Below are 56888 nucleotides of genomic sequence, written 5' to 3'. Positions count from 1 at the left end.
TTCATCAGGTTGGCGGAGTAGTATTTGTCGCGAAACGCATGCAGCGCATCGAGCACCGGGCTACCCGGTTTGTCGCTCAGCGTTTCAAGATTGCCGCCTGAGAAGCGCGAACCCGGGTGCGCAGGGTTGATGGTTTCTGCGCTGACCTGCGCCATGCGCATACCGTCTCGCGTGCGCGCCATGGTCAGTTCGGCGTTCACGGCGTTGCGTTCCCGGTCGGCATATTTTTTATCCAGCAGCGGTGCGGCGATGGCATCCGCCAGACGGTCGACCGCGCCATCAAGCGCATCATTTTCCACTTCCAGGTAAAACGCGGTGCGATACGGCGCGGTACTTGCGTTGTGGCTGCCGCCATGCATTTTCAGAAATTCAGACAGGCTGTCCGGCTGTGGGTATTTTTTAGAGCCCATCAGCGTCATGTGCTCAAGGTAGTGCGCCAGTCCCGGATGGGCTTCAGGATCTTCCAGCGAACCCACCGGCACAACCAGCGCGGAGAGCGATTTCACCGCCTGAGGGTCGGAAACCAGCAGCACGGTCATCCCGTTATCAAGACGAATCGCCTGATACTGACGGGTGTCCTTTTCGCTCTTACGGATTGTTTCCTGGACGGGTTGCCAACCGGAATCGGCCTGAGTGACGGGAGCCCAAAGGGCGATAAACAAAACAAACGCTTTTAACAAGGTGCTGCCTGGCATTACGACCTCTTTATCACGGCTACATCATTAACAACGTGCGTGCTGGACACGCCAGCATCTCTTTCTCTGGGTACATCAGTCCGTGATAAGAGGTGCATCATAAATGAACACCTCATGCTGCGCAATTTTTATACAGTGCTCAGGACTGATTAAATTTGTACAACGGTAACAGGTAGCGTTGCGCCTCTTCCGTGATAATGTCGAAGTATTCTGGCTCCAGCGTTCGCCATAAACGTTGATACCAGACATCGTCGCCCTCGCCACGTACCATCATGTTCCCTTCGTAGGCCTGCAAAAACTTGCTGCGAGCTTTCTGGAGCGAAGCCTCATCCGTTAACATGGCATCATTCTGCGCGTCGTAACAGGCTTTTATCCACGCCCCCCCACTTTCAGGCAGTAAAAGCAGTGGTTTGTTCATGCCCTGACGGTAGCCTTCAATATAAAGCGACAGATACGTCAACGCCTGATCAGGCTTCATGGGCGGGAAGCGCCACTCGCCGTCCTTACGTACAAACAACCGGCTTTCGCCTTCGTGACCATTCGCACAGTAGACAAGATGTTCGAGCCAGAGTTGCAGGCCATGTGAAACGCTGAGCATGGAGGGGCGCCAGCGCAGCAGCCCGTCAGACTGCACGTGCGTGAGCCAGCCGCTGAGGTGGATACCGTTACAATCGAGATCGATTTCAATGCTGCTCGCCGGCTGCCGACACGCGATAACCCGGTCAGCAAGCGCTTGCATCTCCTCGCACTGGGCATCCCAGACGATTTCGCCGAACGCGCCATACGGAAGTAATCCCGACGCCCTGAAACGTCTGAACAGTTTGCTGGCATCTTCTTCGTCAACCAGCGCATTCAGAAGCTGGGAATTGAGCTTAAACCGCTCCAGCCCATCAAGAATAAACGGTTCCGCATCGGGGATTTCGCTCTCTTCCGAGCGGAAGTTAACCTGCAAGCGTTGCTGGAAAAAAGCCCGAACCGGATGCGCCCAAAAGCGCTGTAGCTGCTCAAACGTGAGGGTGTCTATGGCGAGCGGTTCGAGCGCCTGAATAAAATCGGTTTGCGGTGTCCCCTCGTTCTTCGCGGCGGGAAGCCACTCACGGGCGTAGCTTTGCAGTTCATCAGGAACGTAATTGACAGGATCAAACGGCATACGGCTATGGTGACAGGTGATATGCGCTTTCACCCGACGTTCGCTTTCGTCGCAGTTACAGGCTTCATCGCCCGGCAGATAGTGACTCTGTCCGATGTAGTCCACCAGCTCCTGCACCAGCACCGACGGGAAACGCTCGCTGTTGTCCTGAATTGAACGCCCGATATAGCTGATATAGAGCCTGCTTTGCGCGGACATCAGCGCCTCAAGGAAAAGATAACGGTCATCATCGCGGCGGCTGCGGTCGCCCCGCTTCGGCTGTGCGCTCATGAGATCAAAGCCCAGGGGAGGCAGCGCGCGTGGATAAATACCGTCGTTCATGCCAAGCAGACAAACCACTTTGAACGGGATTGAACGCATCGGCATCAGGGTGCATATATTCACCGGCCCTGCAAGGAAGCGCTGGCTGATGCGCTCCTGGTCAAGGCGTTGCGTCAGCTCATCGCGCAGAAGCGAAAGGGGAACCGCCTCGTGATAGTGCGAATTTACCCCCTCATCCACGATGGCCTGCCACTGCTTCTCGATAAGCGCCATGGCAGCCTCTGTTTCGCTGTCCGGCAGGAAGAAATCATTCAGCATGTCGCGGCAAACCGGCAGCCACTCTTCAAGCGGGCGGGGCTGCATCAGCGCGCGGCGCCAGCGGTTGAGCTGCATCAGCAGCGAGGCCAGGTGACCTACCAGTTCCGCGATTAACCCGCTGGACTCATCGTACGGCAGCACGTCATTCCATTCGCCGTGGATGCTCTCCATCGCATACCCCAGCAGCATGCGGGTAAGGCCAAACTGCCAGGTGTGCTGGCCGGTTGGTGGAAGCTCGAACTCCTGAACGTTGTCATCGTCAATTCCCCAGCGGACGCCGGATTCGTTCACCCACTGACGCAGGTAGCGCAATCCCTCTTCGTTAATGTCGAAACGTGCGGCCAGAACAGGCACATCCAGCAATGCCAGCACATCCTCAGAGATGAACCGGCTATCGGGCAGCGAAAGCAGGCTGATAAAGGCCTGAAGCGCCGGGTGTGACTGACGAGCGCGGCGGTCTGAGATGGCGTAGGGCAGATAGCGGTCACCCGTTGCGCTGCCAAATACCGCCTGAATAAACGGGCTATAGCTGTCGATATCCGCCACCATCACCACGATATCGCGCGGTGTCAGGGTTGGATCGTCCTGCAACATGGCCAGCAGGCGGTCATGTAGAACTTCAACTTCACGCTGTGGACTATGGCAAACGTGGATCGCGATACTACGATCGTCAGGATCCAGTTTTCGCTTCTTATCGCTTCGCGCAAACTCCTCGGCGGTGATCCCGGCAACGGCACGGTTCTCTAAATCCAGAATATCGAGCTGAATATTGTGCAGCAGGCTGTCGGGCGTAATATCCGCAAACGCATCCACGTCCCCCTCTCCCGAGGAGGTGATATCTGAAAGCAGATAAATATAGTCGCGCCCCAGCTTGCCCCACGAGGCAAGCAGCGGGTTCGGCAGGTTCTGAATCCCCTCTTCATCGAAAAGCTGCGCCGCGTTTTCAGTGTCCTTAAACAGCGGCACGGCACGTTCCTCAAAGAGGCGTTTTCGCTGGCGGGTGACCAGCCGTGAAAGCCAGCGCGGATCCTGAATATCTCCCCAGTAGTGCCGACACGGGTTGGTAAAAAGGATATGGATATCAGTGTGCTTACCGAGCGCTTTGAGCGCGTTCAGGTAGACCGGCGGCAGCGCGGAGATACCGCAAATGAACACGCGTGACGGCAAACGGGCTGGCCGTTCTGCGGTGTTCTCAAGTGTTGAGATAAAGCGATCGTACAGGTTAGCACGGTGCCATTTAGGCTGACCGAGCTGCTCGGTATGCTCGACCAGCGCTTTCCAGAGAGGCGCCTGCCAGATTTGCGCTTCCGGCAACCCATCGACTAATTCTCCCGCTTCCCAGCGAATCAGCCATTCTGCACGGTAAACCAGATACTGGTCGTAGAGGTCGGCGGTGCGTGAGGCCAGTTGAAACAGTTTGCGCTTGTCGGTGTCATCATTCAGGTAGTGGCGCAGCATGGCGAACTCTTCATGCTCCAGCATGTCCGGCAGCAGCGTCATCAGTTTCCAGGCCATGCTTTGTTTGTTGAAAGCGCTCTGCTCGGGAATATCCGGCAGGACGCGAACAAACATCTCCCAGATAAAGCTCGCGGGCAGCGGAAAATCGATGTTCGCCGCAATGCCAAACTTCTGCGAAAGGGACATTTGCAGCCACTGCGCCATACCGGTGCTCTGCACCAGCACCATTTCTGGCTCAAACGGATCGTCGAGACGCTCTTGCTCAACGATATACTCAATCAGTGCTTCCAGCACATCCAGACGATTTGAGTGGTAAACCCTTAGCATAAACGCTCCCGACTACCGGCTAACCGGACAATGCAGACGCGTCAACGCGCCCTGCAGCCCCATAGGAGAAATAAGTGTGACCGTGATGCTGACACATCCGGTCTGTGTTGTCTGCCCCCGACTGACCTGCCAGCCCGGCGGGAGCATCGACGTTGAGATCTGCGACTGATTCCACGCATGATGCCATAGCTGACGATACTGGCTAAGCGCCGCATACCGGGCTGCCAGCGCGCGATGATATCCGGATAACGCCGTCACAACCACAACCAGCAACATCATTGCCAGCAAAACCTCAACCATGCTAAATCCTTTTTGTCTGCTCAGGGTAACTGACATAGCGCTTTTTCCTTAAGGGGGCAGAAATCGCTCCAGCCGTGGGCAGAAAAGCGTATTTGTCCTTCCGTGATTTCCCCGCCCTGCCAAAGCAACAGATCGTCAATTCCGGCAATAAGCAAAGCCCGATCCCTGAGCAGCCTTAAACAGACCCGCCAACGCTGCGTCTGCTTGCACTGAACCTCTGGCCGTAATGCCCAGCGCTGAACGCGTCCCCACTCCAGCGCAGACTGCACGGCAGCCTGCTGGCGAACGGACAGACTCTCATTACTCACCACAGCATTAAAAGTTTTCAGCTGCTGGTTTAATCCGGTGAGGAGCAGCGTGCCGAGCACCAGCAACAGCAGGACCAGCGCCAGCGATGACATGCCCCGCTGACGATTCACAGATTAAACCCCGTTACGGTGTGGCGGGCTGAAAAGGGTGTGGTCAGTTCACCTTTGCGCCGGGCGCGCAGCTCGACATTGATTACCGGTGCAAAACCAGCATGGTCGGTTTTGGTGATCATGAACTGCTCTATCAGGATCCGATCGGGGTCGGTGAGTTTATCCCACCCCTTACCTTCACAGGACGTCGCGCCCCGCAGCGTTTCAAGCACGCCGGCTTCAAGCCGAAATCCCGTGCTGTCATTTTCTGACGCGGAGGTATCCCACTGACCGTTGCTGTTTGCATCCCACTGCACAATTGCACATCGCCCTTGCCTGCCGATGATTAACCCTTGCCCCTGACAATGCCCTCCACAGTATCCTGCTCGCTGGAGTTGTTTACCCATCGCAAGCAGGCGTTGCCACACCTCATCTTCCAGCTCTCGTTGCCCTGATTGCAGTAAAACACCCCGCTGGAGCCCCGGTAAAAAACGTGACGTGCTGAGTAACAGAATGCTGCTTATCGTCATCGCGATCAGGACCTCCAGAAGGGAGAACCCTTTTTGTTTTACTGGCATAGACTTTCTCCTGCGGCATTACACAGCCTGATACGCCCACCATTTGAGACAACAACCCACCACGCACCGGCGCGGCTCTGCACGCGAATATGTCCGGCCCATGCGGTATCCCTTAAGCCGTAAAATCCCAGCGCAGGCGTTACGTCGCTCAGCGTGACCTCCGGCCATAACGGTTTCATCACGAACGGGCCGCCGCTGTCGCAGCCCGGGACCACAGCGCTGACAAGGCAGGCATGCTTCCCGTCAGCGTGAAGCGCGATCCTGTGCTCGCTGTTGTGACGATTTGCGTCGTTTCGCAAAAACACCAGGTAATCCCGCACCTGACAGGCGGTCTGCCAAAGCCGCTGCCGCTGTTGCCAGCTGTCCCAGCCATAAAGCCCCGTCGCGCTGAGAATCACGACCAGCGAGATGGCGACAAGGGTTTCGATAAGCGTAAAGCCATGTTCGTTTTTCATGGCGGGAGTGTCGCGGAAAGGCAGAAAAGGCGCGAGCGTCAAACCAGAACATTACGAGCCGCTTTCAGGAAAATGTCGTCTGTTGCAACGCATTGCATCCTCTCTGGAAACAGGCTCGAAAAACAAAACGAGCGCGAAAAAAAACCGGCGCTCAAGAGCACCGGTTGTGTCAGGATCCGCCGTATCAGATGGCGACAGGCGCTTTAATGCCGGGATGCGGGTCGTAGCCCTCAATCTCGAAGTCATCAAAACGGTAATCGAAGATTGATTCCGGCTTACGTTTGATCACCAGTTTCGGCAGCGCGCGCGGTTCACGCGTCAGCTGGAGATGCGTCTGTTCCATATGATTGCTGTAGAGATGGGTATCACCGCCCGTCCAGACAAAATCGCCCACTTCAAGATCGCACTGCTGCGCCATCATGTGCACTAACAGCGCGTAGCTGGCGATGTTAAACGGCAGGCCGAGGAACACGTCGCAGGAGCGCTGATAGAGCTGGCAGGAGAGCTTGCCGTCCGCCACGTAGAACTGGAAGAAGGCATGGCACGGTGCCAGCGCCATTTTGTCCAGCTCACCCACGTTCCAGGCAGAAACGATGATACGACGCGAGTCCGGGTCATTCTTCAGCTGGTTCATAACGGTTGTGATCTGGTCGATATGGCGACCGTCCGGGGTTGGCCACGCGCGCCATTGCTTGCCGTAGACCGGCCCCAGGTCGCCGTTTTCGTCTGCCCACTCGTCCCAGATGGAGACATTGTTTTCATGCAGATAAGCAACGTTGGTATCGCCTTGCAGGAACCAGAGCAGTTCATGAATGATCGAGCGCAGATGGCAGCGCTTCGTCGTCACCAGAGGAAAGCCTTCTTGCAGATTGAAGCGCATCTGGTGGCCAAAAATGGAGAGCGTACCGGTGCCGGTGCGGTCGTTTTTCGGCGTGCCCTCGTCGAGCACTTTTTTCATCAATTCAAGATACTGTTTCATGGTTCCTCAGGAAAGTTGTTGCTGTGGACGACGACGATACGCCCAAATCATCATAATGGCACCCGCGACAATCATCGGGATGGAGAGGATCTGCCCCATGCTGATGTACTGTACCCATTCGCCGGTAAACTGCGCATCCGGCTGGCGGAAGAACTCGACGATGATACGGAATGCGCCGTAGCCAATCAGGAACAGACCAGAGACAGCACCCATTGGGCGCGGTTTGCGGATGTACAGATTCAGGATGATAAACAGCACCACGCCTTCCAGCGCCAGCTCGTAAAGCTGAGACATATGGCGCGGCAGAACGCCGTAGGTATCGAAAACAGACTGCCACTCAGGGTGCGAAGGCAGCAGCGCGATATCCTCTGCGCGCGAGCCCGGGAAGAGCATGGTAAACGGCACGCTCGGATCGACACGCCCCCACAGCTCACCGTTGATGAAGTTGCCCAGACGCCCTGCGCCCAGCCCAAACGGGATTAACGGCGCGATAAAATCAGCCACCTGGAAGAAGTTACGTTTGGTGCGTTTGGCGAAGATCACCATGACCAGGATCACACCAATCAGCCCGCCGTGGAAGGACATGCCGCCGTCCCAGACGCGGAACAGATAGAGCGGATCGTTCAGGAATACCGGGAAGTTGTAGAACAGGACATAGCCGATACGGCCGCCCAGGAACACGCCGAGGAAGCCAGCATAAAGCAGGTTTTCCACTTCGTTCTTCGTCCAGCCGCTGCCGGGACGACTGGCGCGACGGCCAGCAAGCCACATGGCAAATACGAAGCCCACCAGGTACATCAAACCGTACCAGTGAAGCGCTACGGGTCCTATTGAGAAAATTACCGGATCAAATTCCGGAAAATGCAGATAACCACTGTTCATCTGTCACCACAAGATGTTGTTATTCCGCTGAAAGTGGACAGCGGCTGAATTGCATTCCCGCCGTTGGCAGGTGCTCCAAAGTTGCGAATCATAGCATAAGGCAGGCGCGGAGGATGCGCCTGAGATGTAAAAGATGTGTATAGGGTTTGATGCGCGCAGGTCCCTTCACCCTGGCCCTTTCCCCAAACGGGCGAGGGGATTGTTAGCTGCTCGCATTCATTTGTGGGGTTCCCTCCACCCTGAGGAAGAGGGGAAAGGCGTTAGCGACCACCGCGGATCAGGCCGCCCATACCGCGTCGTTCCATAAATGCCGCCACCTGGTGACGAACCTCAGCTGCCAGCTGCGCGTCAAGGCTGCGCTCAGCCAGCTCGCGGGCATCATTGACGTCAATATGACGCAACAAATACTTCACGCGCGCTACCGCGCGGCCGTTCATCGACAGATGGCGATACCCCAGACCAATCAGGATCGCGACGCACATAGAGTCTCCGGCCATTTCACCGCACAGGCGTAGATCAATACCGTACTGTTCAGCCTCACGGGCGATCATCGCCAGGGCACGAAGCATCGCCGGATGCAGGCTGTCGTAGATGCTGGCAACGCGGGTGTTGTTGCGATCGACCGCCAGAATGTATTGCGTTAAGTCGTTGGTGCCGACGGAGATAAAATCGACGCGGTTCGCCAGCTGCGGCAGCATAAAGACCATTGAGGGCACTTCGAGCATCACGCCGATACGCGGTTTCGGGATCGCATAGCCGATCATCTCTTCCACTTCGCGCCCGGCGCGTTCTATCAACCGCCGCGCTTCGTCGATCTCGTCAATACTGGTGACCATCGGCAGCAAAATGCTGAGATTCCCCGTAGCCGCGTTGGCACGCAGCATCGCACGAACCTGAATAAGGAAGATTTCCGGCTGATCGAGGGTAATGCGGATCCCGCGCCAGCCGAGGCAGGGGTTCTCCTCGCTGATGGGCATGTAGGGCAGCTGTTTATCCGCGCCGACGTCCAGGGTGCGCAACGTTACGGGTTTGTCGTTGAACATCTGCAACATGCCCTGATACTGCGCAACCTGCTCCTCTTCTGAAGGGAAGCCGCTTTGCAGCATAAACGGGATTTCGGTGCGGTAAAGGCCAATGCCGTCGATGCGGCTGCCGAGCTTTTCTTCGTGCTCGGGGCTTAAGCCAGCATTGAGCATCACCTTTACCCGCTCACCGCTTTTGAGCTGCGCGGGCAGGTTGACGTCATCCTCCGCCAGCTTGCTTAATTCATTCTCTTCGCTGATAAGGCGCTGGTACTCCTGGAGGAGAACCGGCTCAGGATCAACCAGCAGCTCACCGCGATACCCGTCCACCACCAGCGTGCGGCGATGCAGCACGGAGGGCTGAATATCCGCGCCCATAACGGTCGGGATACCGAGCGCACGCACCATGATGGCGGCATGGGAGTTAGCTGCGCCATCGCGCACCACCACGCCCGCCAGCCTGTCCTGCGGTAACTCCGCCAGCGTCGTCGCCGAGAGTTCATCGGCCACCAGCACAAACCGGCTTGGCCAGGCATTCGCCCCCTGAATGGTATCATCGAGGTGGAAAAGCAGACGTTGCCCAAGCGCGCGTAAATCACCGGCTCGCTCTTTCAGATAACCGTCAGTCAGCACCGCAAACTGTTCGGCAAATTTTTCGATGACCTTTTTAACCGCCCACTCTGCCACCGAACCTTTATCGACCTCGGCAAACAGCTCACGGCGCAAGCGCGCATCGGAAAGCAGGTGTGAGTAAAGATCGAAAATGGCCGCCGTCTCTTTTTGCGCACCAGCGGCAAAGCGTTTGCTGTAGCGACGAAACTCATTCGCCGCCTCTTCCAGCGCGGCGGTAAGCCGCTCGCGCTCAAGCGCTTCATCCAGCGTAGAGGCTTCGTAGACCTGCTCCATCAACGGTAGCGTGGCATCCATCCAGCCTTCGGCGATAGCGACGCCCGGCGAGGCCGGAAGCGCGCGGATACGCGTATGACGATACTGGCCAAAAAGGGCGGCCAGCTGGGACTGGGAGAGGATCGCAGCCATCTGCGTTGCCAGCGTGACGAGGAAGGACTCCTCGCTTTCGTCGTACTGGCGCAACTCTCGCTGCTGAACAACAAGCACGCCAAGCAGCTGACGGCGCTGAATAATCGGCACGCCAAGAAAAGCGCGGAATCGCTCCTCTTTTACGGAAGGAATATATTTAAAGCTGGGGTGTTTTTGCGCATCGGCAAGGTTGATTGGCTCCGCCAGTCGCCCGACCAGGCCAACAATACCTTCATCAAACGCGAGCGTGACGGTGCGTCCCCGTGGTTTTTTTAAACCGCGGGTTGCCATCAGGTAGTAGCAACGTCGGTCATGGTCGGCCAGATAGACCGAACAGACTTCGGTTTCCATCGCAAGACAGATGTCCGTCACCAGAATATTCAGCGCCTCGTTGAGGCGAGGCGCACTGGCAACCTTTTCAACTATTTCTCGCAAGCGGGTGAGCATGATTTGCGTAGCTTAACCTCTTTTACGTCGCCAGGCAGGTGCGCTCTGTGGCTTAGGAGGCGTCTCCTGAAGCTGCATAACGGCACTTGCGAACTCTTTCATCACCCTACGGTAAACATCGCGCTTAAAAGACACGACCTGACGAACCGGATACCAGTAGCTTACCCAGCGCCAGCCATCAAACTCCGGCGTGCTGCTGGTTTGCATATTGATATCTGAATCGTTGCCCACCAACTGCAAAAGAAACCACTTCTGTTTCTGGCCGATACAAACCGGCTTTGTGTCCCAACGCACCAAACGTTTCGGTAACTTGTAACGCAACCAGTTGCGGGTCGAAGCCAGGATGCGAACATCTTTGCGGCTTAAACCAACCTCTTCAAACAGCTCCCGGTACATCGCTTGTTCTGGGGACTCTCCAGGATTGATCCCGCCTTGCGGGAACTGCCAGGAGTGCTGACCATATCGCCGGGCCCACATCACCTGACCCTGACGATTACAAATTACTATTCCTACGTTTGGGCGGTAGCCATCGTCATCAATCACCGGACTACCCCAAACTAAATCTGATATATGAATGATTGTTTCACACTACAGGGAGGCGGTAAACCACTCTCTTACAGGCCTGCAACCTAATAACATTTGAATAACTCACAAATTTGTGAGGAGTTATAAACAGATGAGGGCGACTGAGACCATTTTTATTCACCTTTTCTGTGGATATAGTTGTGAAGAAGTACGGAATTACCGATGAACAACCTTGTAGACCGACGAAACGCCCGTTTATGCCCTTCATAATAAAGCATTTAAATTCATATCGTTATAGTTAAAAACAGGGCATTAAAGGCGATTAACGTGACGATCGTCACATCAAAGATCCTCCTGCTGATGAAAGATCGAACAGCGTCGGTTTTATCCACAGATTGTGCCAATAAGTTAGGCACAATTTGTGTGAAAATTCGATTTTCATCGCACGTCAAGGCTGTAAATTGAAACAGTAGTGGTGGTTATACCCAGTTATCCCATTTTTCTGTGGATAACATGGTGTAAGATCCTGTTTATTGTCAGTGACCAGAATTGCACAACCTGTTTTTTAGCCATGCCACGCTGCTTTTTATCCTAAAAAACCTGATAAAAACCAACCACATGGAATATGTACTCAGAAAAAGGTAAACTCTATCCACAAGGGATAAAATATCAGCTCATTTTTTAACCAAAAGGTTGTTAGCATGCATTCTCTCGCCCCACTGCTCTCCCCTCCCGTCAGTGAAGCTCAGCTGCTCCAGCAGGCACAGCGTCTGGCAGGCTATTCGCTGGGTGAGCTGGCCGTGATGGCGGGGCTGACGATACCTAACGATTTGAAGCGCGATAAAGGCTGGATCGGCGTGTTGCTTGAACGCTGGCTGGGCGCAAGCGCGGGCAGTAAACCGGAGCAAGATTTTGCGGCGCTGGGCGTTGAGCTGAAAACGATCCCTGTCGATAGCCAGGGGCGGCCGCTGGAAACGACCTTTGTCTGCGTGGCGCCGCTGACGGGGAACAGCGGAGTGACCTGGGAAACCAGCCACGTCAGGCATAAGCTGAAGCGGGTATTGTGGGTACCCGTTGAGGGCGACAGGCAGATCCCGCTGGCAGAACGTCGCGTTGGCGCCCCGCTGCTCTGGAGTCCGGATGAAGAAGAGGAGAGGCAGCTTTCCGAAGACTGGGAAGAGCTGATGGATATGATTGTGCTGGGACAGGTTGAGCGGATCACCGCCCGGCATGGCGAAGTGCTGCAACTCCGTCCAAAAGCCGCCAACAGCAAAGCGCTTACTGAAGCGGTAGGTGCACGGGGCGAACCGATCCTGACGCTGCCGCGCGGTTTCTATCTTAAAAAGAATTTCACCGGGGCGCTGCTGGCACGCCACTTCCTGTTGAAAACATAGTTTTTTACCAATTTTGCGCTCCGGCTAACATAATCTCCTCCTTTTTAAGATTTCCCCCCTTTCACCTGTCGTAATATCAGGTTATTACTACACTATGATTTGATACGAGCCAGGTGAGGATGAGAACGATGAAAAAATGGGCAGTAATTATCTCAGCAGTCGGTTTAGCGTTTGCGGTATCGGGTTGTAGCAGCGACTATGTCATGTCAACGAAAGACGGTCGTATGATCCTGACCGATGGCAAACCCGAAGTCGACGACGATACCGGTCTGGTGAGTTACCGCGATCGCGAAGGCAACCAAATGCAAATTAATCGCGACGAAGTATCCCAGATCATCGAGCGTTAAACAGATAAAGGTCAGTAGCTTGCTGGCCTTTTTGATTTTTTCCTTCCCCTTTTGCCTTCCCTCTGCCATGTTTATATTCCTTTGTCGGGAGGTTCCTGACGCAGTCTGTATGTCTAAAAAGGAAACCGGCTATGCATTATCACCGTATCCCCCACAGCGCTCTGGAGATCAGCCAACTGGGGTTGGGCACCATGACATTTGGTGAACAAAACAGCGAAGCCGATGCCCATGCACAACTCGATTACGCCGTCAGCCAGGGCATTAACCTGATTGACGTGGCGGAGATGTACCCTGTTCCTCCACGCCCGGAAACACAAGGCCTTACCGAAACGTACGTCGGCAACTGGCTGGCGAAACGTGGCAATCGCGAAAAGCTGGTTCTCGCCTCTAAGGTTAGCGGCCCCTCCCGTAATAACGATGCCGGGATCCGCCCTAACCAGATCCTCGATCGCAAGAATATCCGTGCCGCGCTGGATGCCAGCCTCAAGCGCCTGCAAACCGACTATCTCGATCTTTATCAGGTGCACTGGCCGCAGCGTCCGACAAACTGCTTCGGCAAGCTCGGCTACACCTGGAACGAGAGTGCTCCGGCCGTTACCCTGCTGGAAACGCTGGAAGCACTTACGGAATGCCAACGCGCGGGCAAGATCCGCTACATCGGCGTTTCCAACGAGACGGCGTTTGGCGTGATGCGCTATCTGCATCTGGCCGATAAACACGATCTGCCGCGCATCGTGACCATTCAGAACCCGTACAGCCTGCTGAACCGCAGTTATGAAGTGGGTCTGGCGGAAGTGACGCAATACGAAGAGGTGGAGCTGCTCGCCTACTCTTGCCTGGGCTTCGGTACCCTGACGGGCAAATACCTGAACGGCGTGAAACCGGCTGGCGCGCGTAACACGCTTTTCAGCCGCTTCACCCGCTATAGCGGTGAGCAGACGCAAAAAGCCGTTGCGGCGTATGTGGATATCGCGAAGCGTCACGGGCTCGATCCGGCGCAAATGGCGCTGGCCTTCGTGCGTCGTCAGCCGTTCGTCGCCAGTACCCTGCTGGGCGCGACAACAATGGCGCAGTTGAAAACCAATATTGAGAGTTTCCACCTGACCCTCAGCGAAGAGGTGTTAGCGGAGATTGAAGCGGTGCATCAGGTTTATACTTACCCGGCACCTTAAGTTGACGTTTTGCCCGGTGGCGGCGTTGCCTTACCGGGCCTACAAAATCTGCCAACATCACGAAACGTAGGCCGGGTCAGGCGGAGCCGCCACCCGGCAAAGATATCACCGCCGACGCTGCCAGACCCACAGCCCGGTAATCGCCAGCGCAAACAGTGCGCCAAACCCCACTCCGATTGCCACGACCGGCGCGCCCGCTTTTACCGCCAGCGAGTAGATCCCAAGCATCAGCAACATCGCCATGTTTTCGCCAAGGTTTTGCACCGCAATGGCGTTGCCAGCCCCGACGGTCTGCTTGCCGCGCTCCTGCAAAAGCGCGTTGAGCGGCACCACAAAGAAACCGCCTAACACGCCAATCAGTAACAACAGGGCATAGGCAGGCAATATGGCATGTTGCAGGGAGAAGAACAGAACGCCGACGCCGATCAGGATCCCCGCAGGCATGCAGCGCGCAACGGTTTCAAGCGTTACCAGTTTGGCCGCCGCCCCGGCCCCGACAACAATCCCGACGGCAACCATGGCATTCAGGTAGGTCGGCGTGGCGTTATCTGTTATCCCCAGCGCCACCGGTACCCACAGCACCAGCAGGAAACGCAGCGTGACGCCAGCCCCCCAGAACAGGCTGGTCCCCATCAGCGAGAAGCGCGTTTCACCGTTGCGCCACAGCACGCGGCAGGCATTAAAGAAGCTGCCGGTCATTGGCCCAAAGCGCCAGGATTGTCCCGGACGCGCCACTGCCAGTTTAGGGATAAACAGGTTGGCGATCACCGCGCCGCCGTACATCAGGGCACAGATGCCAAGCGCGGCGAGCACGTGCCAGTCTGCCAGCACGCCGCCCGCCACCGAACCCAGCAGAATCGCCGCAATGGTGGAGGACTCCATCAGGCCGTTGGCCTTTACCAGCTTATCACCGGTGGTAAGCTCCCCCAGAATGCCGTATTTCGCCGGAGAGTAAGCGGCCGCGCCAATGCCCACCAGCGTGTAGCCGACAAACGGGTTGATACCAAAGCAGATGCTTGCCGCGCCCAGAAGCTTAAGGCTGTTGGCAAACATCATGACCCGACCTTTCGGGAAGCTGTCTGCCACCTGGCCGACAAACGGCGCAAATACAATGTAAGCACCCACAAACACCATCTGTAGGATCGGCTGGCTCCAGTCGGGATAAAACTCAGCTTTCAGCAATGCCAGCGTGGCAAACAGCAACGCGTTATCGCCGAACGCGGAAAGAAACTGAGCGGCGATAACCGCCATCATGCCTTTCGACCAGATTGAAGTGTTAGTGTGTACTGACTCACGCATTTTGCTGTTCCGCCTCTTCAACCATGCCCTTCAGGGTCACGAAATCGGGTTTACCGCTGCCCAGCACCGGTAACTGTTTGAGATAACGAATATCGCGGGGCACCGCCAGCTCGGGAATACCGTGTTCGCGCGCATACCTGAGCAGCGCGTCACGCTTCAGTTCAGCGTCGGTGGTAAAGAGCACCAGCGCCTCGCCTTTACTGGCATCACTTTTCACCACGGTCGCATGCATTTTCTCCGCAGAGACCGCGGTCGCCAGCGTCTCCACCATTTCAAGAGAAACCATTTCACCGGCGATTTTGGCGAAGCGTTTTGCCCGTCCCTGGATCTGCACGAAGCCCTGATCGTCGAAGCGCACGATATCGCCCGTGTCGTACCAGCCCGTTTCAACCTCGCCATTGACGTTCTCAGCCGTCGGCGCTTCGAGCACGCCCGGATTTTCCACGCGCAGATAGCCGTTCATGACGTTCGGCCCTTTAAGCTGAAGGCGTCCGCCGTCTTCAATGCCCGGCACCGCCAGCAGCCGCGCATCCAGCCCCGGCAGAATGCGGCCAACCGTTCCCGGTTTTGCCGCCATCGGTACGTTGATGGATACCACCGGCGCGCACTCCGTCACGCCATAGCCTTCCAGAATGCGCAGGCCAAATTTGTCCTGCCAAATCTGGCGCGTGCTGTCCTGGAGTTTTTCCGCCCCCGCCACCACGTAGCGCACGCGGAAGAAATCATACGGGTTGGCGAAACGCGCGTAGTTACCGAGGAAAGTGGACGTGCCGAACAGCACGGTGCAGTTACGGTCATAAACCAGTTCCGGCACAATGCGGTAGTGCAGCGGGCTTGGGTAGAGGAACACTTCGGCACCGGTCAGCAGCGGCGTGAAGAGCCCCACGGTCAGGCCAAAGGAGTGGAACAGCGGCAGCGCCGACATAAAGCGATCGTTGGCGGTAAAGTCGGCGATAGTTTTGATCTGTTCGACGTTCGCCAGGATGCTTTTATGGCTGTGAACCACGCCTTTCGGGTTGCCTTCAGAGCCGGAGGTAAAGAGGATGATGGCATCGTCTTCCGGCTGCTGCTTGACCTGCGCCAGATGCGGCATCAGCAGATGGGCAAAAATCCACAGCTTATCGGCCGTCGTGACGTCTGCTTTCAAATCTTCCAGGAATACCCAGCGCACCTGGGTCAGCTGTTCCGGCAAGTGCCACAGCTTGCCTTTATCCAGGAACTGGCGGGAGGTAAAGACGGTGTTGATTTGTGCCGCGGTAATCGCGCTGGAGAGCCCCTTCACGCCCGCCGTGTAGTTCATCATTGCCGGAATGCGGCCCCGGGAGACGGCACCAAAGATCACCGCCGCGCTGATACCCGCGTTCGGCAGCATCAGGCCAATCTTTTCGCCCCGTTTGCTGTACTTCTCGAGGATGCGCCCGACAAACAGCGTTTTGGTCAACAGTTTACGGTAGGTATCCGGCGTAAAGTTGATGTCTTCAATGCAGTTTTTCTTCGCGCCGTAACGATACTGCGCCGACAGCAACGATTCATACAGCGTTTCGCGCGGGCGAACGGCCATGCGCGCTTCCATCATAATCTGGTGCAGCATCTCCCCGGCGATTTTACGGCGGTCACGCGCCCGCGGCGCCTCGGGCATCGGCAGAGACGTTGGCGGTAAAATGTGCAGCGTGATTTTCGGGAACAGGCGCTGCTTCACCAGCCCTTTCAGGCGGCTGAAAAAGGTCAGTTCAGCCCCCTCAATGCGCAACGGCACGACGGTGGCGCGTGACTTCGCCGCGACAAAACCGGCCCCGTCATAAATTTTCATCAGGGAGCCCGTCACGGAAATACGCCCCTCCGGGAAGATGACGACCGGGCGTCCCTGCTCAACCAGACGCACCAGATGTTTAATCATCATCGGTTTGGTTGGGTCGAGCGGCACAAAATCAATCAGCGGCCTGAGCCAGCGCATGTACCATTTTTCACTGATGGAGCTGTACACCGCGAAGACGGGACGGACGGGCAAAAACAGCGCCAGCAATACGCCATCAAGAAAGGAGACGTGATTCGGAGTGATGAGAACACGCTCGCCATAGAGCGCCTGCGTATCGCCCGTTACGCGGATGCGAAACAGGACACGGAACAGTGTGCGGAAGAACCCAAAAAGCATTTCAACTCCCTTTGCCAGCCAGTGTGAAAGGTATAAATGGTGGCAGATTACACGAGAAGTAGTGAGGGAGCGATAGCAAATACAGAGGCGAAAAAAAACCTGCGCATCCGCGCAGGTTGGTGCAAGAGAAGAGTACGAAAACGTACTAAGAATTCTCACCAATCAATACCTCTGGGATCTTGATTGTGGTCTCTGGCGGTACGCTTCGCCAGTGAGAAAACGCAAGGGAATGAGCCGAAGTGCAACCAGGTGTGAATATTCTCTGTTGCTGTTACAGGTTGAACTTACAGGCAAAAAAAAACCTGCGTAAAACGCAGGTTGGTGTAAATCGTGTTAATCAACCGAAGCTGATTCCACCTATTAATACCTCTGGGATCTCGACTCTAGCAATTCACGGCGCATCGTTGCTAACGGACAATCGCAACAGCCTGAGGCAAAGTGTAACTAAAGGTTCAGATTGACATTATTCAGACATGACTGGCCGTGTAACGATTACACCGCGAGGGATGTTCTGCATCACGTTTGCAGAGGACGCCCACCCGGTCCCCTTGAATGCGCGCCGCTTTTCCGCAACACTAGTTAGTGTGTAAACGCTTACCCCTATAAGAAGGTATTGAATGGCGACAATTAAGGATGTGGCTCGTCTGGCGGGTGTTTCCGTCGCGACCGTCTCCCGCGTGATCAACAACTCCCCTAAAGCCAGTGATGCATCGCGCCAGGCCGTGCAGGACGCCATGGAAAACCTGAATTATCACCCTAACGCCAACGCGCGTGCCCTTGCCCAGCAGTCAACAGAAACCATTGGGCTGGTGGTCGGGGATGTGTCCGATCCGTTTTTCGGCGCGATGGTCAAAGCCGTAGAACAGGTCTCTTATCACACCGGTAATTTTCTGCTGATTGGTAATGGCTACCACAATGAACAAAAAGAGCGCCAGGCCATTGAGCAACTGATTCGCCATCGCTGTGCGGCGCTGGTGGTACACGCCAAAATGATCCCCGATGCCGAGCTGATTCACCTGATGAAACAAATGCCGGGGATGGTGATGATCAACCGTATTATTCCCGGTTTTGAAACCCGCTGCGTGGCGCTTGACGACCGTTACGGCGCATGGCTGGCAACCCGTCATCTGATCCAGCAGGGCCATACCCGTATCGGTTATCTGTGCTCCAACCACCCGATTTCCGATGCGGAAGATCGCCTTCAGGGTTATTACGACGCGCTGCGCGAAGCCGGTCTGCCCTGCAACGATCGCCTTGTGGCGTACGGTGAACCGGATGAGAGCGGCGGCGAGCAGGCGATGACCGAGCTGCTGGGACGCGGGCGGAATTTCACCGCCGTGGCCAGCTATAACGATTCCATGGCCGCAGGCGCAATGGGCGTGTTAAACGATAACGGGATTGACGTGCCGGCAGAAATTTCGCTGATTGGCTTTGATGATGTGCTGGTGTCGCGCTACGTGCGCCCTCGCCTGACCACCGTGCGTTACCCGATAGTAACCATGGCCACGCAGGCGGCAGAACTGGCGTTAGCGTTGGCCGAGCATCGCCCGCCGCCGGAAATTACTCACCTGTTCAGCCCAACCTTAGTGCGCCGTCACTCGGTAGTATCGCCCGCTGAAGCCGCGAGCGAACAGCGATAGAGATGGACGGTTTTATCCGGGTATTCCAGCGCATCGCCGATGTAGTGCCAGCCGTAACGTTCGTAGAAGTCGCGGCAGGCAGACCAGAGATGCAGCTCGTGATACCCGGCGCGTCGCGCATAGCCCTTCACATGCTCCTGAAGTTTTCCCGCCAGCCCTTTTCCCCGGGCCGCTTCATCGACATACAGCGCAGCCAGCCATGGATGAAGATCCTGCCGGGAAATCAAATCGCAGCGCCACAGCCCAACGGTGCCCAGCAGCCGATCGTTCTCAACGGCAATAAAGGTGAGCGGTAACGCGCCCGGCGTCAGGCTGTGCTCGACGATGCTCTGGAAAAAGGCGCGCGGCACTCCTTCACCAAACGCTGCCCAGATCCAGTCGATTACCTGCTCTGTAAACTGCGGCGCAGCGTAAAGCGGCAGGATCTTCACACCAGCTTCCCCTGGAAAAGGGGAACCGATTCGAAGAGATAGCCGTCAAAATCTGGCGCGTCTTCGTCTGACAGCTCAAGCAGGCTCTTTTTAACGTTTTCAAGATGCTGGAACATGGCCTGCCAGGCCCCCATCACGTCGCGGCGGCGGAGCGCAGCGAGAATGGTTTGCCTGTCGCCGAGCCACTTCAGGCGCCAGGCGCGGCTGGCGATATGACCGTTGAACTGCTGCCACAGCGGGCTGCTGTCCATGTGATGCCAGACGCTCTCAACTGTCGCCAGCAGCATCTGGTTTTGGGTGGCTCCCGCCAGCACCAGGTGGAACATTTTATTGTTGTCCTGGCTGCGATCGTCGATGGCAATCGCCCGCTGCTCCTGCTCGATGATGCGGCGCAGGTTGTCGATGTCCGCGCGGGTTGCCATTTTTGCGGCAAAGGCAGCAATGTTGCTTTCAAGCAGCTGACGCGCCTGGAGTATTTCAAACGGACCAACGTCACTGTTCAGAAAGCGCTCTTCCTCGTTTTCATGCTCCTCCGGAATGCGCATCACGTAAACGCCAGACCCCTGGCGAATATCCACCGTCCCCTGAAGCTCAAGCATCAGCAGCGCCTCGCGCACGATGGTGCGGCTCACGCCATACGTCTCGGCGATATTGCGCTCCGGCGGCAGGCGCGATCCCACGGGATAATGCCCCTGGATAATTTGCGCACGTAAATCCTCGCCAATTTCCTGGTACTGTTTTTTTTCCGGCAGGATGACAGCCTTATCCACGTTTTCACCTGTGTTTTTCAGTTAATGCGCGGGCCGGACGTCCTTCCGGCCAGTTTGTGCACTATTTTACCAGAAGGCTTACTTCCATTCATCGTCAACGCTCAGCGTGAGCATGCGCGTCTCGCGCAGCTGGCGGAACCAGGAGGCCGATGCCTTTGCCCGTCGGGCGCGATGGTTCTCAAGGTCGATTTCAATGAGCCCGTAGCGGTTTTTAAACGCGTTCATCGGCGAGACGTTGTCGGTGAAGGCCCACAGCATATAGCCGTGGCAGTTCGCGCCTTCCTCGCGCGCCAGCAGCGTGTAGTAGAGATGTTCGCTGATAAACGCGATGCGGTACGCGTCATTAATAATGCCGTCGCGGTTGCGGAACTGCGCTTCGTTCTCCACGCCCATCCCGCTCTCCGCCACGAACCAGTCGATGTTGCGGTAGTCCTGTTTGATCCGCATCGCCATGTCGTAGATGATGCGCGGATAAATTTCCCACCCGCGGGAGGGGTTCATTCTGCGCCCGGGCAGTTCGAACGGCTCGTAGTAGTACGCCGGATGGAACGGCGTCTCCGGGTGCCAGGCGCGGGACGGGGCTTTTACGCGGTGCGGGTAATAGAGGTTGATCCCCAGCTCGTCAACGGTGTTGTCGGCAATCAGCGCCAGCTCGTCAGCCGTGTAGTCCCACTGCACCTGGTGCTGCGCCAGCAGGGTCAAGAGCGCCTGCGGATAGCGCCCGTGCACCAGCGGATCGAGAAAAACGCGGTTATAGAACAGATCGTACATCTCCGCCGCCCGCACGTCATGCGGCGCGCGCGAGCGCGGGTAGGTCATCTCCGGGTTGAGAATACAGCCCACCGTGCCGTCATAACCCTTCTCACGGAACAGCTTCACCACTTTTGCAGTCGCCAGAATCTTATGGTGGTTCCACTGCATCCAGGTACCGGTGTTTTGCTCATAGGGCCAGCGCAGCGCGTCGAGGTAGACGCGCGTCTGGACCACAATCGGCTCGTTGAAGGTAAACCAGCGGGTAACGTTGCCGTGAAAGCGCTCAAACACCTTTTCCGCGTAGCGTACAAACAGCTCGACGACGTGCTTCGACGCCCAGCCGCCGTAGGTCTCCAGCAGCACGCCCGGCAGCTCGTAGTGTTCCAGGCAAATCATCGGCTCAATGCCCTGACGGTGCATTTCATCGAACAGCGCGTCGTAGTACGCGGCGTACTCCTCGTCTACCGTCGCATTTTCATAGTCGGTTAAAAAGCGCGACCAGTTGATGGAGGTGCGATAGTGCGTCAGGCCCGCCTGCTTCATCAGCGCCACGTCTTCGCGGAAGCGATTGATAAAATCGGTGGCCACCGCCGGGCCATAGCCGTTGTGCCAGACGTGACGATCGTTCTTGTACCAGAGATCGATCCACGAATCCTGCCCCGGCTTTTTGCCGCTCCAGCCCTCGGTCTGCCAGGCCGATGCCGCCGCGCCCAGAATAAAGTCCTGCGGTATGGCTATCTGTTTTGTGCTCATCATATCCTCATGCGTTATCGGTGGCTTGTTGCAGCGCGGCCTGCTCTGCGCGGCGCGAGGCAATTTTCACAAACGGCAAGTAGATAATCACCGCAGTCACGATGCAGATAAACTGGGTGATCACCGCCCCCATGGAGCCTGCGGTGGACAACCAGGCGTTGATCAGCGGCGGCGTGGTCCAGGGCACCATCACCACGGCTTTACCGGCAAACCCTGTCACGGTGGCAAAGTAGCCAATGGAGCCCGTCACCAGCGGCGTGATGATGAACGGGATAGCAAGGATCGGGTTGAGCATGATTGGCATACCGAAGATCACCGGCTCGTTGATGTTAAAAATGCCTGGCCCGATGGACAGCTTGGCGATCTCCTTCATCTCTTTACGTTTGGTGGCAATCATCACCGCGATCAGCAGGCCGATGGTCAGGCCGGAACCGCCGATGCTCATATAAACATCCCAGAACGGCATGGTGATGATGTTCGGTACCTCTTTGCCCTGCTCGAACGCGCTCATGTTGACGGTGATCGCCCCCAGCAGCAGCGGCTCGCGGATCGGCTTGATCATCTGGTTGCCGTGAATACCAATCACCCAGAACAGCTGGGCGACAAACATCAGCAGCAGGATCCCCGGCAGGCTTTGCACCACCCGCTCCAGCGGCTGTTGCACCACCTGGTAAACCGCGTCGTAGAGATACATACCGGTAATCTGATGGAACACGAAGCCAAAGGTCGCAATGGCGGTGGTGGTGATAATGGCCGGTATCAGCGCGGAGAACGACGCGGCGACGTTTGGCGGCACCGTGTCCGGCATCCTGATTTTCAGTCCCTTTCGGTTTTCCAGCCAGCAGTAGATCTCCACCGACAGGATGGCGATAAACATGCCGAGGAACAGGCTACGGGTATCGGAGAACTGGCGCAGCAGCACGTCTTTCACCACGTGCATCTCGCCGTCCACCAACATTTCCACCGTCGTCGGCGTCACGCAGATAAAGCAGATCACCGCCAGCAGTCCGGTGAACAGGGACTTTATGCCGTTAATACGCCCCAGCTCAATGCCGATTAAAAACACCGCGCCGATGTTAAGGAAGTTCAGCGTGGCATAGTTAAGCGCGCTGGTGATCGGCTTTAACGCCGCGAGAAACGCCAGCGACTGAAAGCTCGCCAGGCCGTTTTTCGGATCCAGCACCATATTGGAGATCAGTACCGAGAACGCCCCCACAATGATGACCGGCATTAAGGTAATAAACGCAGACTTGATCGCCTGGATATAGCGATAGCTGTTGAAGGTGGTGGCAAAACTGCCCAGAGCGTCGATCAGTTTTTCCTGAAATGCCATAGGGTAATACCTCAGTAAAAGGGCTTTTATTGAATAAGGTGTACAGCCGGATACTATTGGTATGCCAAAAATAGCGTCAGCAGCCGCTTTGTTCTGTGATTAAGCTCTCAACGACGCCAGAGGTATTCCAGATAGCGATTTATCACCATTTTGGTATACCAATGGCAGGTATTTATTCCGCGAGTGAAGATCGTTACCGAAAAGCGTGATCGTTATGGGGTTTTGCCCTCCCCACGTCGCTTATGCGCCGGATGGTCTGTGTTAAACTGCAAACCATTACGTGGAAACAGGAATTTCGAATGGCAACAATGCTGGATGTCTCACTGCGTGCGGGCGTGTCGAAGGCCACCGTTTCGCGCGTGCTGAACGGCACAGGTCAGGTTAAAGAGAGCACGCGTCAGCAGGTGTTTCGCGCGATGGAGGAGCTGGGCTATCGTCCGAACTTTCTCGCGCGTTCGCTGGCTAACCAGACCAGCAACAGCATTGGTCTGGTCGTCTCGACCTTCGACGGTTTTTACTTTGGGCGTTTGCTACAGCAGGCGTCGCGGCAGACCGAAACGCACGGTAAACAATTGATTGTCACCGACGGCCACGATGCCCCCGAACAGGAAGAACAGGCGGTGCAGATGCTCGCCGACCGCAAGTGCGATGCCATCGTGCTGTACACGCGTTACATGAGCGAAAAGACGATCCTGAAGCTGATCAACAGCGTGCAGACGCCGCTGGTGATCATTAACCGTGAAGTGAGCCAGGCGGCGGACCGCTGCGTTTTCTTTGAACAGCAGGACGCAGCCTTCAAAGCGGTGGATTACCTGATAAGCCAGGGCCATCGGGAGATCGCCTGTATCACCGTCCCGATCCACACGCCAACGGGTAAAGCGCGGCTGATGGGCTACCGTAAGGCGCTGGAGAAGCACGGTATTCGTCTCGACGAGCGGCGGATTAAATACGGCGATGCGGGCATGACGCGGGGTTACGAGCTGTGCAAAGAGCTGATTGCGGAAAAGACGCCGTTCAGCGCCCTGTTTGCCTGTAACGATGATATGGCCCTGGGCGCCTCCAAAGCATTACACCAGGCCGGGCTGAAGATCCCGCAGGATATTTCGCTGTTTGGTTTTGATGATGCCCCCAGCGCAAAGTGGCTGGAGCCTGCCCTGTCGTCGGTGTATCTGCCGATCGATAACATGATCGTCACGGCCATCGACCAGGCGATCCGGCTGGCAAAAAACCAGCCGGTTGAAGCGATCCCGCCGTTCACCGGCACGCTGGTTTTACGCGATTCGGTGACAACGGGCCCCTGGTTTAATCAGACCAGCTCTAACGCCAGCAGCTCCTGAATGGTCTGGCGACGGCGAATCAGCCGCGCCACGCCGTTATCAAACAGCACTTCCGGCAGCAGCGGGCGGCTGTTGTAGTTTGAAGACATCGACGCCCCGTACGCACCGGTATCATGCAGCACCAGATAATCTCCCGGTTTTACCTCTGGCAGCGAACGGGTTTCGACTTTCCCGCCTTCCTGCTGAGTAAAGACGTCGCCGGATTCGCACAGCGGGCCGGCAACCACGGTGTCGATGCGCGGCGCGTTGACCAGATCGCGGCCATCGGCAGCCAGCGCCGTGATGTGGTGATAGCTACCGTACATGGACGGACGCATCAGGTCGTTAAAGCCAGCATCAATCAGCACAAAATGACGGCTTCCCATCTCCTTCACGCTACGCACCTGCGCCACCAGCACGCCGGCTTCGGCGACCAGGAAACGACCCGGCTCAATCTCCAGCTTCACCGCGTGGCCCAGATGGGCGGCGATGCTGTCGCGCGCGGCGCTCCATAGCCCGTAGTAGTGATCCGTGTCGATCGCCTCTTCCCCTTCACGATAGGGAATGGACAACCCGCCGCCGGCGGAGATCGCCTCCAGATCCTGACCAAAATCGATCACCTGACGCACCATGGCGCCACAGACCTGCTCAAGGTGACCGTAATCCACGCCGGACCCAATGTGCATGTGAATACCCACCAGCTTAAGATCGTAGCGTTGTAACACCTCCAGCGCCGCAGGCATATCGGCATACCAGATCCCGTGCTTGCTGTTTTCGCCCCCGGTGTTGGTTTTCTGGCTGTGACCGTGACCAAAGCCCGGGTTGATGCGCAGCCAGACGCGATGGCCAGGAGAGACCTGCCCAAGCTGCTCCAGCATATCCACCGAACCGGCATTGACCGGGATTTGCAGCTCGTGCACGCGCGCCAGAGTGGCGTCGTCAATCAGGTCGGCGGTAAAGACGATCGCGTCGCTATCGGCTTTGGGATCAAACCCCGCCGCCAGCGCACGTTCGATTTCACCCAGCGATACGGAGTCAACCTTTACGCCCTGCTCGCGCATCAGGCGCAGGATGTGAATATTGGAGCAGGCCTTCTGCGCGAAACGCACCACGTCAAACTGATGCAGCGCGGCGATCTTCTCGCGGACAATCTGCGCATCGTAGACCCACACCGGACAGCCGAATTCGGCAGGCAGGCGCAGCAGGTTATCGGCGTTCAAATCGGTTTCGGTCTGGTTGAGCGGGCGTGGCATGGTCGTCTCCGGGAATCTGTTTTTTATTATTACGCCATAGCCTGAAGAGAATAAAAAATATCGTTTTATGGTGAGTCTATGCAAAAATGATATGGATAACGCTCAGACATCAGGTGCCCTATGCCCGCCGTTAACCTACGCCATATCGAGATTTTTCATGCGGTGATGACCACCGGCAATCTCACTGAAGCCGCGCAGATGCTGCACACCTCGCAGCCTACGGTCAGCCGCGAGCTGGCGCGCTTTGAGAAGGTGCTGGGGCTGAAGCTATTTGAACGCGCGCGCGGCAGGCTGCATCCGACGGTGCAGGGGTTACGTCTGTTTGAGGAGGTTCAGCGCTCCTGGTACGGCCTGGACAGGATCGTGAGCGCGGCGGAGAGCCTGAGGGAGTTTCGCCAGGGCGAGCTGTCCATCGTCTGCCTGCCGGTCTTTTCCCAGTCATTTCTGCCGGTGCTGCTACAGCCGTTTCTGGCCCGCTATCCGGAAGTCAGCCTGACCATCGTGCCGCAGGAGTCGCCGCTGCTGGAGGAGTGGCTTTCGGCCCAGCGCCACGATTTGGGTCTGACCGAAACCCTCGTGACGCCCGCGGGCACGGAGCGCACGGAGCTGCTCTCGCTGGATGAGGTCTGCGTGTTGCCCGTCGGCCATCCGCTTAGCCACAAAGCGGTGCTGACGCCAGCGGATTTCCACGGCGAAAACTATATCAGCCTGTCGCAGACCGACAGCTACCGGCAGCTTCTGGACGGCCTGTTTGCCGAACATCAGGTGAAGCGGCGGCTGGTGGTGGAAACGCACAGCGCGGCATCGATTTGTGCGATGGTGCGCGCGGGCGTGGGTATTTCGGTGGTGAACCCGCTCACGGCGATGGATTACGCCAGCAGCGGAGTGGTCCTGCGCCGGTTTAGCGTTTCCGTTCCCTTTACCGTGAGCCTGATCCGCCCCCTGCACCGCCCCGCCTCAGCGCTGGTGGATGCGTTCAGTGAACACCTGATTGCGCACGCGCGTCAGGTGGCGCTTCGCTTACCTGACCTGCAAAAACCCTTATGACAGCATAAACTCCACCGCATCGGCGGCGTGAAGCGCGGCGGTATCAAATACCGGTATCGGGCTTTGGTCCGCCGGCACCAGCAGGCCAATTTCGGTACAGCCGAAAATTACCCCTTCCGCCCCCTGCTGGGCCAGTTTCTCAATCACGCTGACGTACCAGGCGCGAGAAGATTCGCTGAAGGTACCGAGGCAGAGCTCATCAAAAATAATCTGATTAATGCGTGCCCGGTCAGCCTCCTCCGGGATCAGGCTTTCAATCCCGAACTGACTGCTCAGCCGCCCGCGGTAAAAGTCCTGCTCCATGGTGTATCGCGTCCCCAGCAGCGCCACGCGCGTCATGCCGGCAGTACGTATGGCTCGCCCGGTGGCGTCCGCGATATGTAAAAACGGCAGCGAGCAGCGGTCTTCAATATGCGACGCCACCTTATGCATGGTATTGGTACACAGCAGAATACCCTGCGCCCCCGCACGCTCCAGCCCAAGCGCGGCGTCCGCCAGCATCTGCCCGGCTTTATCCCATTCCCCGCTCGACTGGCAGGCTTCGATTTCATGAAAATCCACGCTGTGCAGCAGCAGGCTGGCCGAATGCAGACCGCCCAGACGCTGTTTGACGCCTTCATTAATCAGGCGGTAGTACGGGATCGTTGATTCCCAGCTCATGCCCCCTAACAGACCGATCGTTTTCATCTTTCCTCCTGTACGTTTCACCCAGTGAAGCAAACTTGTGATCGCCTTTCCAGTTATTTGGCTAATCGTTTCCTTTTATGCGTGGGTGAGATAAGTTAAATGAAACATTGTTTCATTACATGACAGGGCGAAAATATGTTTATTTTCCATAAAGAGACCACGCTTGACGATCTGGGTAATGGCGTGACGCGCCGTATTCTTGCGCACGACGGCAGGATGATGGCGGTGGAAGTGAATTTTGAGCAAGGGGCGATTGGCCCGATGCATAACCACCCGCATGAGCAGCTCACCTACGTTCTTTCGGGCGAATTTGAATTTACGATTGGGGAAGAGAAGCATGTGGTGACGGCGGGCGACACTCTCTATAAAGCGCCGCACGTGATGCACGGCTGCGTCTGCCTGAAACCCGGTACATTGCTGGATACGTTTACGCCGGTACGCGAAGATTTCCTGAAATAAAAAAAGGCGCTCATTTGAGCGCCTTTTTTGATGTTACTCCGTCACCGGCTCAGGAAGCTGTTCCGGCAGCGGGTTGCGGGAGCTCATCGCCTCGCGCAGCAGCACGCTGCCACAGGCAAACAGTCCGCCCAGAACACACGCCAGCAGCACGATCAGGGCTTTGCCCGGACCATCTTTTTTCACCGGCATAGAAGGAGAAAGCTGGTATTTGAATGGCTCCAGGCTCACATCTTCGAACGAGAGTTTTTGCAGCTGTGCCAGATAGTATTCGCGGTTCTGGAAATCGGCGTTCAGCTCAGAAACGTCCTTCAGATTTTTTTCAATCTGCAACTTCTGCGCAATCCCGTCCGCGCCGAGCGCAACGGAGTAATCCGGATCGTCTTTCACTGCCTGTCCATTGCTGTAGACCGGCTTTTTGATCCCTGCCGCGTTCGCCACTTCCAGCGAGTAGTTGAGGCGTTGCAGGTTGGTATTGTGGATATTGGTCAGACGGACCCGATCCAGCTCCAGCTGCTGTTGAACCGTTTTGGTTCTCAGGATCAGCTGATCGCGGATGTTTTGCATGGTCTCCTGCTCGACGATGCGGGAGATGTACTGAATATACCCGTTCAGCACCTTCTGCGCGTCCTCTGCCGTTGGGGCCGTGAAGCTTAACGTCCAGGAGAGGTACGGTGCTTTATCGGCATTCTTTTCCTGGGTGTTATCAATGGCCTTCATCTTTTCGGCAATATTGACCACCGCGCGGTGCAGCTCCAGCGGGTCAACCTCGGCGCCATCGAGCTGAGCCATCACGTAAGGCGAGCTCTTCATGTACTCTTCAAGCAGCGACTGGGACTGAAACTTTTTGATAAACAGATTAAACACATCCGCACGGGTGACTTTCACATCCACATCAAGCACCTGTAGCGCCACCATCATCTGGCGCAGCGAGCTCCACTGCGTCTGTTCCGCTGGCGTAATGACCGCTTTACTGGTCCACTTTTGCGGTATCAGGAAGGCGATTGCCAGGCCGACCAGTGCAAATGCGAACACAATGGTGACGATGCGTTTTTTTGCTGCCAGCAGGACGTCCAGCAGACCCAGAAGATCTATTTCTTTAGCGCTGACCGCCGGGGGAGCATATTGAGGAAAGTTGAGATCCGTATGTTGTTTGAAATCCATCGCTGACATAACTGTTCTTCTTTTAGGGATGCAGTGAAATTCTGCCTGACTGGTTCCGGTGTAACAAATCATACAAGAATGTAAGAATTATCTGAATGCCGAATTGATACATCTGTAGACCTGCTATCAGATCTGGTAGTTAGCCACGCTGCGTGACTATTGTTATTCCCGCTCCCGATTTTGCGTCTTATCCCCTCGTCAGTGCCCGCGGCGATCGTCCGTGAAAAGTCAAAAATGCCACCTCCCTCACTATATTGAAACAGCGTTTCGACGCCGATCACATTTCCACCATTAAGCGCATGACGCAGAAATAAATCGCAATAATATAAAATAAAACGATGTTTTAGTATCCAAGAACGCCGGTTCAGCTCTTTTAAAACCCAAAGCGTTCCCAGCAATAACGAAAAAGAAAAAACGTTAAAAAACAATCTACTGTTTTGCCACCACCCGACATTGCACCCTGAATTTCATCTCTCATGCCGCGCAGTGCGGGCCTGGGAAAATGTAACAAAGCTGATTCCGTATTAAACCATTGATTGCCAGGTAGGTATGTATGAATGAAAACAAGCTGCTGGGGCTCGCATGGATATCACCCTACATCATCGGGTTGATACTCTTTACGGCATTCCCCTTCGTCTCGTCGTTTTTCCTCAGCTTTACGGATTACGATTTGATGAGCCCGCCGGTGTTTAACGGCATCGAAAACTATCGCTATATGTTTACCGAAGACACGCTCTTCTGGAAATCCATGGGCGTGACCTTTGCCTACGTATTTCTGACCATCCCGTTGAAGCTCGCCTTTGCATTAGGGATTGCCTTTGTCCTGAACTTTAAATTACGCGGCATCGGATTTTTCCGGACGGCCTACTATATTCCGTCGATCCTCGGCAGTTCCGTTGCTATTGCCGTCTTGTGGCGCGCTTTATTTGCGATCGATGGCCTGCTGAACAGCTTTATCGGCGTATTGGGTTTTGACCCGGTGAACTGGCTGGGAGAACCGTCGCTGGCGCTGATGTCCGTTACCCTGCTGCGCGTCTGGCAGTTCGGTTCCGCGATGGTCATCTTCCTGGCCGCGCTGCAAAACGTACCGCAGTCCCAGTATGAAGCGGCGATGATCGACGGCGCGTCTAAATGGCAAATGTTCATGAAAGTGACCGTGCCGCTGATTACGCCGGTGATCTTCTTCAACTTCATCATGCAGACCACGCAGGCGTTCCAGGAATTTACCGGGCCGTACGTGATCACCGGCGGCGGGCCGACCTACTCCACCTACCTGTTCTCGCTCTACATCTACGACACCGCGTTCAAGTACTTCGATATGGGCTACGGGGCGGCGCTGGCGTGGGTGCTATTCCTGGTGGTGGCCGTCTTCGCCGGCATCGCCTTTAAGTCGTCGAAATACTGGGTGTTCTACTCCGCCGATAAAGGGGGCAAAAATGGCTGATATTCAACAACTTTCCACGGCAAGAAGCGTTGCGGAGCGCGAAGTGGCCCGCACGCTGCGCAGAGAGAAAATCAACGCCACCGTTCGCTACGCGATCCTGCTGTTTGTCGGCCTGCTGATGCTTTATCCGCTGGTATGGATGTTTTCGGCGTCGTTCAAACCGAACCACGAGATCTTCACCACCCTGAGTCTGTGGCCCGCCCACGCCACCTGGGATGGCTTCGTCAACGGCTGGAAAACCGGCACCGAGTACACTTTCGGCCATTACATGCTGAACACCTTTAAGTACGTCATTCCGAAAGTGATCCTGACCATTATCTCCTCTACCATCGTGGCGTACGGCTTTGCCCGCTTCGAAATCCCGTGGAAGAAGTTCTGGTTCGCCACGCTCATCACCACCATGCTGCTGCCCAGCACCGTGCTGCTGATCCCGCAGTACCTGATGTTCCGTGAGATGGGCATGCTGAACAGCTACATGCCGCTGTACCTGCCGCTGGCCTTCGCCACGCAGGGGTTCTTTGTTTTCATGCTGATCCAGTTCCTGCGCGGCGTCCCGCGTGACATGGAAGAGGCGGCGCAAATCGACGGCTGTAACTCCATTCAGGTGCTGTGGTACGTGGTGGTGCCGATTCTGAAGCCGGCCATTATCTCCGTCGCCCTGTTCCAGTTTATGTGGTCCATGAACGACTTTATCGGGCCGCTGATTTACGTCTACAGCGTGGATAAATACCCCATCGCACTGGCGCTGAAAATGTCCATCGACGTCACCGAAGGCGCGCCGTGGAACGAAATTCTGGCAATGGCGAGCATCTCCATTCTGCCATCCATCATTGTCTTCTTCCTGGCACAGCGCTACTTCGTACAGGGCGTCACCAGCAGCGGAATTAAAGGTTAAGAGGGAAATACCATGGCTGAAGTCATTTTTAACAAGCTGGAAAAGGTCTACTCCAACGGTTTTAAAGCGGTACACGCTATCGATCTGAAAATCGCCGAAGGGGAATTCATGGTGATCGTCGGGCCATCCGGCTGCGCCAAATCCACTACCCTGCGCATGCTGGCGGGGCTGGAAACCATCAGCGGCGGCGAGGTACGCATCGGCGACCGGATCGTGAACAACCTCGCGCCGAAGGAGCGCGGTATTGCAATGGTGTTCCAAAACTACGCCCTCTATCCGCACATGACGGTGCGCGAGAATCTGGCCTTTGGCCTCAAGCTGAGCAAGCTACCGAAAGATCAGATTGAGTCTCAGGTGAATGAAGCCGCCAAAATTCTTGAGCTGGAAGAGCTGCTCGACCGTCTGCCGCGCCAGCTTTCCGGCGGCCAGGCGCAGCGCGTAGCGGTAGGCCGTGCGATTGTGAAAAAGCCGGACGTGTTCCTGTTCGATGAGCCGCTTTCAAACCTCGATGCCAAGCTGCGCGCCTCAATGCGCATTCGTATTTCCGACCTGCACAAGCAGCTGAAGAAGTCCGGAAAACCGGCCACCACCGTTTATGTGACCCACGACCAGACCGAAGCGATGACCATGGGCGACCGCATCTGCGTGATGAAGCTCGGTCACATCATGCAGGTGGATACGCCGGACAACCTCTACCACAAGCCGAAGAACATGTTCGTGGCGGGCTTTATCGGCGCGCCGGAGATGAATATTCGCAGGAGCGTGCTGATCGAAAAAGCGGGCCAGCTGCACATCGCCATCGGCAATGAAACCATGCCGCTGAACGCGGAGAAGCAGGAGAAAGTCGCCGCTTATGCAGGTCAGGAGATTTTTTACGGCGTGCGCCCGGAGTTTGTCTCGCTTTCAGATGTGCCATTCCCGAACGGCGGCTGTAGCGGGGAGATGGTGCGCGTTGAGAATATGGGCCACGAATTCTTTGTGTACCTGAAAGTCGCGGACTACGAACTGACCGCCAGGATCCCGTCCGATGAAGCCAAGCCAATGATTGATAAGGGGCTTCATCGTAAGGTGTATTTCACGTTTGATATGAACAAATGTCATATTTTTGACGCAAAAACTGAACAGAACCTCTCTCTCTGATGGAGTGATAAAAATGAAAAAAGTGCTTTTAAGCGCAGCAATCTCCGCGACCCTGGGCCTGACCGCTTTGCCATCGATGGCGCAGAATGTGGATTTACGGATGTCCTGGTGGGGCGGCAATGGCCGTCACCAGGTTACCCTGAAAGCGCTGGAAGAGTTCCATAAACAGAACCCGGACATCAACGTGAAGGCGGAATACACCGGCTGGGACGGTCACCTCTCCCGTCTGACCACCCAGATTGCGGGCGGCACCGAGCCGGACGTAATGCAGACGAACTGGAACTGGCTGCCGATCTTCTCCAAAACCGGTGACGGCTTCTACGATCTGAACAAGATGAAGGACGTGATCGACTTAACCCAGTTCGATCCTAAAGAGCTGCAAACCACCACCGTGGACGGCAAGCTGAACGGCATTCCGATTTCGGTGACGGCGCGCGTGTTCTACTTCAATGACGAGACCTGGAAAAAAGCGGGTATTGCCTACCCGAAAACCTGGGATGAGCTGATGGCGGCCGGTAAAACCTTCGAGAGCAAGCTCGGCAAGCAATATTATCCGGTCATCCTGGAGCACCAGGATACGCTGGCGCTGCTGAACTCATACATGATCCAGAAGTACAACGTTCCTGCGGTGGATGAGAAAACCAAAAAGTTCAGCTACACGAAAGAACAGTGGGTGGAGTTCTTCCAGACCTACAAAAAGCTGATCGACAGCCACGTCATGCCGGACACCAAATACTATGCCTCGTTCGGTAAGAGCAACATGTATGAGATGAAGCCGTGGATCCAGGGTGAATGGGGCGGCACCTACATGTGGAACTCCACTATTAACAAATATTCCGACAACCTGAAGCCGCCGGCAAAACTGGAGCTGGGCAGCTATCCGATGCTGCCGGGCGCCACCGACGCGGGCCTGTTCTTCAAGCCAGCCCAGATGCTGTCGATCGGTAAATCGACCAAAAACCCGGAAGCAGCGGCGAAGCTGATTAACTTCCTGCTCAACAGCAAGGAGGGGGTCGATACGCTGGGTCTGGAGCGCGGCGTGCCGCTGAGCAAAGTAGCGGTACAGTATCTGACCGAAGACGGCACCATAAAAGAGGACGATCCTTCCGTGGCGGGCCTGCGTCTGGCGCAGTCGCTGCCGGCGAAACTGACCGTCTCGCCATACTTTGACGATCCGCAGATTGTGGCGCAGTTCGGTACCTCTTTGCAGTATATCGACTACGGCCAGAAAACCGTGGAAGAGACGGCCGCCGACTTCCAGCGTCAGGCGGAGCGTATTTTGAGACGTGCGATGCGGTAAACACAAAGCCGGGTAAGCGAAGCGCCACCCGGCAATTTACATTACACGCCGATATTACGTAGTTTCTCCCCTTTCATCAGCTTGCGTTCAATATGTTCCAGGGTCACGCCTTTGGTTTCCGGGATCAGCCAGAAGGTCACACCGATAAACGCCACGTTCAGTACCGTATAAAGCCAGAAGGTACCTGCCGCGCCAATTGCATCCAGCAGCGTCAGGAAAGTCGCGCCAATGATCATGTTCGACACCCAGTTAGTGGTGGTGGAACAGGTGATCCCAAAGTCGCGGCATTTCAGCGGCTGAATTTCCGAGCACAAGATCCACACCACCGGCGCGGCGCTCATTGCGTAACCCGCGATGCACATCATAGTCATGCCCACGGAGAGCCAGGAGAGGCCGCTTGATGCCGTGCCGTTATCAAACTGCATCAGGCAGTAGCCGAGGATCAGCGTGCCGAGCGCCATCACGCTAAAGCCAATTTTCAGCGCCGGTTTGCGTCCGGCTTTATCAACGGTGAACACCGCGATAAAGGTCGCGAACATAAAGGTCAGCCCTACCACCAGCGTGGCGATCATCTGCTGTTCGGTCGTGGTAAAACCGGCCATTTTGAAGATGCGCGGGGCGTAATACATGATGATGTTCATCCCCGTAAACTGCTGCATCGCCTGCAACAGCATGCCGAGGAATACCGCGCGGCGCACGTTGCGGTTAGCCTTAAAGAGGGACCAGCCGCCCTGCTTCAGCTTCAGGCTTTCGCGGATTTCGTTTAGCTCTTCACGGGCTTTTTCAGACGTGTCGCGCAGCATGCGCAGCACCTCTTCCGCCTCCACGTGGCGTCCTTTTTGCGCCAGCCAGCGCGGGCTGTTCGGCAGGAAAATGACTAACACAATCAGCAGCAACGCGGGCAGCGCCAGCACGCCAAGCATTGCCCGCCAGTTACCGCTGTAGCTGAAGTACGTATCCGACAGAAACGCCAGCACGATACCGAGCGTTACCATCAGCTGGTACATGCTGATCATCTTCCCGCGCACGTTTTCGCTCGCCATTTCCGAGAGATAAAGCGGCGCGGTGTAGGAGGCGATACCCACCGCGACGCCCAGCAGCACGCGGGACAGCAGCAGCACTTCAACGTTGGTGGCGAACGCCGAACCAATGGAGCCGGCAACGAACAGGATCGCCCCAACCATCAGGCTGTATTTGCGCCCGAGACGGAATGACAGCCAGCCGTTAAAGAGCGCGCCGATGGCCGCGCCCAGCATCATGCTGCTCACCACCCACTCTTGCAGGCGATTACTTAACGTAAAGTGATCGGTAATAAAGGGCAGCGCGCCGGCGATAACGCCGATATCCAGGCCAAACAATAAACCGGCGACGGCTGCCGCAACAGAAACAAACTGGTTCATGCGTCGGGTATCGCGCAACGCAGCGGGCATAAGGGTAGAGTCATTTATAGATGTCATAGTTTCCTGCCTCAACAGCGAAATTCGTTAAGTGAAATTACGAGATACCGGAAGAAAGTGTCAGGTCGGAACTGGTGAAGATATGGATTTTTTCGCTACGACATATCGATCTGTGATGGACATTACAATTTCAAATCAGGGCGATTTATCCTTATTTTTTATTAATTAGTTAATATCTAACCAATAAATGTGTGATGCCCGTCATCCATTCCTTTTCAGTATGGATTTTTCATCTTTAAGGATATGGATAAAGGCAATTTTGGCGTAAAAAAACCTCCGCCCGAGGGCAGAGGTTCTTTATTCAGGATGAATTAACGTGCCAGCCAGCCGCCGTCGACGGCAACGGTGTAGCCGTTAATGTAATCCGATGCCGGGGACGCCAGGAACACAACCGGCCCCATCAGATCGCTCGGCAGACCCCAGCGACCCGCAGGAATACGCTCCAGGATTGCCGCGCTGCGCTCTTCATCCGCACGCAGCTGCTGGGTATTGTTGGTGGCCATGTAGCCCGGCGCAATCGCGTTGACGTTGATGTTGTGCTGCGCCCACTCGTTTGCCAGCAGACGGGTCACGCCCATCACCGCGCTCTTCGATGCGGTGTAAGACGGCACGCGTATGCCGCCCTGGAAGGAGAGCATCGACGCGATATTGATGATTTTGCCGCCTTTACCCTGCGCGATGAAGTGCTTCGCTGCCGCCTGGGACATAAAGAATACGCTCTTGATGTTCAGGTTCATGACGTCGTCCCAGTCCGTTTCGCTGAAGTTAATCGCGTCTTCACGACGGATCAGGCCCGCGTTGTTAACCAGAATATCGATATGACCAAACTCCGCCACCGCGCGATCCAGCAGCTCAGGGATCCCGTCGATTTTGCGCAGGTCAGCGGTCAGGCTCAGGAAACGACGGCCCAGCGCGGTGACGCGCTCGATGGTTTCCGTTGGCTCAACGATGTTAATCCCGACGATATCACAGCCCGCTTCCGCCAGGCCTAACGCCATACCCTGCCCCAGCCCGGTATCACAACCGGAGACGACAGCCACTTTACCTTGCAGAGAAAATGCATCCAGAATCATGTTTGTTCCTTAATCGTTCAGCGCCTGTCACCAACAGGCAGATTTATGCTTAACTGCCTGCGGCTAGCGCAGATCCTTAACAGCGACGTGGTCCATATCATCGAAGACCTGGTTTTCACCGACCATACCCCAGATGAAGGTATAGGCTTTCGTCCCCACGCCAGAGTGGATAGACCAGCTCGGCGAAATGACCGCCTGCTCGTTATGCATAACGATATGGCGCGTCTCCTGCGGCTGTCCCATCATGTGGAACACGCAGGCATCTTCATCCATGTTGAAATAGAAGTAGACTTCCATGCGGCGCTCGTGGGTATGGCACGGCATGGTGTTCCAGAGGTTGCCCGGCGCAAGCTCGGTCAGCCCCATGCTCAACTGGCAGGTTTCCAGCACGTCCGGAACGAAGTATTTGTTGATGGTGCGACGGTTGCTGGTGAGGTTATCGCCAAGGGTCACCGGGGAAACGTCCGCAGGCGTCACTTTTTTGGTTGGGTAGTGGGTGTGTGCCGGGGCGCAGTTGTAGTAGAACTTCGCCGGTTTGCTGGCGTCGACGCTGGCAAAGACCACTTCTTTTGCGCCTTTACCGACGTACAGCGCGTCGCGGTGGCCGATCTCGTAGCACTGGCCATCGACGGTAATGGTGCCCGCCCCGCCGATGTTAATCACGCCCAGCTCGCGGCGTTCAAGGAAGTAGCTCACGCCCAGCTGTTTGCCCACTTCACCGCCCACGGAGACGGTGTTCGCCACCGGCATAATCCCGCCCACAATAATGCGGTCAATATGGCTGTAGACCATGGTGTACTTATCGGCTTCGAACACCTGCTCAACTAAAAACTCACCGCGCAGCCCCTGGGTATCCAGCGTTTTTGCGTGCGCGCTGTGGATGCTTTGTCTGACTTCCACATCAACCTCCAGAATGGATCGTGCCCGAAGGCAAAGATAATTAACGAAACAACGTTCCGTTTTCGTGATGAGCACATATTATCCCCTGCCACAGTGGTTTTCAATTGCATTTAAAACATCGTTTCATTTTTTCTGCATGTTTATGCCGGAAATGGTGTTTCGATCACGATAAATCTATCAGGACGGTCTTCTTATCCATGAAACTGATAAATTGCGCTGTCAGTCACACACAATGAAACATTGTTTTGATAATTTAACACCCAGTTTTCAACCCACAATTCGCGTTCAAAGGAGTGCATTATGGCTAAAGGTATGCGGGTCAAGCTGAACTACGAGGTCAGCCGCGATCCGGATACAGGCGTGGAAGTCACCCGCCTGACCCCACCGGAAGTAACCTGTCATCGCAACTACTTTTACCAGAAGTGCTTCTTTAACGATGGCAGCCATCTGCTATTCGCCGGGGAGTTCGACGGTCACTGGAACTATTACCTGCTGGACCTGAAAAACGCCGAAGCGGTGCAGTTAACTGAAGGTGCGGGGGATAACACCTTTGGCGGCTTCCTCTCCCCGGACGATAAATCCTTCTACTATGTGAAGAACGATCGCACCCTGCTGGAGGTGGATTTACAGACGCTGGCGGAGCGTGAAGTGTACCGCGTCCCGGAAGAGTGGGTCGGCTACGGTACCTGGGTTGCGAACAGCGACTGCACCAGGCTGGTGGGCATTGAAATTGCAAAACGAGACTGGACCCCGCTCAACGACTGGAAAATTTTTCACGATTTTTTCCACAAAGGGCCGCACTGCCGCCTGCTGCGCGTTGATCTGAAAACGGGTGAAAGCACCACCATTCATGACGAGAAGATCTGGCTGGGGCATCCCATTTATCGTCCGTTCGATGACAATACCGTGGCCTTCTGTCATGAAGGGCCGCACGACCTGGTTGACGCCCGCATGTGGCTGGTCAACGAAGACGGCAGCAACGTGCGGAAAGTGAAGACGCACGCGGAAGGTGAAAGCTGTACGCATGAATTTTGGGTGCCGGACGGCTCCGCGCTGATCTACGTCTCTTATCTGAAGGGCCAGCAGGGCCGCACCATCTCCCGCTTCAACCCGGACACCGGCATTAATGAAGCGGTAATGAATATGCCCGCCTGCTCGCACCTGATGAGCAATTTTGACGGCACCCTGCTCGTCGGCGACGGTTCCGGCACGCCTGTCGATGTGAAAGACACCGGCGGCTACACCATTGATAACGATCCTTATCTGTATGCCTTTGACGTGGCGAAGAAAGCGTTTTTCCGCATCGCCCGTCACGACACCTCCTGGGCTACGGTGGCGAACAGCCGCCAGGTAACCCACCCGCATCCGTCCTTTACGCCGGACGAAAAAGCGGTGCTGTACAGTTCCGATAAAGACGGCAAACCGGCCCTCTATATCGCGAAACTCCCCGAGCAACCTGAAATGTTGCATGCCTGACTTGAGTAAGTGTTTCTGTAACTGGCCTTGCCCTCCGATTCGGAGGGCTTTTTTTTGCGAAGAAGGTGGATTATCAGAGTTGTAGGCCGGGTAAGCGTAAGCGCCACCCGGCGGTTTTTAGCGAAGAGGGTGGATTATCAGAAGGAATACGCCACGCCTGCACGGAAGCGGGTCTGTCGTTCGTCGGTCTCTTTAACCCCCACGTTACCCACCTCAACATACGGTGCCCAGTTTTTATCCCATTTATAGGCCAGCTTGGCGTTATATTCGTTGGAATAATCTTTATTGTTATTTCGGGCCATCCCTTCAGTGCTTTTCGCGTAAACATAATTCAGCTCGGTACGCCAGTCATCTAATACCCAACCGACCCACGCATCACCACGGTTAACTTTATCATCGTCCTTATTTGAGCTTGACGGGTAGCGGGTATATTCGTAACGGTAACGCGCGGCGACGTAGAAGCCATTATCGAAGCTATATTGCACATGCAGATTCGGTTTATAAATGGTGCGGCTGTCTGTACTTTCAATCGTAAACGCAGGGGTCAGGGCGATATTGTCCGTCGCTTTCCAGCGCCAGCTAATCTGATCTTCATGACCGTTCCCCACCACGTCGGCAAAAGGCTGATCCGCCTTGTCACCGCCGGATTTCCACTTCGCTTCAACGGAAAAACCGAAGCCATTATCAAAGCGGTGCGAGACGGCAACACGGTCGGCATTCGAGCCGCTGTCGATATATTCGTGACGCAGATCGACGGTCACAGCGTGGGCCGCAAACGTGCTGGAAATAAGAGAGGCAAGGACCAGAGATTTTTTAAACATGAATAAACCCTCAATTAAAATATCGTTTCGTTTTTATGAAACTTGAGTTTATTTTTTATGCACCGTTATTTTAGTGACAAAGATCGAAATTATTTGTTTCATTTTTTTTGGCAAAGATCGACGTGAACCCCATCAACAAAAAAGGCGTATTACCCGTAAATTCCAGGAGTGAGATCACACTAAGCACTTCGCAATGCGAATAATTAACCGCGCAATGAATATTGCGGGCTTCAGAAAGAACGCAAAAGCATTAAAAAAGGATTCAGCGGGATAAAAAAACCTCCCGTAGGGAGGCTTGTTGTGTGCAGAGAGGGAAATTACCGTTCGATAGCCAGCGCCACCCCTTGCCCTCCGCCAATGCAGAGGGTTGCAATTCCTTTTCGGGCGTTACGCTTTTTCATTTCGTGGACTAAAGACACCAGAATACGGCAGCCAGAAGCGCCAATGGGATGACCCAGCGCGATCGCCCCGCCGTTAACGTTGACCCGCAGCGGATCCCATTCCAGCATTTTCCCGACCGAGATTGCCTGTGCAGCAAAGGCTTCGTTGACTTCAATCAGATCCACGTCGCTCAGCTGCCAGCCCGCCCGCTCCAGACAGCGGCGCGTGGCATAGACCGGCGCAATCCCCATTAACGCCGGATCAACGCCCACGCTGGCAAACGCCTTGATGCGCGCCAGCACCGGCAGATCCAGCTCCTGGGCTTTGCTTTCACTCATCATCATCACCGCCGCCGCACCGTCGTTGATGGAAGAGGCGTTGCCTGCCGTCACAGAACCCAGCGTTTCGAAGGCGGGATCGAGTTTTGCCAGCCCTTCCGCGCTGGCATCGGTGCGCGGCTGCTCGTCGGTATCAACGATAAGCGCTTCGCCGTTCTGGCGCAGGGTGCTGACCGGGACAATTTCATCGCGAAAGCGCCCGGAATCGATCGCCGCGCGCGCTTTTTGCTGCGAGCTGAGGGCATACGCGTCCTGAAGCTCGCGGCTGATCCCGTATTCCCGCGCCAGGTTCTCCGCCGTCACGCCCATGTGGTAATCGTTAAAGGCGTCCCACAGCCCGTCGTGAACCAGACTGTCGAGCAGCTGGCTGTTTCCGAGCTGCGCGCCGGTCCGGCTGTCGGTCAGCACGTGCGGAGCGCGGCTCATGTTCTCCTGCCCGCCGGCAATGACCACGTCCGCTTCACCGCACTGGATGGCCTGCGTCGCAAGATGGAGCGCCTTCAGACCTGATCCACAGACGTCGTTGATGGTGATCGCCGAAACGGTGTTAGGCAGGCCGCCCTTCAGCGCCGCCTGACGCGCAGGGTTTTGTCCCGCGCCTGCGGTCAGCACCTGGCCCAGGATCACCTCATCAATTTCATGTGCGGCAATCCCGCTGCGTTCCACCAGCGCTTTTACCACCACGCTGCCAAGATCAACCGCAGAGTGACGCGCAAGCGCTCCCTGAAAACAGCCGATAGCCGTACGTAACGCACCCACTATAACGACATCTTTCATCACGACCTCTGTGCAAAATGACATGACGATAGTAGAGGATTGTTATCAACAATTGACGCAAATGTTTAAAATTAGTGAGTTTAGTCACAGGATTAGCGTGCGTCCTGCAAGTACTGGCGCAGCCAGCTTCCAGCGACGCCGGGCGGTGTTCGTTTGTTCCATAACAGATCGATAGCAATCGACCTCGGCCAGCCCGGCACGTTCAGCTGAACCAGCGATTTCGATGCGGCAAATTCATCCACCAACGCGCAGGGCAACGCGCACCAGCCAAAGCCCTGTACCGCCATGCTCAGCAGTAACAAGTAATTCGGCGCGGACCAGACCGGCCCACGCGCAAGGGTGGCTTCCCGTTCGAGATAGGTACTCAGCCGCAGCTCGCGCCAGCCGTGCAGCTCGTCCGCCTGCGTCTCATGCTGCGCAGCCAGAGGATGTCCGGCAGAGACGTAGATAGCCATCCGCGTTTGCACGGGCAGACGGGTCGCGCCAATATCGGTCGGGTAGCTGTCGCGCGCTTCCGTCAGGCCAATTTGCGCCCTCTCCTTTTGCAGCAGGTCAATCACGTCTTCCTCTTCCCCAATCAGACACTCGAATTCCGTGTGCGGAAAACGTCGGTCGAACTGGCTCATCATCTCTTCCAGCACGGCCGGGTTGAGCGTATCGGAGAGAACAAAGGTAAAACGTGCCTCCGTTTGCGCCGTTAAGGATACGGCCAGCTCGTCGAGGCGCGCGCTGGCGGCGAGGATCGACTGGACATAGCCCAGCACCTGTTCACCCTGGGCGGTTAACACCGGGTGACGCGCCGAACGGTCGAACAGCTCAAACCCCAGGTCAGCTTCAAGGTTGGCGATGGAGGTGCTGATGGTGGACTGGCTTTTGCGCAGCCGTCGGGCCGCAGCGGAAAACGAACCAGCGGCGACGGTTTCAACAAACGCGGTCAAAGCTTCAGGAGAATAGCGCATGATGTATCTGCTTTATCGATGGATACCATCTTTTATATATCACCTTAAGCGATAAGAATAGGCGTCATTCACGCCCCTGCTGGCGAATTCATGAGGTAACTATGCAACATCAGGATGCACTCCAACGTAAATTGCCGGAGCGGATCTTCCACGCCGTCTGTTTTGAAGGCATTGCTACGGCGATCCTCGCCCCGACGGCCGCGTGGCTCATGCAGCGCTCGGTGCTGGAAATGGGTGGGCTCACCATTATTCTGGCGACCACGGCAATGCTCTGGAACATTATCTACAACTTTGGCTTCGACCGTTTCTGGCCCGTACAGCGGGTGAAGCGCACGGCGAAAGTGCGCGCCCTGCATGCGCTGGGTTTTGAATGCGGCTTTATCGTGATTGGTGTGACCATCGTTGCCGCCGTGCTCGGAGTGACGCTGCTTCAGGCATTCACGCTGGAAATTGGTTTCTTCCTGTTCTTCCTGCCGTACACCATGCTCTACAACTGGGCGTACGACACTTTGCGGGAGAAAATCATCAAGCGCCGCCAGCAGCGACGCGCGCTGGCAAGCGAATGATCCTCGGGCCGGAGGCGATCTCCGGCCCTTCACCTGCGAAGCAACGGCGACCTCAACGCATAATTATGGTAAATTGCACTCCTTTTTGTTCGTTTTATAGTTGATACGTTGCTCTAATGTCGAAAATTTGGTCAAAAGAAGAGACTCTCTGGAGTTTCGCCCTCTACGGCACTGCCGTGGGCGCAGGAACCCTGTTCTTGCCCATTCAGCTCGGCTCTGCTGGCGCGATTGTCCTGCTGATCACCGCCCTTGTGGCGTATCCCTTAACCTACTGGCCGCACAAGGCGCTGGCGCAGTTCATCCTGTCATCGAAAACGAAAGGCAGCGAAGGGATCACCGGTGCCGTGACCCACTACTACGGTAAAAAGATCGGCAACCTGATCACCACGCTCTATTTTGTGGCCTTCTTTGTGGTGGTGCTGATTTACGCGGTGGCGATAACCAACTCGCTCACTGAGCAGCTGGCGAAACGGATGACGGTGGATACCGGCGTGCGGATGCTGGTGAGCTTTGGCGTGGTGCTGATCCTGAACCTCATCTTCCTGATGGGGCGGCACATTACCATTAAGGTGATGGGATTCCTGGTCTTCCCGCTGATTGCCTATTTCCTGTTTGTCTCGCTGTACCTGACGGGCAGCTGGCAGCCGTCGCTGCTGACCAGCCAGATGGCCGTCGATCGGCACACGCTGCATCAGGTGTGGATTTCCATACCGGTGATGGTTTTCGCCTTTAGCCATACCCCGATTATCTCGACGTTTGCCGTAGACCGTCGCGAGAAATACGGTGAAGAGGCCATGGGTAAATGCAAAAAAATCATGAAAGTGGCGTACCTGATCATCTGCCTTAGCGTGCTGTTCTTTGTCTTCAGCTGCCTGCTTTCGATTCCACCGTCCTATATCGTGGCGGCAAAAGAGGAAGGGGTGACAATCCTGTCCGCGCTGTCGATGATGCCTTCTTCCCCGGCATGGCTGGGCATTTCCGGCATTATCGTGGCGATTATTGCGATGTCGAAATCGTTCCTCGGCACCTATTTTGGCGTGATTGAAGGGGCAACGGAGATTGTGAGGTCGTCGCTGAATCAGGTGGGGGTGAAGAAAAGCCGCGCCTTTAACCGCGCCGTTTCCATTCTTGGCGTGTCGTTGATTACCTTTGCGGTCTGCTGCATCAATCCGAACGCGATCTCGATGATTTACGCCATCAGCGGTCCGCTTATCGCCATGATCCTGTTCATCATGCCGACGCTGTCGACGTACCTGATCCCGTCGCTAAAACCGTACCGCTCCATCGGCAACCTGCTGACGCTGATTGTTGGCGTGCTGTGCGTGTCGGTGATGTTTGTCGGTTGAGTGCGTAGTTTTTCCGTTCACATTACGGTTAGTTGTTAATTTTAACCCCTCAACCTGTGAACGGGATAAGGGGGCCACCGCGGCCCCCTTATCAATCCCCGCGGCCCCGCGGAAAATCGGTGCTTCGCACTGCGCTCACCTCCCGACAGTCTGCCTGCGGTCGGCTCAACTCGACATCCTGTCTCGATTCGCCTCTTGTCGCCATCCATGGCGTCCAGCCCTTGTCATCCAGTCTCCGGCTCGCCGATTTTAGCGGGGACTCAACACCCCTGCCCCATTCAGGCAGTGAAGAAGCTGGAGGAGGCATTAGTCCGGCTGAAAATCGCCGAATCGTTTCCTGGAGGCAGGGGCGACGCGCATGGATGCGCGTCGAGGGCGGCTTTACATGGACGTTACCTCCGCCCGTCCCCGATAAGCCGTAAGGAATAAGATGAGGGCACCGCGAAGCGGCGATTTTCCTGCCGGGAGCCGGGATTGTTAAGGGGGCGGCGGTAGCCCCCTTAACACGTTCACCGCAGCGGGCGTTTCAGATAGCAAAGATGCTATAGTGAACGGAACAATTCTACTGCTATACCAAAGAGCATCTTAGCCAGAAAATCACGCCCGAATATCGTCATACTCCCGCGTGTTATCAAACTCATGCTTCGCAAACGGACACAGCGGGATAATTTTACGGCTCTCACCGCGCATCTTCTCCACCACTTTTGCCACCAGCTGCTTACCCACACCCTGCCCTTTCAGGCTCGGATCCACATCGGTGTGCTCTATAATACTCAAATGCTCGCCGGTCGGGACAAAGACGATCTCCGCCACCTGATTGCCTTCGGCGTCGTTGACGTAAAACTTGTTATGGCCTTCAAGAATATCCATGGTTCCTCGCTTATTTTTGGCGGTACTTCAGCGCACCGCTCGGGCAGGTATCAATTACGCGTACGACAGTTTCTGCATCCACTTCATCCGGTGCGATCCACGGTTTACGCTTCAGGTCGAACAGCGCCGCGCTGCCGCGCACGCAGTTGCCCGAGTGTATGCAGATCCCGGTGTTGAAGTAGACATCGATTTTCTCACCGGTGTAGGCCCGGTATCCCGCATCCAGTAGCTCCTGATCCATGACATTGCCTCTGTAATTATTGTGGTGACAAATGCAGCATACCCTCACCCGTTCCGGCTGACCACGTCAAAAAAGACGATCGGACACGTTGTTTTCGGCTCGTTATTTCGCTCCTCACTTAAGACTATTCCGAATAAAAAGACGCTGGTCAGAAAGATATATTTTTGCGCTACGTCAATTCTTGTAATAATTCTCGCCGCGTTCACATTAAGATTATTAGCTAAGCGGAATCCTAACGACACAAGTTATTTCCCTCTAAGCAATGGATTTACTTCCTATTTTCAAAAGCCATAACGAAGCGGTATTTCCACCGCCCCTCTGGAAATAGCGCAAAACAACCCAGACAGGAAATTTGACTCTTCTCACATAACGACTAATGTTAATTCCTGAACGACAACTGATACGAATTACTTATCGTATCTCCTGACATAAACGCAACATGAGGGTTGATATATGGCAGAGCAACATCGTGGTGGTTCCGGTAATTTCGCTGAAGACCGTGAGAAAGCATCAGAAGCTGGGCGTAAAGGCGGCCAGCACAGCGGCGGTAATTTCAAAAACGATCCGCAACGCGCATCTGAAGCGGGTAAGAAAGGGGGACAGAACAGTCACGGCGGAGGCCGTAAATCTGACAACTCCTGATCTTATTTAAAGCTCTTATAAATATACCGAGAGCATGCTGCGGGCCCGTCGGCTCGCAGTACCTTCCCTTTATTTCACTGGAGCGAATATATGAATATGAAAAGTGTTGAAGATGTATTTATACACCTGTTATCCGACACCTACAGCGCTGAGAAGCAGCTGACCCGCGCGCTAAGCAAATTAGCCCGCGCCGCATCCAGCGAGAAGCTGAGCGCCGCGTTCACGGCTCACCTCGAAGAAACGCAGGGACAGATCGAACGTATCGATCAGATTATTGAGCAGGAATCTGGCCTCAAGCTCAAGCGCATGAAATGCGTTGCGATGGAAGGCTTAATTGAAGAAGCCAACGAAGTGATTGAGAGCACAGAGAAAAATGAAGTTCGTGATGCCGCCTTAATTGCCGCTGCGCAGAAAGTTGAGCACTACGAAATTGCCAGCTACGGCACCCTGGCCACCCTGGCAGAACAATTAGGCTATAAAAAAGCCGTTAAACTTCTTGCCGAAACGCTGGAAGAAGAAAAAGAAACCGATCTCAAATTAACCGATCTGGCTGTCGGCAATATTAATCAAAAAGCCCAGAAAGGATAAATACTAATTTGATGAGCATCAGCACCAAAAATTAACCAGAATATAAACTACCAGGAGTTAATTATGAATCATGTAGAACACTACCATGATTGGCTACGCGATGCCCATGCGATGGAAAAGCAAGCCGAATCAATGCTGGAATCAATGGCCAGCCGTATTGATAATTATCCCGACTTACGTGCACGAATTGAACAACACGTTAATGAGACTAAACATCAAATTACTGTGCTGGAAGAAATTCTCGACCGCAACGATATTTCCCGTTCGGTCATCAAAGACTCTATGAGCAAAATGGCGGCACTCGGCCAGTCCATTGGCGGCATGTTCCCTTCCGATGAAATTGTTAAAGGCTCTATCAGCGGCTACGTTTTTGAGCAGTTTGAAATTGCCTGCTACACCTCCCTGCTGGCTGCGGCCAGGAAAGCGGGCGATACCGCCTCCATTCCTGCCATTGAGTCCATTCTGGAAGAAGAGCGCCAGATGGCGGACTGGCTGATTCAACATATCCCTCAGACGACGGAACAGTTCCTGCTGCGTTCCGACGCGGACGGCGTTGAAGCGAAAAAATAACGGAAGAGGGAGAACCTATGTTTCGACACGTAAAACAGCTGCAATACACGGTCCGCGTAGCCGAACCGAATCCGGGCCTGGCCAACCTGCTGCTTGAGCAGTTTGGCGGGCCACAGGGCGAACTTGCCGCGGCATGTCGTTACTTTACGCAGGGACTAAGCGACGACGATCCCGGTCGTAAAGATATGCTGATGGATATCGCGACCGAGGAGTTAAGCCACCTGGAAATTATCGGCACCCTGGTGGGTATGCTGAATAAGGGTGCGAAAGGTGAGCTGGCGGAAGGCGTTGAGAATGAAGCGGAGCTGTACCGGTCCATGACCGAGAACGGCAACGACAGTCATATCACCTCCCTGCTCTACGGTGGCGGCACGCCGCTGACCAACTCCGCGGGTGTGCCCTGGACGGCAGCCTATGTAGATACCATTGGCGAACCCACAGCCGACCTGCGCTCTAACATAGCCGCAGAGGCGCGCGCCAAGATTATCTACGAGCGGTTGATTAACGTAACGGACGATCCGGGTGTTAAAGATGCGCTGGCGTTTTTAATGACGCGTGAGGCAGCGCACCAGCTTTCGTTTGAGAAGGCACTCCAGTCGATCCGTAATAATTTCCCACCGGGTAAACTGCCGCCAATCGAAGAGTACACCAACAAGTACTACAATATGTCTGAGGGGGGAGAAGTTCGCGGCAGCTGGAACAGCGATAAGCACTTCGACTACGTGGAATCTCCTCAGCCAGCGGTCGATGGTGGTGACGGTGGCGCAAGCGTGACGCTCACAACAGAGCAGGCCACGCTGGTCAAAGCGATGTGCGCGCGCACGAAATCCGATCCTGATGCCGATCCGCTTACCGGCGCCGAGCTTGGTGCGGGTAAGAAAAAACCGTAACCGGTTTTGCCAGGCCGCCTGAGGCTGCCTGGCAATACCATGTGCGCTATCAGTTCCAGAGGTACGGAGCATGTTCGAGCTCGATGCGTTTCATCTGGCCAGGATCCAGTTCGCCTTTACCGTCTCTTTTCATATTCTCTTCCCTGCGATCACCATCGGGCTTGCGAGCTATCTGGTGGTACTCGAAGGCATGTGGCTTCGCACAAAAAACGATGTCTGGCGATCGCTATACCATTTCTGGCTAAAGATTTTCGCCGTGAACTTTGGCATGGGCGTGGTTTCCGGGCTGGTGATGGCTTACCAGTTTGGCACTAACTGGAGCGGCTTTTCCCAGTTCGCGGGCAGCATAACCGGCCCCCTTCTCACCTATGAAGTTTTAACCGCCTTCTTCCTGGAAGCCGGTTTCCTGGGCGTGATGCTGTTCGGCTGGAACAAGGTTGGCCCCGGCCTGCACTTCTTTGCCACCTGCATGGTGGCGCTGGGCACGCTGATGTCCACCTTCTGGATCCTCGCCTCCAACAGCTGGATGCACACCCCGCAGGGCTTCAGTATCCAGAACGGACAGGTTATTCCCGAAGACTGGCTGGCCATCATCTTTAACCCCTCTTTCCCTTACCGCCTGATCCATATGTCCATTGCCGCCTTCCTGTGCAGCGCCTTGTTTGTGGGCGCGTCCGGGGCGTGGCACCTCCTGCGCGGTAACGATACGCCCGCGATCCGCAAGATGTTCTCCATGGCCATGTGGATGGCGCTGCTGGTCGCGCCCATTCAGGCCGTGGTCGGGGATATGCACGGACTGAATACGCTTGAGCATCAGCCGGCCAAAATCGCCGCGATTGAAGGCCACTGGGAAAATCCGCCGGGCGAGGCCACCCCGCTGCTGCTGTTTGGCGTACCGGATATGGAAGAAGAGCGCACCAAATACGGGCTTGAAATTCCGGCCCTCGGCAGCCTGATCCTGACGCACAGCCTGGATAAACAGGTGCCTGCGCTGAAAGATTTCCCGAAAGAGGACCGTCCGAACTCGCTCATCGTCTTCTGGTCCTTCCGCATTATGGTCGGCATGGGCCTGCTGATGATTACGCTTGGCGTGCTGAGCGTCTGGCTGCGCTATCGCCGTCGGCTTTACCACTCCCGGCCATTCCACTGGTTTGCCCTCTGCATGGGGCCAGCCGGACTGCTCGCGCTGCTCGCCGGATGGGTCACCACCGAGGTAGGCCGTCAGCCGTGGGTCGTCTACGGCTATCTGCGCACGATAGACGCGGTGTCTCTGCACAGCACGTTGCAGATGAGCATCAGCCTGCTGGCCTTTATCGTGGTTTACTGTTCGGTGTTTGGCGTGGGCTATGTGTATCTCGCCCGGTTAATTAAGAAAGGGCCACAGCCTGTCGGCACGCTGACATCTAACACGTCGGGCACCCCTGCCCGTCCGCTGTCCGCCGCCGAGTCCGTTCCGGAAGAGGAGAAGATCTGATGGGCGTCGATATCCCGGTCATCTGGTTTGCCATTATTGTCTTCGCCACGCTGATGTACATCATCATGGACGGCTTCGATCTCGGTATCGGCATGCTGTTCAGCTTTGTGGGAGATGCCAAAGAGCGCGACGTGATGGTGAACAGCGTCGCCCCGGTCTGGGACGGAAATGAAACCTGGCTGGTTCTCGGCGGCGCGGGGCTGTTCGGCGCGTTCCCGCTGGCCTACGCGGTGATTATCGATGCTCTGACCATCCCGCTGACGGCCATGCTGATCGGGCTGATTTTCCGCGGCGTCGCGTTTGAGTTTCGCTTCAAGGCAACCCCTTCCCACCGCAAGTTCTGGGATTACTCCTTTGCTGGCGGGTCTCTGCTCGCGACCTTCAGCCAGGGGATCGTGGTCGGCGCGATGATCAACGGCTTTGACGTCGAAGGCCGACGCTTTGTCGGTTCCTCGCTGGACTGGTTCACGCCGTTTAACCTGTTCTGCGGGCTGGGCTTAATTGTCGCCTATACCCTGCTGGCCACCACGTGGCTAATCATGAAAAGCGAAGGGGCGCTGCAAAACCGGATGCGCGAGCTGACCCGACACGTGCTGCTGGCGCTGATCGCCGTCATTGCGGTGGTGAGCATCTGGACGCCACTCGGCTGGCAGTTTGTCGCCGAGCGCTGGTTCACTCTGCCCAACTTCTTCTGGTTCCTGCCGGTCCCTGTACTGGTGGCGGTATTCAGCCTGTGGATCTGGCGGCTGACGCGCAATCCCGACAGCCACGCCCGCCCGTTCCTGCTGACGCTGGGCTTAATCTTTCTCGGCTTTAGCGGGCTGGGCATCAGCCTGTGGCCACACATTATTCCGCCGCACATTACCCTGTGGGAAGCCTCTGCGCCGCCTGCCAGCCAGCTGTTTATGCTGATCGGCACGCTGCTCATCGTTCCGGTGATCCTGGTTTACACCGCCTGGAGCTACTACGTCTTCCGGGGCAAAGTGTCTGATACCGAAGGTTATCACTAAGGATTGCTATGGCAGGCTGGCATACACGCGCCATTATTTACCAGATTGATACCGCCCTGTTTTACGATCTTAACGGCGATGGCTGCGGCGACATCGCCGGGATCGCCGCGAAGCTGCGCTACATTCGCCGGATGGGCGCGACGGTTATCTGGATCACCCCGTTTTACCTCACGCCTTTTCTCGATGAAGGCTATGACGTGAGCGACCATTTGCAGGTCGATCCCCGCTTCGGCAAGCTCAACGATATTATCGCCTTCATTGAGCAGGCGCGGGAGCTGGGGATGAAGGTCATTATTGAACTGCTGATCCAGCATACCTCGGATGCGCATCCCTGGTTTCAGCAGGCCCGCCGCAACCCGCAGTCACCCTACCGGGACTATTACCTCTGGTCCGACACGGATGAGGACGACACGCCCCCAATGTTCCCTGGCGTGGAAAAGAGCGTCTGGACATGGGACGACGAGGCGGGGCAATACTACCGGCATATGTTCTATCGCCACGAGCCGGATCTTAATCTGGCTTCCCCTGCGGTGCTGAAGGAGGTTGAGAACATCATCATCTTCTGGCTAAAGCTCGGGGTGTCGGGCTTTCGTCTGGATGCGGCGTCGCACCTGACAAAACAGGCCGGACGTGGGGATGAAAAACGCGGGCTGTGGATCCTGGAACACCTGCGGCGTCTAATCGAGCAGCGTAACCCGGACGCGATCCTGCTCGGCGAAGTCGACGTGGAGGTCGAAGCCTACAAAGCGTATTTTGGGCAGAACGATCGGCTGAATCTGGTGCTGAATTTCTGGCTCAATAAGTACTTCTACGTCAGCCTTGCGGAGAAAAGCGCGCGACCGCTGCGCAACGCGGTAAAGAAGATGATTGTGCCGCCAGACTCCTGCTGTTTCGCCAACTGGCTGCGCAATCATGATGAGCTGGACCTGGAAGGGATAGGGAAAAAAGCGAAGCAGACCGTCGTTGATGCCTTTGCCCCGGATGAAGAGATGAGCGTGTATCAGCGTGGGATCCGCCGCCGTCTGGCGCCGATGCTTAATGGCGATCGAAAGCGGCTGGCCTTTTGCCATGCGGTCTTATTTTCGCTGCCGGGCGTACCGGTCATGCGCTACGGGGATGAGATTGGCATGGGAGATGATTTGGATCTGGAAGAGCGTTACGCCGTCCGCACTCCGATGCAGTGGGCCGGATCGCAAGGCGGCGGCTTCTCAGATGCCGACCCGGATACCTTTATCGCCCCGATCATTGACCACGGTCCGTACCGCTACCAGAAAATCAACGTGGCGGACTCCCTGTTGCACCGCAGCTCGCTTCTGCACCGCATTATCGACATCGCCAATACGCGCTCCGAGTTTCCTGAAATCGGCGTCGCGCCGTTTCGCCTCATCACTATCGACAGCGATGCGGTGCTCGGGCTCTATTACGAAACCGATACGCGCAGCATCCTGACCTTCGTTAACTTCAGCGATAAGCCCGTTAATTTTACCGCCAGAGGGATCCGACACGCCACATGGACCGCCTGCCTGGCAGACAAACGCTACGACGACGCGCTGATTTGCGGTAAAACCGTTGAGCTTAACCTCAGCGGCTACGGCTACCGCTGGTTCTGGACCGATCGTACCGCGTTGCGCTGATTAGCGTCTCCGGGAGAGCAGCAGACGAGCCACGATCGCGCCCGTGACGGCAAGGGATCCGAGCAGCACTTTCCCCGGCATACCGGAGGTGACGCTGGTGGCGCGCTCTTTTGCTTCGTTGGTGAAGTGCCCGTGGATTTTATGCAGATCGTTAACCGGCCGATCCAGATAGTCCTGGCGATCGTCCGCATTCAGCGTATCGGTCATCTGCCCTTCCCAGGCTTTTTTGACCATTAGCCGGTCCAGAAAACCGGGGAAAAGGAATTGCCCGACAATCGACTGGATCGTGCTGCTGCCCACCCACAGCTCCCGCACCGGTTTTTGCGCTACCTTGAAAATCGCGCTGGCAGCCACTTCCGGCTGAAACACGGGAGGAACCGGTCGCATAGCCCAGGCAAATTTATTCCTCGCCCACTCGAACTGCGGCGTGTTGAGGCCCGGCATCTGTACCATGGCGATCTGCACCCGGCTGTTTTCATGCATCAGCTCGGTGCGCACGGCGTCGGTAAACCCGCGGATCGCGGCCTTCGCCCCACAGTAGGCTGACTGCAAGGGAATGGAGCGGTAGGCCAGCGCGGAGCCAACCTGAATAATCGTCCCCCGGTCACGAGGCGTCATTAACTCCAGCGCGGCGCGGGTGCCGTTAACATAGCCCAGATAGGTCACCTCGGTGACGCGGCGAAATTCCTCAGCGGACATGGTACGAAACGGCGCAAGCATCCCGCCCATGGCGTTATTCACCCACACGTCAATGGCCCCTAGCCGGTATTCAATTTCGTTGGCAGCCTCGGTCACCGCCTTGCTGTCCGCCACGTCGGCCTGAACGGCACACGCGTTAATCCCGAAACGGCGTAACTCCTCTTCCGTGGAGCGCAGGCTCTGCTCATCGCGGGCAATAATGCCCACGTCGTAGCCCGCTTTAGCAAAGTGCAGCGCCGTGGCTTTCCCCACGCCCGCCGTACCGCCGGTAATTACGATGACAGCCATAGCCTTTCCCCTTGTTTCAGACGTTATCCCAGCCGGAAAGTATTTCGATCAGTTCAGACAGCGAATAACGCACCGCTTTTTCCACCACATCCTGACATTCCCCGGAAAACAGCACGGTGCGGGTTTCCGTCTGCCCGCAAATATTCCAGCCGAAGCAGACCGTACCGGCTGCGGTGCCATCGTCTCCGCCTTCCGGCCCCGCATAGCCGCTGATGGCAACGCCGATATCCGCCTCGGCAATATCGCGAATTTTCGCAGCCATCTCGGTCACCGTCTGCTCGCTGACGGCGGTGAACCGTTCAATCGTGTCGTGGTTAACGCCCAGGATCCGCTCCTTCGCTTCGTCGCTGAATACCACCATGCCCACGTCATAAAATTCTGCGGTATTTTCTTCTGCACAGAGCGCCACCGCCAGATTACCGCCGGTACAGGACTCCGCCGTGGTCATACGCAGCCCTCTGTCTGTGAGCGTTGTGGCGAGCTTTTTCGTCAGCTCGCTGACGGTCGTGTTGTTATCGTGAATAAGGTTGCTCATGGATGTGCCCCTTAATTAATTTTCTTCAGGAATAATCGAAATATGGCCGTTACGCTCAAGGATCGCGTACTTAATATCTTTTAATTCCGTTATGCCGTGATTCTGGCGTGCTGAAACCAATATATCATCGCAGGATACATCGACTTTTTTCAGTTTATCCGCAATGGGAACACCATTCTCTACCAATATCACCGGCGTGCCATCAAGAACATTCTCAACGGAGGAAGAATATTTTTTCATCAGGCCAAAAATAATATCCACCACCACCAGCGTTGTTATTGTAATCATCGCCCCGGTAACGGAAAAATCTTCGCCCAGTAGCGCCTGCTGTGTCGCCTCACTGATAATTAAGAGCAAAATAAGGTCAAAACTGGTCATTTGCAGCAGGGCGCGCCGCCCGGCGACTTTAAACACGATAACCAGAAACAGGTATATTGCCAGGGCACGAAAAACCATGTCCATATTCGACTCCTAGGGGTAAATAAACTGCCAGAAGCGGATATCTGGCTCGTTGTTTACGCGGATGCTGTTTGTCCATTTCCCTGCTTTTGTCGGCGTGATGAACAGCAAGACGGTGAACTTATCGCTCTGTTTTAAGTTATCGTAGACAAGAAACAGGGTATTCCCACGGCTATACATACTGTCCGGCTGCGGCCAGACGCTGCCTGGCTCATACACGTCGCTGCTTTCGCTGGTCAGGCTGAGGGTGTATTTGCCCTCAGCTTTTACCGGGAAGGTGAGCGCCATCCGCGATTCGGTTTGGCGGCGGCCGAAGCGCTCATAGCTCAGATTCAGGGATTTTGCTTCGTTTGTTTTCTCCACGTCGCTGAGCGCACCGCTGGAAAACAGGCCGGCGATCGCGGCCACGATAATAGCTAACAGGACAATAAAACCAACCTGACGAAATGCATACTCAAACGTCAGTAAACGATTACTCTCTTTTATCCCGGGCACTTTTTCATTTTCAGGTTCCATGGCTTTCGTCACCGTTTCGCTTAATTGCCGAAATTTATGATTTTTCTACGCAAATGCTTTTAAGACTTATCACATTTGCCACATAAAGGAATAGCAACAATACTTAATAAGTCAAGACATGCAAAATGAAGGATATCAGATGAAATTATCAGCCATTACAGCTTTGTTAATATTAATTATCCCTTCTGCATGGGCAGATAATAACGGCGGGTTACAAAAGGGTGAAGCGCCCCCACCACCGCATGCGCTGGACAGCGGTTATCGTGGTACTGATGATGCGCGCATTATGACGATAACTCAGGCGAAAGAGATGCATGACGGCGCCTCTATTTCACTGCGCGGCAACCTTATTGACGGGAAGGACGATAAATACGTATTCCAGGATAAAACCGGGAAAATAGATGTTGTTATTCCGAAAGCCGTATTTGATGACAGAACCGTGGAGCCTGACAACATGATCAGTATTAGCGGCTCGCTCGATAAAAAATCATCACCACCCGTCGTGCGGGTCAGCCACCTGCAAAAATAATTCAGCGAAGCGTTAACGCTGTACCTATCCATCAAATCTCACCCCTAACAAGGAGTTAGCTATGAGTGATAATGAACAACGTACGAACGCTTACCCAACGCCCCCTTTCCCGGAACAGCCCCAGACGCCACCGGGCCTGGCCTCTGAAATGGACCCTGTTCCCGATCACGGCGAGACAAGCTACAAAGGGCATGGCCGGCTTACCGGTAAAAAAGCGCTTATCACCGGGGGCGACTCCGGCATCGGGCGCGCGGTAGCCATTGCCTATGCCCGCGAAGGGGCAGACGTGGCGATCAACTACCTGCCGGAAGAGGAAGAAGACGCAGCCGAGGTGATTGCCCTGATTAAAGCCGAAGGGCGCAACGCCGTCGCGCTTCCGGGCGACGTACGGGACGAAACCTTCTGTCAGAACCTCGTGGAGCAGGCCGTCAGCAAGCTGGGCGGGCTGGACATTCTGGTGAATAACGCTGGCCGCCAGCAGTACCGTGAGTCGCTCGAAGAGCTGACCACGGAAGATTTTGACGCGACCTTTAAAACCAACGTTTACGCGCCTTTCTGGATCACTAAGGCGGCGCTACGCCACCTGAAAGCCCCCGCGTCCATTATCAACACCTCATCCGTACAGGCGGTAAAACCGAGCGCCGTACTGCTTGACTATGCGCAGACCAAAGCCTGTCTCGCGGTGTTCACCAAAGCGCTGGCGAAGCAGCTGGGGCCGAAAGGGATACGCGTTAACGCGGTAGCACCAGGACCTTACTGGACTGTGCTCCAGCCCAGCGGCGGTCAGCCGCAGGAAAAAGTGAAACACTTTGGTGAGAGCACCCCGCTGGGGCGTCCGGGTCAGCCCGTTGAAATCGCGCCGCTGTACGTCACGCTTGCCTCGGATGAGTGTTCATACACATCCGGCCAGGTATGGTGTTCAGACGGCGGGGATGGCGTCATTTAACGATCAAGGCGAAGCCGCCACCCGGCAAATCGTTGCATGCGAATGCTAAAAGGCTGCGAAAGCAGCCTTTTTTACGTTCAAGGGGTAACGAGAGTAAACCAGAAACGGAAGCTTTCCATGCAGCGCAGCATGTCATCCACCTTCGCGGCATTGCCGACGATCGTCACCTCACCTGCCTGTTGCGCCTTTTTCAGCGTGGTTTCTTTAAGGATGATTTTGTTCAGCGTTTCCCGGCTGAGCGTTATGGTCGCATCCGGATCTTCTGCCTGAGCGTTGGCGCTATGGTTTAGCACGCCATTTTCCAGCTCCAGCTTATACCTGCCGCCCTCACGGCCTAAATCAACGTTAAAAATGCCGCTGATATTCGCTGCCCTGACGCCGTTAAGGTGAACGCCGAAATAATCGAAAATCATCTCCGTCGACATGGCGCGGACCGCATCCGGGCTGGCGGTTTTGGGCGTCGGCATTTTCTTCACGCCGTGGCGCAGCTCCTGCGCGCCGGTGAGGTAGGCGTTACGCCACGGCCCTGACTCGGCCTGGTATCCCAGCTGATCAAGCGCGTCGGCTTCCAGTTCGCGCGCCGCTTTATTATTGGGATCGGCGAAGACGACTTTACTGACCACCTGTGCCACCCAGCGGTAATTCCCCCTGGCGTAATCAATACGGGCTTTTTCAAGGATCGCGCTGGCTCCCCCCATGTAATCGACATACTTTTTCGCCGCCTCGACCGGCGGCAGTTTATCGAGCGTCGCTGGATTGCCGTCGAACCAGCCAAGATAGTAGACATAGGTAGCTTTGACATTGTTGCTTACCGAGCCGTAGTAGCCGCGGCCTGCCCAGGATTTTGCCAGCCCGTAAGGCAGGGCGAAATTAGCGGCTATTTCATCCCGCGTCAGCCCTTTATTCGCCAGCCTTAGTGTCTGGTCGTTAATATAGCGGTAGATATCACGCTGGCTCTTCATCAGCTTCACCACTTTATTGTTACCCCACGTGGGCCAGTGGTGCTGCGCGATGATGATTTCCGCTTTATCACCCCAACGATCGATGGCGTTATTGATGTACTTTGACCATGCCAGCGGATCGTGTATTTTCGCCCCGCGCAGCGAGTAAGTATTGTGCAACGTGTGAGTGACGTTCTCCGCGGCTTCAATCAGCTTTTTCTCTTCTATATACCAGAGCATTTCCGCAGGCGCTTCCGAGCCCGGGGCCAGCATAAAGTCATAGGTGAGACCGTCTATAACCTCTTTCTGCCCGTCTACGACAATAGTGCGAGTGGGCGCGATGAGCGTCACCGTGCCTGCTGAGGTGGTGGTCCCCAGACCCC

Annotated in this window: 55 protein-coding genes (1 of these 55 cut by a window edge); 23 read left to right on the top strand and 32 right to left on the bottom strand. The window is 55.7% G+C overall.

What is annotated here, in order from left to right; genetic code table 11:
• From ptrA to rppH, 10 genes are all read right to left on the bottom strand, one after another.
• Positions 1-695, bottom strand: partial view of a pitrilysin gene (gene ptrA, locus IM267_RS08620; protein ID WP_193033190.1) — the start only. It extends 2188 nt beyond the left edge of the window; 695 of the gene's 2883 nt are visible here — the first part of the coding sequence; it begins with the start codon at positions 693-695; its stop codon lies off the left edge, out of view.
• Between the two features lie 139 nt (positions 696-834).
• Positions 835-4209 carry an exodeoxyribonuclease V subunit gamma gene (gene recC / locus IM267_RS08615; protein ID WP_193033189.1) on the bottom strand — a complete coding sequence of 1125 codons (3375 nt, stop codon included), beginning with the start codon at positions 4207-4209 and terminating at the stop codon, positions 835-837.
• A gap of 12 nt (positions 4210-4221) precedes the next feature.
• Complete coding sequence (locus tag IM267_RS08610; RefSeq protein WP_193033188.1) at positions 4222-4545, bottom strand: prepilin-type N-terminal cleavage/methylation domain-containing protein; 324 nt, start codon at positions 4543-4545, stop codon at positions 4222-4224.
• The gene (locus IM267_RS08605) at positions 4530-4928 is read right to left on the bottom strand and encodes a DUF2509 family protein (protein ID WP_193033187.1); all 399 of its coding nucleotides are present in this window, start codon (positions 4926-4928) and stop codon (positions 4530-4532) included. Before IM267_RS08605 ends, IM267_RS08610 begins: the two co-directional genes overlap by 16 nt.
• A complete protein-coding gene (locus tag IM267_RS08600) occupies positions 4925-5485 on the bottom strand; it encodes a prepilin peptidase-dependent protein (protein ID WP_193033186.1) in 561 nt (186 codons plus the stop codon). Before IM267_RS08600 ends, IM267_RS08605 begins: the two co-directional genes overlap by 4 nt.
• Positions 5476-5940 (bottom strand): prepilin peptidase-dependent protein, encoded by a 465-nt coding sequence (locus IM267_RS08595; RefSeq protein ID WP_193033185.1) that lies wholly within the window; start codon positions 5938-5940, stop codon positions 5476-5478. The genes IM267_RS08600 and IM267_RS08595 overlap by 10 nt, the downstream gene beginning before the upstream one ends.
• Positions 5941-6124: 184 nt before the next feature.
• Entirely contained in the window at positions 6125-6919 is a 795-nt protein-coding gene (thyA, locus tag IM267_RS08590) for a thymidylate synthase (RefSeq protein ID WP_015571751.1), read from the bottom strand.
• Positions 6920-6925: 6 nt separating this feature from the next.
• Positions 6926-7801 carry a prolipoprotein diacylglyceryl transferase gene (lgt, locus tag IM267_RS08585; RefSeq protein WP_063869279.1) on the bottom strand — a complete coding sequence of 292 codons (876 nt, stop codon included), beginning with the start codon at positions 7799-7801 and terminating at the stop codon, positions 6926-6928.
• 260 nt (positions 7802-8061) lie between these two features.
• On the bottom strand, positions 8062-10308 hold the full coding sequence (gene ptsP / locus IM267_RS08580) for a phosphoenolpyruvate--protein phosphotransferase (protein ID WP_193033184.1): 2247 nt from the start codon (positions 10306-10308) through the stop codon (positions 8062-8064).
• A 12-nt stretch (positions 10309-10320) separates the two neighbouring features.
• The gene (gene rppH, locus IM267_RS08575) at positions 10321-10851 is read right to left on the bottom strand and encodes an RNA pyrophosphohydrolase (protein ID WP_063451936.1); all 531 of its coding nucleotides are present in this window, start codon (positions 10849-10851) and stop codon (positions 10321-10323) included.
• A 683-nt stretch (positions 10852-11534) separates the two neighbouring features.
• Here rppH and mutH point away from each other — a divergent pair.
• The 3 genes from mutH (at position 11535) to IM267_RS08560 (ending at position 13746) form a co-directional block, all read left to right on the top strand.
• Positions 11535-12227, top strand: a complete 693-nt coding sequence (mutH, locus tag IM267_RS08570) for a DNA mismatch repair endonuclease MutH (RefSeq protein WP_063451937.1) — start codon at positions 11535-11537, stop codon at positions 12225-12227.
• A 128-nt stretch (positions 12228-12355) separates the two neighbouring features.
• On the top strand, positions 12356-12574 hold the full coding sequence (locus IM267_RS08565; RefSeq protein ID WP_003862794.1) for a YgdI/YgdR family lipoprotein: 219 nt from the start codon (positions 12356-12358) through the stop codon (positions 12572-12574).
• 131 nt (positions 12575-12705) lie between these two features.
• Positions 12706-13746, top strand: coding sequence for an NADP(H)-dependent aldo-keto reductase (locus tag IM267_RS08560; protein WP_193033183.1), 1041 nt, complete (start codon positions 12706-12708; stop codon positions 13744-13746).
• 105 nt (positions 13747-13851) lie between these two features.
• Here the strand turns inward: IM267_RS08560 and lplT are convergent, their stop codons facing one another.
• Both lplT and aas read right to left on the bottom strand, forming a co-directional pair.
• Positions 13852-15045, bottom strand: coding sequence for a lysophospholipid transporter LplT (gene lplT, locus IM267_RS08555; RefSeq protein ID WP_112791681.1), 1194 nt, complete (start codon positions 15043-15045; stop codon positions 13852-13854).
• Positions 15038-17197, bottom strand: a complete 2160-nt coding sequence (gene aas, locus IM267_RS08550) for a bifunctional acyl-ACP--phospholipid O-acyltransferase/long-chain-fatty-acid--ACP ligase (protein WP_112791680.1) — start codon at positions 17195-17197, stop codon at positions 15038-15040. Before aas ends, lplT begins: the two co-directional genes overlap by 8 nt.
• A gap of 617 nt (positions 17198-17814) precedes the next feature.
• On the opposite strand from aas, the gene galR reads away from it, so the two are divergent.
• The gene (gene galR, locus IM267_RS08545) at positions 17815-18837 is read left to right on the top strand and encodes an HTH-type transcriptional regulator GalR (protein WP_063869266.1); all 1023 of its coding nucleotides are present in this window, start codon (positions 17815-17817) and stop codon (positions 18835-18837) included.
• On the opposite strand, the gene IM267_RS08540 is transcribed toward galR, so the two are convergent.
• From IM267_RS08540 to IM267_RS08525, 4 genes are all read right to left on the bottom strand, one after another.
• Positions 18792-19268: a GNAT family N-acetyltransferase gene (locus IM267_RS08540; RefSeq protein WP_193033182.1), complete on the bottom strand. Its 477-nt coding sequence runs from the start codon at positions 19266-19268 to the stop codon at positions 18792-18794. The genes galR and IM267_RS08540 overlap by 46 nt on opposite strands.
• On the bottom strand, positions 19265-20038 hold the full coding sequence (locus tag IM267_RS08535; RefSeq protein WP_063451943.1) for a GntR family transcriptional regulator: 774 nt from the start codon (positions 20036-20038) through the stop codon (positions 19265-19267). The genes IM267_RS08540 and IM267_RS08535 overlap by 4 nt, the downstream gene beginning before the upstream one ends.
• A 78-nt stretch (positions 20039-20116) precedes the next feature.
• Positions 20117-21544, bottom strand: a complete 1428-nt coding sequence (locus tag IM267_RS08530; protein ID WP_193033254.1) for a glycoside hydrolase family 1 protein — start codon at positions 21542-21544, stop codon at positions 20117-20119.
• 7 nt (positions 21545-21551) lie between these two features.
• Positions 21552-22877 carry a PTS sugar transporter subunit IIC gene (locus IM267_RS08525; protein ID WP_193033181.1) on the bottom strand — a complete coding sequence of 442 codons (1326 nt, stop codon included), beginning with the start codon at positions 22875-22877 and terminating at the stop codon, positions 21552-21554.
• A gap of 299 nt (positions 22878-23176) precedes the next feature.
• Between IM267_RS08525 and IM267_RS08520 the strand changes: the two genes are divergently transcribed.
• Positions 23177-24214: a LacI family DNA-binding transcriptional regulator gene (locus IM267_RS08520; RefSeq protein ID WP_107533660.1), complete on the top strand. Its 1038-nt coding sequence runs from the start codon at positions 23177-23179 to the stop codon at positions 24212-24214.
• Here the strand turns inward: IM267_RS08520 and lysA are convergent.
• Positions 24184-25446 (bottom strand): diaminopimelate decarboxylase, encoded by a 1263-nt coding sequence (gene lysA, locus IM267_RS08515; RefSeq protein WP_063451946.1) that lies wholly within the window; start codon positions 25444-25446, stop codon positions 24184-24186. The two genes, IM267_RS08520 and lysA, sit on opposite strands and share 31 nt — an antisense overlap.
• A 120-nt stretch (positions 25447-25566) precedes the next feature.
• Between lysA and IM267_RS08510 the strand changes: the two genes are divergently transcribed.
• Complete coding sequence (locus tag IM267_RS08510) at positions 25567-26493, top strand: LysR family transcriptional regulator (RefSeq protein ID WP_063869254.1); 927 nt, start codon at positions 25567-25569, stop codon at positions 26491-26493.
• Here the strand turns inward: IM267_RS08510 and IM267_RS08505 are convergent.
• Positions 26488-27180: an aspartate/glutamate racemase gene (locus tag IM267_RS08505; RefSeq protein WP_193033180.1), complete on the bottom strand. Its 693-nt coding sequence runs from the start codon at positions 27178-27180 to the stop codon at positions 26488-26490. The two genes, IM267_RS08510 and IM267_RS08505, sit on opposite strands and share 6 nt — an antisense overlap.
• Before the next feature lie 135 nt (positions 27181-27315).
• On the opposite strand from IM267_RS08505, the gene IM267_RS08500 reads away from it, so the two are divergent.
• Complete coding sequence (locus IM267_RS08500) at positions 27316-27639, top strand: cupin domain-containing protein (protein WP_063451949.1); 324 nt, start codon at positions 27316-27318, stop codon at positions 27637-27639.
• A 33-nt stretch (positions 27640-27672) separates the two neighbouring features.
• Here the strand turns inward: IM267_RS08500 and wzz(fepE) are convergent, their stop codons facing one another.
• Positions 27673-28809, bottom strand: a complete 1137-nt coding sequence (wzz(fepE), locus tag IM267_RS08495; RefSeq protein WP_063869247.1) for an LPS O-antigen length regulator Wzz(fepE) — start codon at positions 28807-28809, stop codon at positions 27673-27675.
• Positions 28810-29353: 544 nt separating this feature from the next.
• Here wzz(fepE) and IM267_RS08490 point away from each other — a divergent pair.
• Genes IM267_RS08490 through IM267_RS08475 form a run of 4 tightly spaced genes read left to right on the top strand, consistent with a single transcriptional unit; the run spans position 29354 to position 33579 of the window.
• The gene (locus IM267_RS08490) at positions 29354-30244 is read left to right on the top strand and encodes a carbohydrate ABC transporter permease (protein WP_063451951.1); all 891 of its coding nucleotides are present in this window, start codon (positions 29354-29356) and stop codon (positions 30242-30244) included.
• On the top strand, positions 30237-31139 hold the full coding sequence (locus IM267_RS08485) for a carbohydrate ABC transporter permease (RefSeq protein ID WP_063869246.1): 903 nt from the start codon (positions 30237-30239) through the stop codon (positions 31137-31139). Before IM267_RS08490 ends, IM267_RS08485 begins: the two co-directional genes overlap by 8 nt.
• Before the next feature lie 12 nt (positions 31140-31151).
• Positions 31152-32279 carry an ABC transporter ATP-binding protein gene (locus IM267_RS08480; protein WP_193033179.1) on the top strand — a complete coding sequence of 376 codons (1128 nt, stop codon included), beginning with the start codon at positions 31152-31154 and terminating at the stop codon, positions 32277-32279.
• A 13-nt stretch (positions 32280-32292) separates the two neighbouring features.
• Positions 32293-33579 carry an ABC transporter substrate-binding protein gene (locus IM267_RS08475; protein ID WP_063869240.1) on the top strand — a complete coding sequence of 429 codons (1287 nt, stop codon included), beginning with the start codon at positions 32293-32295 and terminating at the stop codon, positions 33577-33579.
• A 41-nt stretch (positions 33580-33620) separates the two neighbouring features.
• On the opposite strand, the gene IM267_RS08470 is transcribed toward IM267_RS08475, so the two are convergent.
• The 3 genes from IM267_RS08470 to kduI all read right to left on the bottom strand — a co-directional run bounded on the left by IM267_RS08470 (position 33621) and on the right by kduI (position 37009).
• The gene (locus IM267_RS08470; protein WP_063869238.1) at positions 33621-35036 is read right to left on the bottom strand and encodes a sugar porter family MFS transporter; all 1416 of its coding nucleotides are present in this window, start codon (positions 35034-35036) and stop codon (positions 33621-33623) included.
• A gap of 311 nt (positions 35037-35347) precedes the next feature.
• Positions 35348-36109, bottom strand: coding sequence for a 2-dehydro-3-deoxy-D-gluconate 5-dehydrogenase KduD (gene kduD / locus IM267_RS08465; RefSeq protein ID WP_063451956.1), 762 nt, complete (start codon positions 36107-36109; stop codon positions 35348-35350).
• 63 nt (positions 36110-36172) lie between these two features.
• Complete coding sequence (kduI, locus tag IM267_RS08460; RefSeq protein ID WP_063869236.1) at positions 36173-37009, bottom strand: 5-dehydro-4-deoxy-D-glucuronate isomerase; 837 nt, start codon at positions 37007-37009, stop codon at positions 36173-36175.
• A gap of 300 nt (positions 37010-37309) precedes the next feature.
• Between kduI and IM267_RS08455 the strand changes: the two genes are divergently transcribed.
• A complete protein-coding gene (locus tag IM267_RS08455; RefSeq protein ID WP_063451958.1) occupies positions 37310-38485 on the top strand; it encodes an oligogalacturonate lyase family protein in 1176 nt (391 codons plus the stop codon).
• A 137-nt stretch (positions 38486-38622) separates the two neighbouring features.
• Here IM267_RS08455 and IM267_RS08450 read toward each other — a convergent pair whose 3' ends face one another.
• From IM267_RS08450 to IM267_RS08440, 3 genes are all read right to left on the bottom strand, one after another.
• Positions 38623-39306 carry an oligogalacturonate-specific porin KdgM family protein gene (locus IM267_RS08450; RefSeq protein WP_193033178.1) on the bottom strand — a complete coding sequence of 228 codons (684 nt, stop codon included), beginning with the start codon at positions 39304-39306 and terminating at the stop codon, positions 38623-38625.
• Positions 39307-39623: 317 nt separating this feature from the next.
• Complete coding sequence (locus tag IM267_RS08445) at positions 39624-40802, bottom strand: acetyl-CoA C-acetyltransferase (RefSeq protein ID WP_063869230.1); 1179 nt, start codon at positions 40800-40802, stop codon at positions 39624-39626.
• A 92-nt stretch (positions 40803-40894) separates the two neighbouring features.
• Complete coding sequence (locus IM267_RS08440) at positions 40895-41761, bottom strand: LysR family transcriptional regulator (RefSeq protein ID WP_063869227.1); 867 nt, start codon at positions 41759-41761, stop codon at positions 40895-40897.
• Between the two features lie 101 nt (positions 41762-41862).
• Between IM267_RS08440 and IM267_RS08435 the strand changes: the two genes are divergently transcribed.
• Together IM267_RS08435 and IM267_RS08430 are read left to right on the top strand one after the other, a co-directional pair.
• Complete coding sequence (locus IM267_RS08435; RefSeq protein WP_063869225.1) at positions 41863-42327, top strand: multidrug/biocide efflux PACE transporter; 465 nt, start codon at positions 41863-41865, stop codon at positions 42325-42327.
• Positions 42328-42443: 116 nt separating this feature from the next.
• On the top strand, positions 42444-43673 hold the full coding sequence (locus IM267_RS08430) for an amino acid permease (protein WP_063869224.1): 1230 nt from the start codon (positions 42444-42446) through the stop codon (positions 43671-43673).
• Between the two features lie 597 nt (positions 43674-44270).
• Here IM267_RS08430 and IM267_RS08425 read toward each other — a convergent pair.
• The gene (locus IM267_RS08425) at positions 44271-44543 is read right to left on the bottom strand and encodes a GNAT family N-acetyltransferase (RefSeq protein WP_063451963.1); all 273 of its coding nucleotides are present in this window, start codon (positions 44541-44543) and stop codon (positions 44271-44273) included.
• Between the two features lie 10 nt (positions 44544-44553).
• Positions 44554-44784, bottom strand: a complete 231-nt coding sequence (gene yjdI / locus IM267_RS08420) for a 4Fe-4S mono-cluster protein YjdI (protein WP_193033177.1) — start codon at positions 44782-44784, stop codon at positions 44554-44556.
• A gap of 453 nt (positions 44785-45237) precedes the next feature.
• On the opposite strand from yjdI, the gene IM267_RS08415 reads away from it, so the two are divergent.
• The 7 genes from IM267_RS08415 (at position 45238) to IM267_RS08385 (ending at position 51592) form a co-directional block, all read left to right on the top strand.
• On the top strand, positions 45238-45426 hold the full coding sequence (locus IM267_RS08415) for a general stress protein (protein ID WP_022651794.1): 189 nt from the start codon (positions 45238-45240) through the stop codon (positions 45424-45426).
• Positions 45427-45516: 90 nt separating this feature from the next.
• A complete protein-coding gene (locus IM267_RS08410) occupies positions 45517-46014 on the top strand; it encodes a ferritin-like domain-containing protein (RefSeq protein ID WP_063451964.1) in 498 nt (165 codons plus the stop codon).
• A gap of 63 nt (positions 46015-46077) precedes the next feature.
• Positions 46078-46584, top strand: a complete 507-nt coding sequence (locus IM267_RS08405; protein WP_107533669.1) for a ferritin-like domain-containing protein — start codon at positions 46078-46080, stop codon at positions 46582-46584.
• 17 nt (positions 46585-46601) lie between these two features.
• Positions 46602-47474 carry a manganese catalase family protein gene (locus tag IM267_RS08400; protein WP_063869221.1) on the top strand — a complete coding sequence of 291 codons (873 nt, stop codon included), beginning with the start codon at positions 46602-46604 and terminating at the stop codon, positions 47472-47474.
• Between the two features lie 70 nt (positions 47475-47544).
• Positions 47545-48948 carry a cytochrome ubiquinol oxidase subunit I gene (locus tag IM267_RS08395; RefSeq protein WP_003862857.1) on the top strand — a complete coding sequence of 468 codons (1404 nt, stop codon included), beginning with the start codon at positions 47545-47547 and terminating at the stop codon, positions 48946-48948.
• Positions 48948-49958: a cytochrome d ubiquinol oxidase subunit II gene (cydB, locus tag IM267_RS08390; protein WP_063451967.1), complete on the top strand. Its 1011-nt coding sequence runs from the start codon at positions 48948-48950 to the stop codon at positions 49956-49958. Before IM267_RS08395 ends, cydB begins: the two co-directional genes overlap by 1 nt.
• Before the next feature lie 8 nt (positions 49959-49966).
• Complete coding sequence (locus IM267_RS08385) at positions 49967-51592, top strand: alpha-amylase family protein (protein ID WP_131636344.1); 1626 nt, start codon at positions 49967-49969, stop codon at positions 51590-51592.
• Here IM267_RS08385 and IM267_RS08380 read toward each other — a convergent pair whose 3' ends face one another.
• Genes IM267_RS08380 through IM267_RS08365 form a run of 4 tightly spaced genes read right to left on the bottom strand, consistent with a single transcriptional unit; the run spans position 51593 to position 54089 of the window.
• Positions 51593-52579, bottom strand: coding sequence for an SDR family oxidoreductase (locus tag IM267_RS08380; protein ID WP_193033176.1), 987 nt, complete (start codon positions 52577-52579; stop codon positions 51593-51595).
• Between the two features lie 16 nt (positions 52580-52595).
• On the bottom strand, positions 52596-53114 hold the full coding sequence (locus IM267_RS08375; protein ID WP_193033175.1) for a 2-oxo-tetronate isomerase: 519 nt from the start codon (positions 53112-53114) through the stop codon (positions 52596-52598).
• A gap of 15 nt (positions 53115-53129) precedes the next feature.
• On the bottom strand, positions 53130-53576 hold the full coding sequence (locus tag IM267_RS08370; RefSeq protein WP_063451971.1) for a DUF421 domain-containing protein: 447 nt from the start codon (positions 53574-53576) through the stop codon (positions 53130-53132).
• A 9-nt stretch (positions 53577-53585) separates the two neighbouring features.
• Positions 53586-54089 carry a hypothetical protein gene (locus IM267_RS08365; protein WP_193033174.1) on the bottom strand — a complete coding sequence of 168 codons (504 nt, stop codon included), beginning with the start codon at positions 54087-54089 and terminating at the stop codon, positions 53586-53588.
• Between the two features lie 139 nt (positions 54090-54228).
• On the opposite strand from IM267_RS08365, the gene IM267_RS08360 reads away from it, so the two are divergent.
• Positions 54229-54618: a YdeI family stress tolerance OB fold protein gene (locus IM267_RS08360; protein ID WP_063869470.1), complete on the top strand. Its 390-nt coding sequence runs from the start codon at positions 54229-54231 to the stop codon at positions 54616-54618.
• Positions 54619-54679: 61 nt separating this feature from the next.
• Positions 54680-55564, top strand: coding sequence for an SDR family oxidoreductase (locus tag IM267_RS08355; RefSeq protein WP_063869213.1), 885 nt, complete (start codon positions 54680-54682; stop codon positions 55562-55564).
• Positions 55565-55641: 77 nt separating this feature from the next.
• On the opposite strand, the gene IM267_RS21225 is transcribed toward IM267_RS08355, so the two are convergent.
• Positions 55642-56888: alkyl/aryl-sulfatase (locus tag IM267_RS21225; protein ID WP_226847988.1), on the bottom strand; the 1247-nt coding region annotated here is incomplete at its 5' end.

Source organism: Enterobacter cloacae complex sp. P15RS, from assembly GCF_014895905.1.
GTDB lineage: Bacteria > Pseudomonadota > Gammaproteobacteria > Enterobacterales > Enterobacteriaceae > Enterobacter > Enterobacter quasihormaechei.
Note: the sequence above shows the minus strand (reverse complement) of the source record. Positions and strands in the feature narration are given on the sequence as shown.

Excerpts from the sequence above, each read along its gene's own strand:
- recC (WP_193033189.1), bottom strand. The coding sequence starts at position 4,209 with ATGCTAAGGGTTTACCACTCAAATCGTCTGGATGTGCTGGAAGCACTG.
- IM267_RS08610 (WP_193033188.1), bottom strand. The coding sequence starts at position 4,545 with ATGTCAGTTACCCTGAGCAGACAAAAAGGATTTAGCATGGTTGAGGTT.
- IM267_RS08600 (WP_193033186.1), bottom strand. The coding sequence starts at position 5,485 with ATGCCAGTAAAACAAAAAGGGTTCTCCCTTCTGGAGGTCCTGATCGCG.
- IM267_RS08595 (WP_193033185.1), bottom strand. The coding sequence starts at position 5,940 with ATGAAAAACGAACATGGCTTTACGCTTATCGAAACCCTTGTCGCCATC.
- thyA (WP_015571751.1), bottom strand. The coding sequence starts at position 6,919 with ATGAAACAGTATCTTGAATTGATGAAAAAAGTGCTCGACGAGGGCACG.
- lgt (WP_063869279.1), bottom strand. The coding sequence starts at position 7,801 with ATGAACAGTGGTTATCTGCATTTTCCGGAATTTGATCCGGTAATTTTC.
- ptsP (WP_193033184.1), bottom strand. The coding sequence starts at position 10,308 with ATGCTCACCCGCTTGCGAGAAATAGTTGAAAAGGTTGCCAGTGCGCCT.
- mutH (WP_063451937.1), top strand. The coding sequence starts at position 11,535 with ATGCATTCTCTCGCCCCACTGCTCTCCCCTCCCGTCAGTGAAGCTCAG.
- IM267_RS08565 (WP_003862794.1), top strand. The coding sequence starts at position 12,356 with ATGAAAAAATGGGCAGTAATTATCTCAGCAGTCGGTTTAGCGTTTGCG.
- IM267_RS08560 (WP_193033183.1), top strand. The coding sequence starts at position 12,706 with ATGCATTATCACCGTATCCCCCACAGCGCTCTGGAGATCAGCCAACTG.
- lplT (WP_112791681.1), bottom strand. The coding sequence starts at position 15,045 with ATGCGTGAGTCAGTACACACTAACACTTCAATCTGGTCGAAAGGCATG.
- aas (WP_112791680.1), bottom strand. The coding sequence starts at position 17,197 with ATGCTTTTTGGGTTCTTCCGCACACTGTTCCGTGTCCTGTTTCGCATC.
- galR (WP_063869266.1), top strand. The coding sequence starts at position 17,815 with ATGGCGACAATTAAGGATGTGGCTCGTCTGGCGGGTGTTTCCGTCGCG.
- IM267_RS08530 (WP_193033254.1), bottom strand. The coding sequence starts at position 21,544 with ATGAGCACAAAACAGATAGCCATACCGCAGGACTTTATTCTGGGCGCG.
- IM267_RS08525 (WP_193033181.1), bottom strand. The coding sequence starts at position 22,877 with ATGGCATTTCAGGAAAAACTGATCGACGCTCTGGGCAGTTTTGCCACC.
- IM267_RS08520 (WP_107533660.1), top strand. The coding sequence starts at position 23,177 with ATGGCAACAATGCTGGATGTCTCACTGCGTGCGGGCGTGTCGAAGGCC.
- lysA (WP_063451946.1), bottom strand. The coding sequence starts at position 25,446 with ATGCCACGCCCGCTCAACCAGACCGAAACCGATTTGAACGCCGATAAC.
- IM267_RS08510 (WP_063869254.1), top strand. The coding sequence starts at position 25,567 with ATGCCCGCCGTTAACCTACGCCATATCGAGATTTTTCATGCGGTGATG.
- IM267_RS08505 (WP_193033180.1), bottom strand. The coding sequence starts at position 27,180 with ATGAAAACGATCGGTCTGTTAGGGGGCATGAGCTGGGAATCAACGATC.
- IM267_RS08500 (WP_063451949.1), top strand. The coding sequence starts at position 27,316 with ATGTTTATTTTCCATAAAGAGACCACGCTTGACGATCTGGGTAATGGC.
- IM267_RS08490 (WP_063451951.1), top strand. The coding sequence starts at position 29,354 with ATGAATGAAAACAAGCTGCTGGGGCTCGCATGGATATCACCCTACATC.
- IM267_RS08485 (WP_063869246.1), top strand. The coding sequence starts at position 30,237 with ATGGCTGATATTCAACAACTTTCCACGGCAAGAAGCGTTGCGGAGCGC.
- IM267_RS08480 (WP_193033179.1), top strand. The coding sequence starts at position 31,152 with ATGGCTGAAGTCATTTTTAACAAGCTGGAAAAGGTCTACTCCAACGGT.
- IM267_RS08475 (WP_063869240.1), top strand. The coding sequence starts at position 32,293 with ATGAAAAAAGTGCTTTTAAGCGCAGCAATCTCCGCGACCCTGGGCCTG.
- IM267_RS08470 (WP_063869238.1), bottom strand. The coding sequence starts at position 35,036 with ATGACATCTATAAATGACTCTACCCTTATGCCCGCTGCGTTGCGCGAT.
- kduD (WP_063451956.1), bottom strand. The coding sequence starts at position 36,109 with ATGATTCTGGATGCATTTTCTCTGCAAGGTAAAGTGGCTGTCGTCTCC.
- IM267_RS08455 (WP_063451958.1), top strand. The coding sequence starts at position 37,310 with ATGGCTAAAGGTATGCGGGTCAAGCTGAACTACGAGGTCAGCCGCGAT.
- IM267_RS08450 (WP_193033178.1), bottom strand. The coding sequence starts at position 39,306 with ATGTTTAAAAAATCTCTGGTCCTTGCCTCTCTTATTTCCAGCACGTTT.
- IM267_RS08445 (WP_063869230.1), bottom strand. The coding sequence starts at position 40,802 with ATGAAAGATGTCGTTATAGTGGGTGCGTTACGTACGGCTATCGGCTGT.
- IM267_RS08440 (WP_063869227.1), bottom strand. The coding sequence starts at position 41,761 with ATGCGCTATTCTCCTGAAGCTTTGACCGCGTTTGTTGAAACCGTCGCC.
- IM267_RS08435 (WP_063869225.1), top strand. The coding sequence starts at position 41,863 with ATGCAACATCAGGATGCACTCCAACGTAAATTGCCGGAGCGGATCTTC.
- IM267_RS08430 (WP_063869224.1), top strand. The coding sequence starts at position 42,444 with ATGTCGAAAATTTGGTCAAAAGAAGAGACTCTCTGGAGTTTCGCCCTC.
- IM267_RS08425 (WP_063451963.1), bottom strand. The coding sequence starts at position 44,543 with ATGGATATTCTTGAAGGCCATAACAAGTTTTACGTCAACGACGCCGAA.
- yjdI (WP_193033177.1), bottom strand. The coding sequence starts at position 44,784 with ATGGATCAGGAGCTACTGGATGCGGGATACCGGGCCTACACCGGTGAG.
- IM267_RS08415 (WP_022651794.1), top strand. The coding sequence starts at position 45,238 with ATGGCAGAGCAACATCGTGGTGGTTCCGGTAATTTCGCTGAAGACCGT.
- IM267_RS08410 (WP_063451964.1), top strand. The coding sequence starts at position 45,517 with ATGAATATGAAAAGTGTTGAAGATGTATTTATACACCTGTTATCCGAC.
- IM267_RS08405 (WP_107533669.1), top strand. The coding sequence starts at position 46,078 with ATGAATCATGTAGAACACTACCATGATTGGCTACGCGATGCCCATGCG.
- IM267_RS08400 (WP_063869221.1), top strand. The coding sequence starts at position 46,602 with ATGTTTCGACACGTAAAACAGCTGCAATACACGGTCCGCGTAGCCGAA.
- IM267_RS08395 (WP_003862857.1), top strand. The coding sequence starts at position 47,545 with ATGTTCGAGCTCGATGCGTTTCATCTGGCCAGGATCCAGTTCGCCTTT.
- cydB (WP_063451967.1), top strand. The coding sequence starts at position 48,948 with ATGGGCGTCGATATCCCGGTCATCTGGTTTGCCATTATTGTCTTCGCC.
- IM267_RS08385 (WP_131636344.1), top strand. The coding sequence starts at position 49,967 with ATGGCAGGCTGGCATACACGCGCCATTATTTACCAGATTGATACCGCC.
- IM267_RS08380 (WP_193033176.1), bottom strand. The coding sequence starts at position 52,579 with ATGGCTGTCATCGTAATTACCGGCGGTACGGCGGGCGTGGGGAAAGCC.
- IM267_RS08375 (WP_193033175.1), bottom strand. The coding sequence starts at position 53,114 with ATGAGCAACCTTATTCACGATAACAACACGACCGTCAGCGAGCTGACG.
- IM267_RS08370 (WP_063451971.1), bottom strand. The coding sequence starts at position 53,576 with ATGGACATGGTTTTTCGTGCCCTGGCAATATACCTGTTTCTGGTTATC.
- IM267_RS08365 (WP_193033174.1), bottom strand. The coding sequence starts at position 54,089 with ATGGAACCTGAAAATGAAAAAGTGCCCGGGATAAAAGAGAGTAATCGT.
- IM267_RS08360 (WP_063869470.1), top strand. The coding sequence starts at position 54,229 with ATGAAATTATCAGCCATTACAGCTTTGTTAATATTAATTATCCCTTCT.
- IM267_RS08355 (WP_063869213.1), top strand. The coding sequence starts at position 54,680 with ATGAGTGATAATGAACAACGTACGAACGCTTACCCAACGCCCCCTTTC.